The organism is Novosphingobium piscinae, assembly GCF_014230355.1.
GTDB classification, from domain to species: domain Bacteria; phylum Pseudomonadota; class Alphaproteobacteria; order Sphingomonadales; family Sphingomonadaceae; genus Novosphingobium; species Novosphingobium piscinae.
In genome coordinates this window covers 1-41287 of the sequence record NZ_JACLAX010000022.1, presented here as the reverse complement: position 1 = coordinate 41287, position 41287 = coordinate 1, and the positions used below count along the sequence as shown (strand labels likewise).

Genomic DNA, 41287 nt, shown 5'->3' with positions numbered 1-41287 from the left:
TGGGCGGCGCTGGCGGCGAGCGCCGCGATCGTCAGCGGCACGACAATGTCGAGGGCCTTGCCGAGGGGCAGGGCGGATCGCCGGGGGAGGGTGAGAGAGGTCATGGGGATGCTCCAGCTGGAGGGTGAGCACAGCGTCCTAGCGTTCGCTGTGAATTCCACATGCCTCTAGGAAATGGATGTAGGAAATGGCGGGGCGAGATCGAGCGTGCCAGGCGGATCGATGCGGACTCATCTTTCGCCGTGTGTCGCTCTGACTCGGCATTTAGGTCGTAGATACTGAGCCGGATAGCTGGCGTATGCCGTGCTCAGCGACGGCGTTCTCCGCCGACTCGCAGCTAGGATGTGATTCGTAAATTACCGATATGTTCCGTTAATGTTCTTTCTTGTTTCCTACGCGCCGTCGCCTGCGATATTCTCTCGACTCGAACCGGATCAGCCGACGAGGAGCACAGACATGACCGCAGCATCACCCCCTGCAGACCTGGCGAACCAGGCCCTGGCCCGCGTGTTGACCCACGCGATTGCGGCCTCGGGCCGGCCCCGCCACATCATCGCGACCGAGTGTGGCATGCACCGCGAAACCCTGCTGCGTGTTGCGCGCGGCGACCGCGCGATCGGCCTTGACGAAGCGGCCCGCGTGCTTGGCGCCTGCGGCGCCTGGCCGCGCGCCAGCCTGATCCTGCTCCTCGCAGGCGAGGAGGACCTTGCGCGCGAATGGATGCACAGCGCCATGGGTGAGTTCCTCGAGGAGTTTCTAGCTGGCCTCCCGGGACAGATGCAGCGGGTACTTGGCCGCCGCCTCGAGGACATTCGTCCGCGCTGGGCTGGCGGTACCGCCCAGCTCGTCGCCCGGCTGCTCGCCAAGCACATCGACGATGTGGCGAACCGCGACATCACCATGTCGCTGGTGCGTTAGCTCACAGGGTTCGGAGGGGTCTGAACGTCAGGGTCGAGATAAGACATGGAAGAGATCAACCAAACCCGCACTTCGAAGGCCGTTGCCGAGTCTCCCAATACACCGGGGCGACTTCTCCGGCTGCCTGAAGTCATGGCGCGGGTGGGCTTGCGCCGATCGGCCATCTATCAGCGCATGAGCGATGGGCGTTTTCCGAAAGCTCGTTCTCTCGGCCCCAAGTGTGCGGTGTGGGTCGAAGCCGAGATAAACGCCTGGATCGCGGCGGTTGCGGAAGGGCAGTGCCAAATGAGAGGGCCTACCACTTCGGAGTGACTTTCAGCTTTGTAGTCTTGCGCACTTTGCATCCTCTGCGCTTGGGGGCATTCCCGGGGGCGCTGGCGCGAGCGGGTGGGGGCACGGGCCCCAAACTCGATCCAGAAGTCGCATCCAAGCGTTCGCCAGAACGTGTTTTCCGTCCTGTGGGTTCGAATTCGAGCGGTTCTGTCACCCACGTCCGGGGGGGGGGGGACTCGCGCCGGCCGAACTGGCTTGCGCCAGTTGGCCGTGTGGCCTTGCGACTGCCCGGGTTCGTGAGAATAGGCAGGATTGCTGCCGGGTCAGTCCACGTACTGCGCGGTGGTCTTTGCCCGCACCTCGTGGGCGGTCACCCCGGGGGCGCATTCGACCAGGCGGAACGGGCTGGCGTGATCGGGGCGCTGGAAGACGGCGAGGTCGGTGACCACCATGTCGACCACGTTGCGGCCCGTGAGCGGCAGGGTGCAGGCTGGGATGAACTTGGCGCTGCCGTCCTTGGCGCAGTGCTCCATCACGACGATGATCTTCCTGACCCCGGCGACGAGGTCCATCGCCCCGCCCATGCCCTTGATCATCTTGCCCGGGATCATCCAGTTGGCGATGTCGCCGTTTTCGGCCACTTCCATCGCGCCCAGCACGGTCAGGTCGATCTTGCCGCCGCGGATCATCGCGAAGGACTGCGCGCTGTCGAAGTAGGCCGAATGCGGCAGCTCGCTGATCGTCTGCTTGCCGGCATTGATCAGGTCGGCGTCGACCTGGTCCTCGGTGGGGAAGGGACCGATCCCGAGCATGCCGTTCTCGCTCTGCAGCGTCACGGTGATGCCCTGCGGCACGTGGTTGGCGACCAGCGTGGGGATGCCGATGCCCAGGTTCACGTAGTAGCCGTCGCGCAGCTCCTGCGCGGCGCGGGCGGCCATCTGGTCGCGGGTCCAGCCCTTGGTCAGTCCATCATGCTTGGTCATCAGCCGACATCCGTGCTGCGGGTGGTGCGGAACTCGATCTTCTTGTCGTAGGGCGCGCCGACGACGATGCGCTGGACGTAGACGCCCGGCAGGTGGATCGCATCGGGATCGAGGCTGCCGGGCTCGACCAGCTCCTCGACCTCGACCACGCAGACCTTGCCGCAGGTCGCCGCGGGCACGTTGAAGTTGCGCGCGGTCTTGCGGAACACGGTGTTGCCGGTGGTGTCGGCCTTCCATGCCTTGACCACGGCGAGGTCGGCGAAGATGCCCTGCTCGAGGATGTAGTCCTGTCCGTTGAAGGACTTCACCTCCTTGCCCTCGGCCACCAGCGTGCCGACCCCGGTCTTCGTGTAGAACCCCGGGATCCCCGCCCCGCCCGCGCGCATCCGCTCGGCCAGGGTCCCCTGGGGGCAGAACTCGACCTCGAGCTCGCCGGCGAGGTACTGGCGCTCGAACTCCTTGTTCTCGCCGACGTAGCTCGCGATCATCTTGCGCACCTGCCGCGTGCGCAGCAGCTTGCCGATGCCTTCGTTGTCGATCCCGGCGTTGTTGCTGGCGAAGGTCAGGTCCTTGACCCCGCTATCGCGGATCGCATCCAGCAGCCGCTCGGGAATCCCGCAGAGGCCGAAGCCGCCGCTCGCGATCAGCATGCCGTCGCGCAGCAGCCCGGACAGGGCGCTCGGCGCGTCGGGGTAGACTTTCTCGGCCATCGTCTTGTCCTTTCGTCGTTCTGTGAGCCGGCGGCGCGGTTCGTCAGCAGGGGCTGGCGACCGTTTCTGCCCGATCGACCGCGTCGCGCAGTCTGGTCAGGAGCGCTGACCAGACCTGAGTATGTTCCGCCCGCCATGCCGACCCCGCGGCGCGTTGCATGGTATCCATCAGCATCCGCGCTGCTTCGGTGAAGTCCGCTGCGGCGATCGCGCCGTAGCTGTGGTGCCGGGCCGTGCAATCGGCAATCAGGGCGTCACCAACCGGATCATCCGTGGCCAGAGCCGCAAGGATCGCCAGCATCTCGTTGACCATGGCGCCTTGCGTCGTCGCCGGGCGGCTGAAGTCGTCGCGTTGTTCGGGCCACGCCTCGTAGAACCGTGCGAAGAACTCCGGGACCACATCGAGACCGGTCCCGGCCACGGCCTCGATAGAGGCTTCCAGGACCGAGCCGGGCGCGCAGGTCATGAACGCTGTGTCACTCTTCCGGTGCGATGCGCACGGTGAGGCCGGAGTGGCCCTCGGTGAGCGTCACTTGGCATGACAGGCGCGAGGTCGCGGTGCGGTGGCTCGAGGAATCGAGCAGGTCGTTCTCGTCCTCGCTGAGACCGCTCTGGTCGTCGCCGTCGACATAGACGTGGCAGGTGGCGCAGGAGCAGCACCCGCCGCACAGCGCGAGCAGCTGGTCGAAGCCGTGGTCGCGGATCGCTTCCATCAGCGTGGTGCCGGGGGCAGCCGAGATCGGGGTCGACGCGCCCTGGCGGTCGACGACAGTTAGCGTGATCATCAGTGGGATCGCTTTCGATTGCAACGTTGAGACAGCCCGTCCGGACGGAGGGGAGGCATCTGCCGCCCCTCCGTCCGGCATTGGTGGGGCGATCAGGCCGTCGGCCAGCGCAGGATGAACGGCTCGCAGCCGCCGACGATGCCGCCGCGGTGGCGCAGCGTCTGGCCGGGCTCGAGCTCGAAGCGCGGGATCCGGGCGAACCATTCCTCGAGCAGGACCTTCATTTCCATGCGGGCGAGGAACTGGCCGGGGCAGGTGTGGTGACCGCTGCCGAAGGCCATGTGGTTGCGCACCTTGCGATCGAGATCGAAGGCCATCGGGTTCACGTTCATCTCCGGGCTCAGCGCATAGAGCTCGGTCGGGGCGACGACCATGTCGCCCTTGGCCAGCCGGACACCGTCGACCTCGGTATCTGCCACGACCTCGCGTGCCGAGGAGACCAGCGGCAGGCGCCGCAGGCACTCGTTGATCGCGGCATGGTGCAGGTCGGTGCTGGCGGCGAGCCGCGCCTGCACCTCGGGCGCCTCGGCCAGGATGCGCATGGTGAAGCTCATGAAGTTCACCACGGTGTCGAGCCCGCCGACCAGGACCTGGATCGCCAGGCGGGCCGACTCGCTCAGTGTCATCGGCCGGCCTTCGACCTCGCTGGTGGCGATGTGGGTGAGCAGGTCGTCCCCGCCTTTGATCCGCCGCTCCTCGAGGATCGGCTCGACATAGGCCTTGAACGCCTCGGTCGCCTCGGCCGGGGTCATGCTGCCGTCGGGCCGGGTGAACTGGTCCGCCAGCGGCTTGAGCTTGGGCAGGTGCTCCTCGGGCAGGTCCACCAGCTGCATGAACACACGCAGCGGCAGCTGCTCGGCGAATTCGTGGACGAAGTCGCAGCGGCCGTTGGCGACGAAGCCGTCGATCAGCTCGGCTGTGAGCTTGCGCACCTTGGGTTCGAGCGGGTGGATCGCCGAACCGTAGAGCTTGTCGTTGAGCACCTTGCGGAACGGGCGGTGCACCGGCGGATCGAGCGACAGCGGGATGAACTCCGCATAGGCTTCGCCCGCGGTCGACTTCGGGACGAGCACGACCCGGCTGGAGAACCGCGTGGCGTCGGAATAGACCTGGTTGATCAGGTCCGGCGACAGCGCGATCCAGTGGCCTTCGTTGTGCGGGGTCCAGACGATCTGGTGCGGGGTCGACTTCTGCAGTTCGGCCCAGGCGACATGCAGGTCGAACTGGCCCTTGAACGGGTTGTAGATGTCGAAGTCGACGATCCGGTCGGCCGGGATGTCGGCGGCCGGCTTGGCGAGGGTGGCGGTGTCGCTCATTCAGGCCTCCACGGCGGCGAAGGCCGCGGTCGGGAGCTTCGGGGCGATGTCCTGGGCCATGCGACGCATGGACTCGTTCCACGGAGTCGGGTTGTCGATGTAGTCGTAGCTGTAAAGCAGGAGCGTGCCGAAGCCGCCGCCAAGCCCGTCCATCCAGGCCTCGAACTTTTCCTGCACCGTCTCGGGCGAACCCACGATCCAGAAGTTGTCGGCGAGGAACTCCAGCGTCACGTCGGAAACCGACAGGCCGGTGCCCTCGACCATGGCCTCGGCGATGCCGAAGGCATGATAGGTCGGCAGCAGGTATTCCTTCCAGGCGCGGCCCATGCCGCCTTCGAGCGCCAGCTTGCGCGCCTCTGCGTCGGTGTCGGCGATGAACACGTCGCGCACCACGCGGTGCTTGGTGCGGTCACCCGGGCGGCCCGCATCGGCGGCGGCCGTGGCGAAGATGTCGAAGTGATCGATCAGCGCGCGGTTGCTCGAGAACACCGAACAGGGCGAATACCCATGGGCGCCGGCATAGCGGATCGAGGGCGAATTGGGGCTGAGCCCGGTCATCGCCATCGGCATGTGGTCGCCCCAGGGGCGCTGGTCGCGCACCGGGTGGTCGGCGTCGCCTTCCGGGATACCCGCATTCCAGAATTCGCCCTGGTAGTCGAAAGGCTCGCCCTTCCAGATCATCTCCATGATCTTGACCGACTCGGCCTGCATGCGGTGGTTCTTCGACAGATCGGTGAAGCCGCGCATGCGGGCGTCACCGGGATAGGCGCCAGGGGCAATGCCCATCTGGTAGCGACCCTTGAGGATGTGGCTCAGCCAGGCGGCCTGCGCGGCGAGCGTGGCGGGGTGGTAGTAGGGGAGCAGGTGGGCGAGGGGGCCCAACTTGATCCGCTCGGTCTGACGCGCGGCGGCGGCGATCACCAGCTCGGGGCTGGGAATGGCTTCCCACATCAGGGTGGCGTGCTCACCGATCCAGTATTCGCTGAACCCCGCCTGGTCGGCGGTGACGGCCTGAGCGACAGCCCAGTCGAACACCTCGGAGGGGGTCCGCTCCGGCGGCAGGAACGGGGTCTGGAACATACCGACTTCCATGGCTTCTCTCTCCATCGTCGTGATTGCGTGCGACCGGTGCGGCTTATTACACGTGTATGATTCGTAGCTTGATCCGGATCAAAAAACCAGCGATTTTCCGACCTATCGTCGGGTTGGCTAGCACATCCGTAATATAATTGACTTTTTGGGCCCCGTGGCTAGGCCGGAGCCATGGCCACCCGCTCCGCCCCTGCCCGCAAGGTCCGCCCGCTTGCCACAGGCACGCGCGAGCGACTCATCCTCGAGGCGGAAAAGCTGTTCGGCGAGCGCGGGATCGACGGCGTGACGATGCGGATGATCTGCGAGGCGGCCGAACAGAAGTTCGCAGGATCGGTGCAGTACCACTTCGGGGATCAGCTCGGGCTGCTCTACGCCGTGTTCGAATATCGCGAAGAGCAGCTGCAGCCGCAGCGCGAGGCGCTGCTCGAGGAGGGTCGGCGGACCGGCCAGCTCGACAACCTGCGCTTCCTGCTGCGCATCCTGTTCGAGCCCAACTTCTCCATGTACGAGGAGCAGGGCATCATCTCGTACATGCGCTGCCATGCCGCCTATCTGGCGACCCATCGCCCGCGCGGGGTGGAGCACCCGGTCGACCGGGGCAGCCCGACGACGCTGGCCCTGCGCGAGGCCATGACCCTGCTCGAGCGGCGCCTGTCGGCGCTCGGCCCCACGCTCGCGGCGTTCCGCCTCGAATGTGTCGGTGCCATGTTCCTGCAGGGGGCGACGCAGTACGCTTCGGGCCCGGAGCACTCGGGCATGACCCCGCGCCAGTTCTTCGACGACATGCTGGACATGATGACCTACGCGATCGCAGTCCTGCCCCGGCAGGGCTAGTCCGCCGCGAACGTCATCCGGGCGCGAACAGAGGGGGGATCAGCGCCAGTTCGTCGCCCGTCGAGGCTATGTCGAGGTAGTCGCCGAGATTGCGGACCAGCTCGGCATGATCGCGCAGGTCCTCGGGCCCGTGGTGCGGGTCGAACCAGCCCTCGCCGACGACGAAACCGACACGTGCGACCTTGCCGGACGAACTGCTGAAGATCTCGCCATTCAGCGTGGTCGAGCGGTGTGCCAGCCACAGTACGGTCGGGGCCACCGCCGCTGGCGGGCCCATCGGAACCTTGCCCGCGCGGATATCCTCGCGCCAATCCTCTCCCTCGCTGACGGCGCCGCCGAAGAAGACTTCGCGGTTCATCCGGGTGACGGCCATCGGCGCGACGGCGTTGACGGTGATCCCGGTGCCGGCGGCCTCCTGCGCCAGGCACTTGGTCAGGCCTGCGACCGCAAGCTTGGCTGCGCCGTAGTGCGACAGTGTCTCGCATCCACCGAAGCCGGCGTTGGAGGTGGTGTTGACGATCCGGCCATGGCCCTGCGCCACCATGTGCGGCCAGGCGGCGCGGCACATGTGGAACGTCCCGTCGAGCGTGACCGCCTGCATCGCGCGCCAGGCCTCGCCCGTCAGCTCGGTCAGGCGGGCGTAGCTGATGATCCCGGCGTTGTTCACCAGCACGGTCACCTTGCCGAAGGCCGCGATGGCCGCCGCCATGATCGCCTCGGCGCCGCCGGGTTCGGTGATCGAGCTGGTGTTGGCGATGGCCCGCCCTCCGGCGGCGGTGATCTCGCCGACTACCGCCTGGGCCACCGACTGCGGCTGACCGGTCCCCGGACCGGGCTCGGTGCCGATGTCATTGACCACCACGGCCGCGCCGCGCGCAGCGAAGGCGAGGGCATATTCGCGCCCCAGACCGCGGCCGGCGCCGGTGATCACGACGACATCGTCGTCGAAGCGCATGGCGTTCGGCACGGTCGTGGCGCCGGTCATGCCGGGATCTCGAACAGGCCGGCCGAGCCCATGCCGCCCGCAACGCACATCGAGACCACGGCATAGCGGACGCCGCGCCGGCGCGCCTCGATCAGCGCGTGTCCGGTCAGGCGCGCCCCGGTCATGCCGAAGGGGTGGCCGATGGCGATGCCGCCGCCGTTGACGTTGAGCCTGGCCGGATCGATGCCGAGCTTGCGCTGGCAGTAGATCGCCTGGCTGGCGAAGGCCTCGTTGATCTCCCAGAGGCCGATGTCATCGATGCTCAGGCCCGCGCGCTCGAGCAGCTTCGGGATGGCGAAGACCGGGCCGATGCCCATCTCCTCGGGCTTGCAGCCGACCGACTGGAAGCCGCGGAAGATTCCCAGGATGGGCAGGCCTTCGCGCTCGGCCGTCTCCCGGTCCATCAGCACCTGCGCGGCGGCGCCGTCCGAAAGCTGGCTGGCATTGCCCGCGGTGATGAAGCGGCCTTCCTTGACGATCTGGCCGTCCCTCCACACCGGCTTGAGCTTGGCGAGGCCTTCGAGCGTGGTGTCGGCGCGAATGCCTTCGTCGCTGGCGAGGGTCACCTCCTCGGTACCGCTGATCGAGCCGTCCTTCTCGATGACGTTCCGCAGCACCGTGATCGGGGCGATCTCGTCGGCGAGACGGCCCTCGCGGGTGGCGGCCGCGGCGCGCAGGTGGCTTTCCAGCGCGAAGGCGTCCTGGTCCTCGCGCGAGACGTTGTAGCGTTCGGCGACGATCTCGGCGGTCTCGATCATCGCCATGTAGGCGTGGGGATCGCCGGCCAGCACTTCGGCGGGTTGCGCGCGGTAGGTCGGCGCGTGGGCGTTGCGGGTGTGGGTGATCGATTCCGCGCCGCCCGAGAGGCCGACGTCGATGTCGCCGGCGATGATAGCGCGCGCGATGTAGGCGAGGGTGGTGAGGCCCGAGCCGCACTTGCGGTCAAGCGTGGTGCCGGGGACGCATTCGGGCAGGCCCGCGGCGATGATCGAGGTGCGGGCCAGGTTCGAACCCTGGGTCCCCCACTGGGTGCCGACACCGATCGCCACGTCCTCGATCCGCGCCGGATCGATCCCGGCCCGTTCGATCGCGGCGTTCATCACGTGGGCCGTGATCCGGGGGGCATCGGTGTTGTTGAAGGCGCCCTTGAAGGCCCGGGCGACGCCGGTGCGGGCGGTGGAGACAATGGCGGCTTCACGCATGATCGGTTGTCCTGCAGTTTGCATCGAGAAAGGCGAGCACTTCGGCGGTGAAGCGCCCGGTGAACTGGTGGTGGAGCCAGTGTCCTCCACCCGGGTAATGGCTGATCCGGTACTGGCCGAGGCGGGAGAGGCGCGGCGCACCCGGGACCGGAATCCATCCGGCATCGCCGTAGAACAGCAGGACCGGACAGGTCACCGCATCGAGCACCTCGTCCAGGTCGCTGGCGCGCTGGTCTTCGGGGGCACGCAGGCGGACACGCGGATCGAACTTCCAGCGCCAGCCCAGGCCCGCATCGCAAACCGTGGCGTGCTCGACCAGATGTCGGACCGTTGCCGCCGGAATGTCGGGCTGTTCCCGCTGCATCCGCGCGCAGGCATCCTCGAGGGTGGGATAGTGGCGGATCGAATGGATCGCGGCGGCCTGGCGGCGCTCCAGCCACTGCCGCAGGCGCTGGGGATAGGGGGTGGGCTCGCGGGCTTCGTCGCGGTGGATCGGCAGCTCGATGCATTCGACCCCGGCGAACGCCACGACCCGGTCCGGAAACGCGGCCGTGACCCTCAGCCCGATCGCGCCGCCGAGCGAATGCCCCACGATGGCATAGCGGTCGAGCCCCAAGGCCTGGGCCACGTCGGCAATGTCGGCGACATAGCCGGGAAGGGCATAGCCGTCGCTCCCCGCCCAGTCGCTCTCGCCATGCCCGCGCAGGTCGGGCGCGATAACCCGATAGTGCTCGGCGAGGACGGGGGCGATCCAGTCCCAGCTGCGGCAATGGTCCCGCATGCCGTGGATGAGCATGACGACGGGCGCGTTCGGCTGTCCCCAGGTCGCCACATGGATCCGGCGGCCGGCCACGGCCACCGTCAGGCAGGTGGGCGAGGCACTCATCCGGTGAACGGAACCGCAAGCAGCTCACGCAACCCGCGCCGCAGGATCTTGCCGGTCGGCCCCTTGGGCAGTTCCTCGAGGAAGTGGACCGCGCTGGGGCGCTTGTAGCTGGCGAGCTGGTCGGCGCAGCGGGCGATGACCTGTTCGGCTTCCACGGTCATGCCGGGACGCGTGGCGACGAAGGCGACCGGGACTTCGCCCAGCACATCGTCCTCCTGCGCGACGACGGCAACCTCGCTCACCCCCTCGATCCCGTAGATCACCTCCTCGATGTCGGCCGGGTAGATGTTCTGCCCGCCGCGGATGATCACGTCCTTCTTGCGATCGACGATGTAGGCATTTCCGTCCGGCGCGATCAGGCCGACGTCGCCAGTGTGCAGCCACCCGTCGCGCAGCGCCTGGGCGGTGTCGTCGGGCGCGTTGAAATAGCCGGCCATGATATTCGGCCCGCGCACCACGAACTCCCCGACGCTGCCGCGCGGGAGGACCGTGCCGTCATCGGCCATGACCTCCAGGTCCATGCCGTCCAGCACGCGGCCGATCGTCTTGCCATGGTCCAGCTCCCCGTCGGCTCCGCAGCGGACCTGGCACAGGGTGATCAGTGCGGCGCCCTCGGTCAGGCCATAGCCGGTGAGAAGGATCGTGTCCGGGCTGGTCGCCGCCATGACGCGGTGCAGCAGGGCGACCGGAACCGGTGCGCCACCGGTCATGATGCGGCGCAGGCTGTGCAACGCACCTTCGTGCAGGCCGGGATGATCGATCATCTTCTGCAGCATGGTGGGGACGGCCGGCATGAAGGTGCAGCCATGGCGCTGGATCGCCTGGATGCAGCGCTCCGCATCGAAGCGGGGCAGCAGCACCAGGGTCGCTCCGGTCACCAGCATGGCGTTGATGCACTGGTTGAGCCCGAAGGTGTTGTAGAGCGGTAGCGCGCAGAGGATGACGTCCTCTCGGGTGAGCCCAAGCCAGCCCGGGGTGGCATCGTAGTTCGCTGCGAGGTTGCCGGCCGTGAGCATGACGCCCTTGGACTTGCCGGTGGTCGCGCTGGTGTTGAGCAGAAGGGCGATTTCCCGCTCCGACACCTGCGCAGGGGTGGCAAGGGGCTCGGCCGAAGCGAGTGCCGCGTCGAGCGAGGCGAAGCCGGGGCCCGGGTCGTGCGCGCCGGTGACGATGGCCAGACGCAGCGATCCCGCCTCCGCCCGCACCGAGAGCGGCAGGCGGTCGCGCAGGTCGGCATGAAGTACCACAGCGTCGAGCGCGCAGCTGGCAATCGCGTGGGCGAGCTCGCCGGGCCGGTAGTAGATGTTGAGTGGCGAAACCGTCGCGCCGAGCAGGAACAGCGCCTGCTGCACGATGATGAACGCGGGCTCGCTCGGCACGAGCACCCCGACGTGGCGGCCCCGGTCGATCCCGAGCGACTGCAACGCGCCGGCGGTTCGGCGGACCTCGTCGGCAAGCTCGGCGAAGCTGATCCTGGTGGCGCCGTAGACGATCGCGGTCCGCGTGCCGCAGTCTCGGTCGCGCTCAAGGAGATGCAGGGCCCGGTTGCGGTTGATTGGTTCAGGCATGGAGCACCTGCTCATGGAGGGAGGAGCCGTCGGCGCCTGATCGCGGGGCGAGGCGATAGAAGCGGGTGGCGGTGCCGGAAAACAGCGCGGTCCGTTCGTCGGCCGAGGCACCCTCGGTTAGGCGTTTGAAGGCGTTCCACAGCGTCCGGTAGGGGTACATCGCCTTGTCGACCGGGAAATTGCTCTCGAACATGCAGCGCTCGACGCCGAACAGGTCGATGCAGGTCTCGACATAGGGCCGCCAGGCCTCGGCCAGTTGCCGGGACGAGGGGGGCTGCTCGGCTTCGTGCCACCGCGCGCCGCAGACGATCATCCCGAAGCCGCCGATTTTGACCGAGACATTCGGCCGCCTGGCGAGGTCGGCCATGTCGAGGAGCCACCGCGCGAACAGCTCCGCCTCGCGGCCCTCGTAAAGCCCGACGCCGAGGATGCAGCCGATATGATCCAGCACGATAGGCAGCGAGGGCAGGGCATCGGCCATGTCGCACAGCTCGGCGATCTGGCAGTTGTAGAGCATGGCATCATAGCTCAGTCCCGCCCGCGAAATAGCGCGCAGTCCGTCGCGGTAGGCGGGATCGCCGAGCAGCCCTTCGGGCGCGGGCCGCAGGACCACCCCGTCCGGAAAGTTGGGATCGCGTGAGACGCTGTGGCGGATGCCGCGTAGCCGTCCCTCCGCCGCGGCGGCATGGGCCGCGATCACCTCGTCGGCGGCGCTGCCGCGGGTCAGATCGGCGAAGGCGACGATCGCGGCCGCGACCTCGGGCTGGCCGCGCGCCGCCGCCGCGCGGGCGATGGCGGCCACCTTCTCGGTCTCGCCGACCGGCGCGAGGTGGGCCGGTCCACCGGTGCGGTAGCCATAGTGCGCCTGGACGAACACGGTCGCGCTCACCGCATGCCCGGACGCGAGGTCCGCGGCGATCTCGTCGAGCAGATAGGGGTGTCCATCCTGCTCCCACAGATGGTGGTGCGCGTCGACGATGGGGAGCGCGGGGTCGGTCACCGGTTCGTCGGAGAGCGCGAGCCAGGCAGGGTTGGGCGGCGGATACCGGAAACGCCCCGTCACATCGAGTCCCACGAATCCGCTCCCGTTCCCACTCTTGATCCGATAATGTTTCGGCGATCGGCAAATTGCAACCCTTCAAAAATCCATTGTTTCTGGACACAAATGCCAAGACAGAGCGGGTGGCAAACCGAAAATCCGATAAAACGTCGCTTTTTCTTTTGACACGGGAAAAGCGGCGAGCTTAGAAGAATGGCAGAGGCCGGACGGGTCGCGGATGCGGCGAGTCCGGCGAATGGCAGGGTGAGGAATCCGATGGGTCTCAGTCAGGTTGCGGTGCTGGCCTCCGCGCAAACCGAGTTGCGTCCGGCGTGGCGCGACGCACAGCATATCGATCTCATCTCGTCGGTCGTGACCAACGTGTTCAAGGGCACCGGTCTGACGCTCGACGACGTGGATTTCGTGATCGATTCCGGCAGTGACGTGCTTGACGGCCGCTCGATCTCCAACTGCGGTTTCCTCGGTGCGCTGGGTGCGCACCACAAGGAAGAGGCCCGGGTCGAAGAAGATGGTCTCTGGGGCGCGCTCTACGGGGTCAACAAGATCCGCTCGGGCGCCTCGCAGATCGGACTGATCGTCGCCTACTCGAAGCCCTCGGAGTCGGACATCGATCTCTACTGGGCTTCGATGGTCGAGCCCTTCTACCAGCGCCCGGTGGGCTTCGGCCAGAAGGCGGCACTGGGCATCCAGGCGCAGCGCTATCTGGCTGCCCACGGGATCAAGGATGATGCCCTTGCCGCCATCGTCGCCAAGCGCTGGGCCGATGCCGCAGCCAACAGCAAGGCGTCGATCGGCGAGGTTCCCGACTCCGCGGCGGTGCTGGCGGGTGCCGAGGCGGCCTGGCCGCTGACAGAGCTGATGATCTCGCGCCCGCTGGATGGCGCGGTGGCCGTGCTGATCGGCAGTGGTGACGTGGCGCGCCGCACGGGCCGTCCGCCGGTGTTCATCACCGGCATGGGCACCAGCATGGAAACCCATGCCCTGGCCGAGCGGACCGAGAACAAGCTGGATTCGGTCGCGAATGCGGCGAGGATGGCCCTGGGCAAGGCCGGCTGGGACTCGGCCGCTGCTGCCGACGTCATCGAGACCAGCGGCAGCTCGGTGATCGGCGAACTCCTGACCTTCGAGGGTCTCGGGCTCGCCGCCGAAGGCAAGGGCGCCGATGTCGCCTCGAGCGACAAGATCAACCGGTCGGGAGGCGCGCTGCCGGCCGATCCGATCATGGCCACCGGCCTGGTCCGTCTGGCCGAAGCGGCCAAGCAGCTTTCCGCACCGGTCAAGGCCGGAGCCGCGGCTCCGTCCAAGGCTATCGTCCACGGCACCGGCGGTGTCGCGATGCAGACCAACTGCGTCTTCACTCTCGAGGTTTGATCATGGGCCGTGAAGTAGGAATCGTCGGCGTCGGGCAGACGCATCACTCGCGTCGGCGCACCGACGTCAGCCAGGCCGGTCTCGTCCGCGAGGCCGTGGACCGCGCGCTGGCCGACGCCAACCTGTCGATGGAGGACATCGACACCATCGTCATCGCGACCGGTCCCGTGCTGTTCGCCGCGGTCAACCAGCCCGAGAAGTGGGTGGTCGACGCGATCGGTGCCCAGGGCAAGTCGGTCGTCCGCCTGACCAGCGGCGGCGGGGCCGGCTTCGCCGGCGCGCTCGCGGGCTACTACCAGGTGGCCGGCGGCTATTCCGAGCGCACGCTCGTGGTGGCCTACGACAAGCTGTCCGAGGGCCAGCTGCAGTACTCGATCTCGACGCTCTACGATCCGTTCTGGGGTCGTGAGTTCGCGGTCGGGATCATGGGCTTCTCGGCGGCCTACTGGCGCGCCCGCATGGATGTGCTTGGCCACACCGAGGAAGCGGCGGCGATGGTCGCGGCCAAGAATCGCAACAACGCCATCAAGAATCCCTATGCGCACCAGAAGAAAGCCGTCACCGTCGAGGACGTGCTGAACTCCAAGCCGCTGTGCTGGCCGATCAAGCTGCTCGATGTGCCGCCGATCTCGGACGGCGCCGCGGCGATCGTGCTCGCCTCGGACAAGGTGGCGCACCATTCGACCACCCGTCCGGCCTGGATCCGCGGCATGGCCTACTGCTGCGAGGCGGACAATGCGCCCGAACGCTCGCTGATGCTCTCGGAGCCGCTCGCGATCGCCTCGCGCCAGGTCTACCGCGCCGCCGGTATCACCAACCCGCGCCGTCAGTTCGACGTCGTCGAGGTGCAGGAGCCCTATTCCTGCTTCGAGCTCAACTACTACGAGAGCCTGGGACTGTGTCCTCCGGGTCAGGCGGCGGATCTCGTCGCCTCGGGCGCGACCCAGGTTGACGGTGACATCCCGGTCAACCCCTCGGGCGGGTGCATGGGCGCCAACCCGATCGGTGCGGTCGGCGTCATCCGCCTGATCGAAGCCGCGACCCAGGTCATGGGCCGTAACGAAACGCACCAGATCAAGGACGCCAAGCTCGCGCTCGTCCAGTCCGGTGGCGGCTGGGCCAACCTGCGCGGCTGCGCCGTGCTGAGCGCCTGAGGAGGTAAGGACCGATGTTCTACGCACCCGATACCGCACCGATCGATCTGCCCACCTTCAAGAGCACGATTTCGCTGCCCTACACCCTGACCCCGGGCCGTGCCGCGGGTGTCTTCCTGGCCGAAATGCCGAACCGCCGCATTGTCGGAGCCCGGTTCGCTGACGGCACGGTGATCGCGCCGGCGCAGGACTTCTCGCCCAGGGACGGCGAGGAGCCGACCGAGCTGGTCCAGGCTCCCGAAACCGGCGAGCTGACCGGCTTCACCCGGGTCAACGGCGTCGTGCTCGGCCTGGTCCGCCTCGACGGCTGCCGCAACAGCTTCGTGCATCGCATCCTCGCCGATCTCGATCAGGTGAAGGTCGGCCAGCGCGTGGCCGTGCAGTGGGCGGCGGGCGACGAGGGCACCTCGATCCTCGCGATCGAAGGCTTCGTTCCGGCGGCCGACGCGGCGGTGGGCGAAGTGAAGCCGCTGGTCGGCGCCGCAGAGCCGCTCGGCGTGATCAACTATGCGATGGCGCTGCACTACGACCACGCCTACGGCCCCTACTACGGCAGGATGTTCGACGAGCTGAAGGAGAACGGCGTCGTCATGGGCGTGCGCGGCTCGAACGCCGATGAGGCCCTGCTGCCCCCGCGCGAGATCGACGACATCACGCACAAGCGCACCGGCACCTGGAAGGCCTGCGCCGACACGGGGACCATCCGCGCCTGCTCGCTGATCAACGTCGAGGTCTACGGGCAGACCCGCCAGGTCCCCTATGCCTATGCCGAGATCGTCCTCGACGGCGCCTCGACCAAGATGATCCATGTCATCGAGATCGACGACCTCGAGACCGCCAAGCAGCAGATCAAGCCGGGCGCCCGCGTCCGCGCGGTCTGGACCACGGGCGAACGCCGCGGCGCGGTGTCCGACATCGAGCGCTTCGAGGTGATCGAGGGGTGACCAGCTGGACCGTCACGACGCTGCGCATCGGCGAGCTTTACCTGCCGCATGGCGGGGCGATCATGCGCGATCCGGTGCATGTCTGGCTGGTGCGCGGCGTGGTGGCGGACAAGCCGGTCAACCTGCTGGTCGACAGCGGCATGGCCGACATCCCGACGGTCCATGCCCGCCTTCGGGTCAAGGGCGTGGGCGGCGGCCATGCGTCGCTGATCGCGGCCCTCGCCACCGAAGGGCTGACCCCTGCCGACATCGACTATGTGATCTGCACGCACCTGCACTTCGACCACGCCGACAACCTGGACCTGTTCCCCGATTCCTGCGTGGTCGTGCAGCGCGCCGAGCTGCAGGCGGCGGTCGATCCGGTGCCCTCGCAGCGGGTGTTCTACTGGAAGTCGACGCTGGCGAACCTGATGGAGCGCAAGCGGCCGGCGCAGCTGAAGCTGGTCGACGGCGACACGGATTTCCTCCCCGGGATTCGTCTGCTGAGCGTGCCGAGTCACACCGAGGGCATGCAGGTCGTGGTGGTGACCACCGAGAAGGGCCGCGCCGCGCTCGTCTCGGACCTGGGCGATCACTACCGCTACTGGTTCCCGGCCGATCCGCGCGCGACCAGCCACCCCCAGCGCTCGCTGGCGGACGCCTTCATCACCGGCAACATCCGGAGCGAGAGCGAGCGGACGTGGCAGGCCGCCATGCGCCGGGTGCTCGACAACTCCGACATCGTCGTGCCCGCGCACGACTTCCGCATCCCGGTGCGCATCCCCGAGCAGTGGTTCGCCATTCCGGACAGCACCGAAGGTGACCTGGCGCATGTGCCGCCGGGCGCCGCCGAGACCTGAGAGGGACGCCGCATGGCTTACGAAGACATCATCTACGAGGTGAACGAGCGGATCGCCACGATCACGCTGAACCGGCCCGAGGCGATGAATGCCACGACCGATCGGCTGTACAGCGAGCTGCAGGACCTGATCCCCCGGATCGCCGCCGATACCGGCGTGTCGGTGGTGATCCTGACGGGGGCCGGGCGCGGTTTTTGCGCCGGCGCCGACCTCAAGGCGAGCAAGGACGGTATGACCCCGCTGGAGCGCAGGGCCCGCCATCGCTGGATCCTGAAGGACGTCCTCGAGCCGCTCTACAAGCTGGAGAAGCCGGTGATCGCCGCCGTGAACGGTGCAGCCGCCGGGGCGGGCGCCAACATCGCCTTGTGCTGCGACATCATCATCGCCAGCGACAAGTCCAGCTTCATGCAGGCTTTCGCCAAGGTCGGACTGATGCCGGATCTGGGCGGAATGTTCTTCCTGTCGCGGGCGGTCGGGATCAACAAGGCCAAGGAGCTGTGCTTCACCGCGCGCAAGGTCCCGGCCGACGAGGCTCTGGCCCTGGGCATGGTCAACAAGGTCGTCCCGCATGACGAGCTGATGGACGAAGCCCGCGCGATGGCACGGCAGATCGCGGCAGGATCGCCGACCGCCATGGCCATGACCAAGCGCCTGCTCAACATGTCCCAGACCGCGACCTTCGAGCAGATGCTCGAGTTCGAGGGATACTCGCAGACGCTCGCCTATCTCACGCCCGAATATCTCGAGGGTGTCGCGGCATTCCGCGAGAAGCGCGCGCCCGATTTCGCCGGCGCCGCCGAGCGCGCGGCGGCGGCCAAGGCCTGACGGAGTCGATCCGATGGATTTCAACTACAGCCCTTCGGAAAACGAATTCCGCATGGAACTACGGAACTGGCTCGCCGGCGCCCTCCCGCAGGGCTGGGGCGAGACCGTGTTCGAGCCCGAAGACGAGCACGAGCGCGCGATGTTCCGCCTCGACTGGGAGCGCAAGCTCTACGCGGGCGGCTGGAGCGGGATCAACTGGCCCAAGGAATACGGCGGCCGTGGCGCCACGCTGATCGAGCGCGGCATCTTCGCCGAGGAAATGGCCCGGACCCAGGCGCCCGAGGGCATCAACATCATCGGCCACAACCTTGCCGGCACGACGATCCTGGCCTGCGGCACCGAGGCCCAGAAGAAGCGCTTCCTGCCGCCGATCATCTCGTCGGACGAGGTCTGGTGCCAGGGCTTCTCCGAACCCAACGCCGGGTCGGACCTTGCCTCGGTGCGGACCCGTGCCGAGCTGGTCGGCGACAAGTTCATCGTCAATGGCCAGAAGATCTGGACCAGCTATGCGCAGTACGCCCAGTGGTGCTTCGCGCTGGTCCGCACCGATCCCGACGTGCCCAAGCACAAGGGTCTGTCGTTCCTGCTGATCGACATGAGCTCGCCGGGGATCACAATCCGGCCGCTGCGTCAGATCTCCGGCGAATCCGAGTTCAACGAGACCTTCTTCGACAATGTCGAGGTCCCGGCGGAGAACATCGTCGGCGGGATCAACGAAGGCTGGAAGATCGCGATGACCACGCTGGCCTACGAGCGTGGTCCGGAAGACGCCCTCGGCCGTCAGGTCCGCTTCAAGCAGGAGCTCGACAAGCTGGTCACCACGCTGTGCCAGACCATGCAGGGCAGCCGCGCGGCGATCGACAATCCCGCGATCCGGCAGCGCCTGGCGCGCGCGATCACCGAGATCGAGATCGTCCGGCTCAACGCACTGCGCTCGTTCAGCGTCTACCTCGACGGGGGAGACCGCGGCGCCGATGCCTCGATGACCAAGCTCTACTGGAGCCACGTGGCCCAGAACATGTACGAGCTGGCGATGGACGCGCTTGGCCCGGTGGCGCCGTTGTCGGGCAACGATCCGTCGGCGCGGGCGATGGGCCGGTTCCAGCTGAGCTGGCTGCAGTCCAAGGCATTCACCATCTATTCCGGATCGTCGGAAATCCAGCGCAACATCACCGGCGAGCGCGTGCTCGGCCTGCCGCGCTGAGCTGGGCGGCTGCAAGGATATCGAACCATGAACTTTGCCTTCAACGAGGAACAGAAGAGCCTGGGCGAGACCGTCGACCGCCTGCTCGAGGACCACGCGGCGCTGCGTGCCCCGGACCTCTCGGCCGAGGCCAACGGCCCCGCCTGGGACGCGCTGGCCGAGCTCGGCCTGTTCGCGATGATGGTCCCCGAGGACCAGGGTGGCGCCGGGCTGACCGCAGTCGACCTCGCCCTGTCGGTCGAGGCGATGGGCAGCGCCCTTGGTCCGATCGCCGCGCTGGATGCGCTGGCCGTGACCGACCTGCTGGTGCGTCACGGCACCCCGGCGCAGCAGGCCGACCTGCTTCCGCGCATCGCCACCGGCGAACTGCGCGTTGCCGTCGCCGTGACCGAGCAGGGCTGTGACGAGGCCCCCGAAGGCGTCGGCACCACGGTCACGGGCAACCGGTTGAGCGGGACCAAGGTACTGGTCCGCGAGGCTGCGGCGGCCCATCTTTTCGCGGTCGTGGCGCAGTCGGGCACCGGCGCGGCGATCTACCTCGTCCCGGCCGACGCCGCCGGCGTCACGGTCCGCGCGCACGAGGATATCGACCCGACCTGCGCGCTGGGCGAGGTGACCTTCGACAATGTCGAGCTCGGCGCCGAGGCCCTGGTGGGCGCGGCCAACCCGGCCCGCGCGGTGACGCGCCTGTTCGATGGCGGCGCGGCCCTGAGCGCCTGCCTGCAGGTGGGGATCGCTGCCCGCATGCTCGCCACCGCGGTGGAATATGCCCGCACCCGCGTGCAGTTCGGCCAGGCGATCGGCGCGTTCCAGGCGATCAAGCACCGCTGCGCCGACATGGCCGTGGCGGTCGAGGCGGCGCGTTCGGCGACCTACTATGGCGTCTGGGCCTTTGCCGAGGATGCGCCCGACCGCGCCCGCGCCGTGTCGATGGCCAAGGCCTATGCCGGCGAGGTGGCCAAGCACGTCTGCAACGAGACCATCCAGGTCCACGGCGGCATGGGCTTCACCTGGGAGTTGGGGCTCCACCGCTACCTGCGCCGCGCCAAGGTGATCGAGCACGCGTTCGGTTCGACGCTGTGGCACAACGAGCGGATCGTGGTCGAGACGCTGCGCATGGACGAGGCCTGCTCCGGCGACAAGCTGGCGGCGGCCTGAGCCATGAGCGGGTCCAAGCCCTCCGACATCGCCCTGCTGGCCGAGCTGTTCGCCGCCGGCGGCTGGAAGGACCTGCGCGTCGAGACGCCGGGGCTGAGCGTCCATCTTTCGACGGATTCGAGCTCGCCTGCCCTGGGTGCGGCAAAGGCAGCGCATGTTGTTCCGGTTGCCGCGGCACCGGTTGCCGCAGCGCCGGCCGGCCCGTCGGTCATCGCCGCCGCTCCGGCCGCTTCGGCTGCGCCCGAGGCCGCCGGGACGAACTGGGTGGAGGTCCGCGCGCCGAACCTCGGGACTTTCTACCGCTCGCCTAAACCGGGCGCCGCGCCGTTCGTCGAGATCGGCCAGGCGGTCACCGCCGAGACCGAGCTGTGCCTGCTCGAGGTCATGAAGCTGTTCACGTCGGTCAAGGCCGGGGTGAGCGGGACGATCCGCAAGGTTTGCGTCGAGGACGGCGTGCTGGTCGATGGCGGCCAGGTGCTGTTCCTGGTCGAGGCCGACTGACAGGTTCGCCTGCGCGAAGCCGCGGGCCGATAGAAGGGAGTGCGTGGGGATGGCCCACATCGATTTTCTCGACGAGACAATGCGTGACGGTCAGCAGAGCCTGTGGGGCCTGCGCATGCGCGCCGGGATGGCCCTGCCGGTCACGCCGCTGATCGACCGGACCGGCTTCTCGACCATCGACCTGACCGGCGGCGGCATGCTCGACGTGCTGACCCGCTATTGCCAGGAGAACTACTGGGAAGGGCTCGACCTTCTGGTCGCCTCGATGCCCAACACCCCGCTCCGTGCGGGGCTGCGCGCCAATGCCAATGTCACCTTCGGCATCACCCCGCCGGCGCTGATGGACCTGTGGGTCCAGCGGCTCTGTGCGCACGGGATCCGCTCGTTCTGGATCTACGACGTGCTGTTCGGGCTCGACAACATGCTGCGGCTCGCCAAGGTCGCCAAAGAGGCCAACGGCGCCAAGGTCGCGGGCGCCATCATGTTCGCGCTCTCGCCGGTCCACACCGACGAGTTCTTCGTGTCGAACGCCAAGAAGCTTGCTGACAGCCCGCACGTCGACTCGATCCTGCTCTACGACACCGCCGGCGTGCTCGAGAAGGAGCGGATCCAGCAGCTAGTCCCCGCGCTGGTCAAGGCGGCCGGCGGCAAGCCTATCGAGTTCCACTCGAACAACCTGCTCGGGCTCTCGGCCAAGGCCTATCTCGATGCGATCGACTGCGGCGTTTCGGTGATCCACACCGCGAGCCGGCCGATGGCCAATGGCCCCTCGGTGCCCTCGACCGAGATCATGGCCAAGAACATCCAGCTGCGCGGCCACACCCACAGCCTGGATGAATCGCTGTTCCAGCCGGTGGCCGACCACTTCCGCGCGGTCGCCAAGGCGTCGGGCAACCTCTACGACCAGTACGCCGAGTACGACGAGTTCTCGATCCAGCACCAGATCCCGGGCGGGATGATGGGCACGTTCAAGGCCCAGCTCGCCATGCACAAGATGATGGACAAGCTGCCCGAGGTGCTCGACGAGGTCGCCGCGGTGCGCCGCGATCTGGGCTACCCGGGCATGGCGACGCCGTTCAGCCAGCTGGTCGGCATCCAGGCCGTGCTCAACGTGGTCACCGGCAAGCGCTATGGCACGGTGCCCGACGAGGTGATCCAGTACGCCGCCGGGTTCTATGGCCAGACGGTCGCCCCGGTCGATGCCGGCGTGCTCGACAAGATCATGGCCGCGCCGCGCGCCAAGGAAGTCCTCGCCAATCCGCCCGAGCAGCCTGACCTCGACGAGCTCAAGAAGCGCTACGGCACCGTGGACGAGGACGAGCTGATCTACCGTGCCTTCGTGCCCCAGCCCGACATCGACAAGATGCGCGCGGCCGGGCCGGTGCGCCGCGATTTCCCGCTGCTCTCCTCGCCCGAGCTAGAGGACGTGCGCAAGCTGATGCAGGTGGCCACGCTCCCAGTGGTCGAGATGAAGTCCGAAGGGCTGAACGTCAGCCTGCGTCGTTGAACCTGCCCCGCGCGGGGCATGCCGGGCGACCAGCGATCGTCCGGCCCAAGTCAGAGGATGGTGCCGAGCCATGACCCACAAGCCACCCGTCGATCCGAGTGTCGACCATGTGCGGGTTCTGATCGAGGAATTCACCCGTTCGGGCATCGCCACGCTGCATCTGCGGGCGGGCAGCTTCGAACTGCTGCTGTCGAACGATCCGGCCGCGCCCACCCTGGCGGGCGCGCCGGCGGCACCGGCGCCGGTTGCCGTGCCGGTTCCGGTTGCGGCCGCGGCGGTCGCCCCGGCACCGGTCGCCGCGCCTGCGGCATCTCCTGCGCCCGCTGCCGTCTCGAGCTCGGTGCCGGACGGCGCCGTGGTCATCACGGCGCCCAACCTCGGCACTTTCTACCGCGCGCCCAAGCCCGGCGCCGCGGCCTATGTCGAGATCGGCGGCAAGGTGGGGCCCGATGACGAGATCTGCCTGATCGAGGTGATGAAGCTGTTCACCGCGGTGAAGGCCGGGCAGGCCGGGACCATCGTCGCGGTCCTCGCCGAGGATGGCGCCATGGTCGAGGCTGGGCAGCCGCTGTTCGCACTGGTTGCCGACTGATGGCGATCAAGCGTCTCTTCATCGCCAACCGTGGCGAGATCGCGCTGCGGATCGTCCGCGCGGCCCAGACGCTCGACATCGAGACGGTCGTCGCCGTCTCCGACGCGGACCGCGACAGCGCCGCCGCGCGTCAGGCCGATCGCGCGGTGGTGCTCGGGCCGGCCCAGGCCGCCAAGAGCTATCTCGATCCGCGACTGGTGGTCCACGCCGCCAAGGCGAGCGGCTGCGACGGGCTGCACCCGGGCTATGGCTTCCTGTCCGAGCGCGCGATCCTGCCGACGCTCTGCGCGGCCAACGGCATCGCCTTCGTCGGCCCCGAGCCTGACGTGATCGACGGACTGGGCGACAAGATCCAGGCCCGCGCCATGGCCCGTGCGGCGGGTGTTCCGCTGGTCCCGGGCTGCGACGAGGTGAAGACTGCGGCCGATGCCCGGCGCGAGGGCGACCGCATCGGCTATCCGGTCCTGCTCAAGGCCGCGGCCGGCGGCGGCGGGCGCGGCATGGTCATCGCCAACAACGGTGATGAAGCCGAAGCCGGCTTCCACCGCGCCTCGGCCGAGGCCGTCGCGGCCTTCGGTGACGGCACGCTGTTCATGGAGCGCTTCGTCCCCGAGGCGCGCCACGTCGAGGTCCAGCTGATGGGCGACGGCAAGGGCGGCGTGGTCCACTTCGGCGAGCGCGACTGCTCGGTCCAGCGCCGCTACCAGAAGCTGATCGAGGAGGCGCCCTGCGCGGCCATGCCCGATCACCTGCGCCAGCAGCTCCACCAAAGCGCCTGTGCGCTCGCCGCCTCGGTCAATTACCGCAACGCCGGCACCTGCGAGTTCCTGTTCGACGTCAAGCGGCAGGAGTTCTACTTCATCGAGGTCAACGCCCGCATCCAGGTCGAGCACCCGGTGAGCGAGATGATCGCGGGCTTCGACCTGGTGCAGGAGCAGCTGCGCATCGCGGGCGGGGCCGGGCTTTCGGTCACGCAGGATCAGGTCAAGCTCAGCGGCCATGCGATCGAGTGCCGGATCAATGCCGAGGACACCGCGCGCGACTTCATGCCCTCGCCGGGCCGGATCACGCGCTGGTCGCCGCCTGCGGGCGAGGGCATCCGGCTCGACAGCCACATGTCGGAAGGGGCGATGATCCCGCCCTATTACGACAGCATGATCGGCAAGCTGATCGTCCACGCAGAGACGCGCGAGGCGGCGATCGACCGGCTGGACGCGGCGCTGGCCGATTTCACGGTCGAGGGCATCGCCACGACCATTGGCCTGCACCGCGAGATCATCAACCACGCCGATTTCCGTGCCAACCGCATCCACACGCGCTGGCTGGAACAGGTCCTGCTGGCCGAGCGCAAGGGAGCCGCGGCATGATCCGCATCGACGACAAGGCTCTGGCCGCGATCACCAATGCGCGGGCCCTGCTCGACACCATGCTGGCAGGCGGCTGGAACGAGGTCTGCGTCCAGGGCGAGGAGGGCGACTACTTCCTCGCACGGCACCCGGGCACGCCCAACCCCCTTACCGCTCCCCCCGCCGCGGCAGTCTCTCCCGCCGCAGCGGCCTCGCCGCCCGTGCAGGCTCCGGCCGCGCGGGCGGTGACGGCGCCCCATGTCGGCACCGTCGTCTGGTTGGCGCCGGTGGGGACCGCGGTGGGTGAGGGCGCGGCCGTTGCCCGATTGGCAGTGCTCGACGAGACGGTCGAGGTCGCGGCCCCGGCTGGCGGGACGGTCACCGGTCACGGCGTAAAGGTCGGCGATCTGGCCGAGTTCAAGACCGAACTCGTGACGCTGCAGGGCTGACATGGGCCAGGCCGTCCGCACCGACTGGAGCCGCGCCGAGATCGCCGGGCTGTTCGACCTGCCGTTCACCGAGCTGGTCTTCCGCGCGGCCGAGGTCCACCGCACGCACCACCGCGCGGGCGAGGTCCAGCTCTGCACGCTGCTGTCGATCAAGACCGGCGGCTGCGCCGAGGACTGCGGCTACTGCGCGCAGTCGGTCAAGGCCGACAGCGGGGTCAAGGCGACCAAGCTGATGCAGGTGCAGCAGGTGCTGCAGGCCGCGGCCCAGGCCAAGGACAGCGGGTCGAAGCGGTTCTGCATGGGCGCCGCCTGGCGCAACCCCAAGGAGCGCGACATGCCTGCCATCGTCGCGATGGTGGAGGGCGTGCGGGCCATGGGGCTCGAGACCTGCATGACCCTCGGTATGCTCTCCCCCGGACAGGCGGCGCAGCTCGCAGAGGCCGGGCTCGATTACTACAACCACAACATCGATACCTCGCCCGAACGCTATGGCGAGGTCATCACCACCCGCACCTTCGCGGACCGGCTGCAGACGCTGGAGACCGTTCGGCAGGCGGGGATCAATGTCTGTTCGGGCGGGATCGTCGGGATGGGCGAGACGCGCGCGGACCGCGTCGGCTTCGTCCATGCGCTCGCGACAATGGCGCAGCACCCGGAGAGCGTGCCGGTCAACGCGCTCGTCCCCATCAAGGGCACGGTGTTGGGTGACATGCTGGCCGATACGCCGATGGCCAAGATCGATGACATAGAGTTCGTCCGCACCGTCGCGGTCGCGCGGATCACCATGCCGCTGTCGATGGTCCGGCTCTCGGCCGGGCGCGAAGCGATGAGCGAGGCGACCCAGGCGCTGTGCTTCCTTGCCGGCGCCAACTCGATCTTCACCGGCGACAGGCTGCTGACCGCGGCCAATGCCGGGGATGACGCCGACGCCGCGATGATCGCGCGCCTCGGGCTCAAGCCGCTGGAAAGCGAGGAGCCCCTGCGCGCGATGAAGGCTGTGGCGGGCTGCACCCAATCCTGCGCGGCCTGATCCGCGCGCAACCGACCAGACGCGGAGTTTGCTGTGAGCGAGGCAATAACGATCGGGGTCTGCGGAGCAGGCGCCATGGGCAGCGGCATCGCGCAGGTGGCGGCCCAGGCCGGCCACCGCGTGGTGGTCTACGACGTCTACGCCCCATCGCGCGAGCGCAGCCAGGCGCAGATCGCCAAGGGGCTCGACCAGCTCGTCTCGCGTGGCAAGCTCGCGGCGGATGCGGCTGCGGTGGTGCTCGCCAACCTGAAATGGACAGATCAGGTTTCGGCGCTTGACGGCTGCGGGCTGGTGATCGAGGCGATCATCGAGGACCTCGCCGCCAAGCAGGGCCTGTTCGCGCAGCTGGAGGAGCAGCTGGATGATGCGGCGATCCTTGCCAGCAACACCTCGTCGCTGTCGATCGCCAAGCTGGCAGGCAGCCTGCGCCGGCCCGAGCGCTTCATCGGCATGCACTTCTTCAACCCGGCCACCGTGATGAAGCTGGTGGAGGTCGTGTCCGGTCCCGCGACCAGTCCCGCCGTGGCCGAGGCCATTACCGGGCTCGCCCAGGCCTGGGGCAAGGTGGCCGTGCCCGTGGCCGACGTGCCTGGTTTCATCGTCAACCGCGTCGCTCGCCCGTTCTACGGCGAGGGCTTCCGCTGCCTGCAGCAGGGCGGGGCGGCGCCCGAGATGATCGACCTGCTGTTCCGCAAGGCCGCAGGGTTCAAGATGGGCCCGCTCGAACTGACCGACCTGATCGGCCAGGACGTGAACTTCGCCGTGGCGCGGTCGGTCTTCGATTCCTACTTCGGCCAGACCCGCTTCATCCCGCAGCTGGCGCAGTCGGCGCTGGTCGATGCCGGCTGGCTGGGCCGCAAGACCGGGCGCGGCGTCTACGACTATGCCGATGGCAAGGGCCCGGATGTGCCGGCACCGCTCGCCGTCCCGGCCCGCTCCGATGCCCCGGCCCGGCCCGAGGCGGCGAGGCCAGACCTGGCGCCGCTGGAGCTGGGCGGCGTGGTGCTGCGCTTCTCGCGCGGCCGCACGGCGCGCGCCGAGGCGGCGGAGGCGGGCCGCGAGGTCGCGGTGATCGACTGGTTCGACGCCAGCCATGCCTCGGCCGCCGGCTTTGCCGCCAGCAGCGATGCGGCGGCCGAGGTGGCCGCCGGCCTGCTCGCCGCCTGGGGGCTCGACGCTTACCGGCTGGCGGACCGTCCCGGCCTGATCGTGCTCAGGACCCTCGCGCAGATCGCCAATGCCGCTGGCGACGCCGTGCTTGAGCGCGTCAGCGACGAGGGCGGGATCGACAGCGCGCTGCGGTTCGGCGCCAACTATCCGTTCGGTCCCTGTGCCTGGGCGGACCGGATCGGCCCCGCCGCGCTGGTCGGGGTGCTCGGCGCGATCGCCGCCGGCACCGGACAGCCCCTCTACAACCCCTCGGAACACTGGATGAGCAAGGCATGACCGACCAGACCAACCTCCTTCTCGTCGATCGCGGCACCGACGGTGTCCTGACCCTCACGCTCAACAATCCGGAAAAGCGCAATGCGCTGGCCACCCCGGTGCTCGGGCTGATCGCCGACGCGCTCGACGCGGTGCGCGACGACGACGCGGTGCGCAGCGTGGTGATCACCGGATCGACCAAGGTCTTCGCGGCCGGTGCCGACATCAACGAACTCGCGCAAAAGGACACGGCTGGGGCCCTGGCCGATGTGCGGCCGAGGATCTGGGCCCGCATCCGCGCCTTTCCCAAGCCGATCGTCGCGGCGGTCGAGGGCTGGTGCCTGGGGGCGGGGAACGAGCTGCTGATGTGCTGCGACCTCGCCGTGGCCGGAGTCAGTGCGCGCTTCGGGCAGCCCGAAAGCAATCTCGGGATCATCCCCGGCGCCGGAGGAACGGCGACCCTGCCGCGGATCGTCGGCCGGATGCAGGCCATGTCGATGGTCCTGCTCGGCAAGCCGATCGATGCCGCGACGGCCTTGCGGCTCGGTCTGGTGCTGGAAGTCGTCGTGGACGGCTCGGCGCTGGCCCGGGCGAGCGAGCTGGCCCGCGAGATCGCGGCCCGGGCTCCGGTTGCGGTGCGCCAGGCCAAGGCGATGGTCAACGCCGCCTTCGACCTGCCGCACACCGCCCACCTCGCTGCCGAGCGCCAGGCGTTCTCCGCGCTGTTCGGCACCGAGGACAAGCGCGAAGGTCTCGCCGCGTTCTTCGGCAAGCGCGATCCTCAGTGGAAGGGCGCCTGATCGCGGTCCCGACCGTCGCGGCGTCTCAGGCGGCGACGGTTTCCGCCGCCGGATCCGAGAGGTCGGGATAGCGTCTGAGCAGGAGCAGCATCGCCCCACCGGCAAGGAGCAGCGCTGCCGCAGCGTAAATCGGCATGGCATAGCTGTGGGTGCGATCGTAGATCGCTCCGAAGGTCATCGGGGCGATGCCAGCCGATACCGCCAGGAACATGTAGAGCCGCCCGTAGATCCGGGCATAGTCGCGCAGTCCGAAATAGCGGCCGATCAGGAAGGCCAGCATGTCGAACTCCATGCCCGTGACCAGCCCGATCGAGGCGGCGCACAGGCTGTAGACCAGCAGGGGCTGCGCAGTATTCAGCAGCAGGCAGCCGATCGCCGCCGGCACCAGCACGATCAGCGCCACCAGCGGGGCCCAGAGCCGGTCGACCAGGATCCCCACGGCCAAGCGCCCGGCAATGATCGCCGCACCCATCGAGCCCATCACGCCCACGGCTTGGGCCGCGCTCATCCCGCGGTCGGTCAGTGCCGGGACGAGGTTGGGGATCAGCCCCCCGACCGCCATGTAGATGCAGGCCGAGGAGAGTCCGATCAGCCAGAACCGCCCGGTACGGACAACGTGGCTGACGTCCATGCCCCGGGCCTGTGCCGAACTGCCGTCCCCGCCGGGTGTCTCGGGCATGCCGCGCGGGACGAACACGGCGCAGAGCGGGAGGACCGCAAGGGCCACGAAGGCCGCCAAAGCGAGGTAGGCCGACCGCCATCCGCCCTGCTCCAGCCCGGCCTCGGCGATCCGCGGCATGAGCATGGCGGACAGGCCCGTGCCGGACAGAGCCAGGCCCAGCGCCAGCCCGCGGCTCCGTTCGAAGCTCGCCGCGACATAGGTGCTCCAGCTCACCGCGTTGGCCCCGGCACCGAGCAGCGACATCAGCCCATAGGCGAGGTACAGCTGCCACAACCATCCGCTCATGGCGGCACCGAGCAGCAGGGACAGGGCCATGCCGGCAAGACCCGACACGACCGTCAGCCGCAGCCCGTAACGGCGCACCAGCCACCCGGCGAGCGGTCCGCCGACCAGCCCGAGCCCGGTGCTGAACAGGATCGCCGCCTGGATCGCGGCGCGGCTCCAGAGGAATTCGGCGCTGAGCGGGGCGACGAACAGGCCCAGAGTATAGACCGGCAGTGTGGCTGGCGCGCAGGTCAGGCCCAGTGCGGTCAGCGCCACGCTGGGCCAACCGCGACGCCATTCGGCCCCGGCCGTTGCGGTCATCTGGCCTCGGGCTTGCTGCCGGCCTTCAGGGCCGCCTCGACCGCCGCCTGGCTCAGCGGATCCTCGACCAGCGCCGCGGAAATCTCCTGCGCCTCCAGATAGGCGTCCATCCATTCCGAGCCTTCCCATTCGAGCGAGGCGCGCTTGCGGGCGCGCAGCACGGGCAGGTTCTTGCGCGCGATCTGCGCGGCGAGATCCAGCGCCATCGGCACCACCGCCGGGGCGGGCAGGACGTAGTTGAAGAAGCCGGTCGGTTCGAGCTCGCGCGCGGTGAAGGCGCGGCCCGTGTAGACCATTTCGCGGATCTTCGCCTCGGGCATCCGCAGCGCAGCAAACAGCCCGGCGCTACCGCCGACCAGACCGTAATCGACCTCGGGGCAGGCGAAGCGGGCGTTCTCGGCCGCAACGCGCAGATCGCACATCCCGGCGAGCATGACGCCCACCCCGACGGCGGCGCCCTCGATCGCCGCAATCATCGGACGATCGATACCATGGAACTTCGGCAGCTGCTCGTTGATGAAGTGGTAGCGCTCCTTGCGGCGCTCCGCGGTCATGTCCTTGAACTCGTTGAGGTCGGCCCCGCCGCACCAGGCCCGAGCGCCGGGCGGAGCGGTGATCACCAGCACCCGCACGGCTTCGTTGCTCGTGACATAGTCGGCCAGCGTCCCGAGATCCTCATAGACCGAGAGCGAAACCGCGTTCACCGGTGGCCGGGAGAAGGTGACCTGGAGCACCCCGTGTTCGTGGCGGGAGACCGTAAAGGCTCCGAAGTCGGTCCGGTTGGGCATGGTCAGGCCATCTCCAGCGGGAGGCCGGTCATGCCCCTCAGCTCCTCGAGCGTCATGTCCGGGACCATCTCGATGACCCTGGCTCCCTCGGGTCCGACGCTGAACACGGCGACGTCGCTGTAGACGCGGGACACGCAGGCGAGGCCGGTAAGCGGGTAGGTGCACTTTTCGACCAGCTTGCTCTCGCCTGCCTTGGTGAGGAGATCCATCATCACGAAGACCTGCCGGGCCCCAATCGCGAGGTCCATGGCTCCACCGACGGCGGGAACCGCATCGGGCGCGCCAGTGTGCCAGTTGGCAAGGTCGCCGTGAACCGAGACCTGGAAGGCCCCGAGCACGCAGATGTCGATGTGCCCGCCGCGCATCATCGCGAAGCTGTCGCCATGGTGGAAGAACGATCCGCCCGCGAGCAGGGTGACCGGCTGCTTCCCGGCGTTGATCAGCTCCCAGTCGATGTCCGCCTCGGCCGGGGCGGGGCCCATGCCGAGCAGGCCATTTTCGCTCTGGAGGAACACCTCCTTGTCCTGCGGCAGGTAGTTGGCGACCATGGTCGGGGCGCCGATGCCGAGGTTGACGTAGGCGCCTTCCGGAATGTCGCGGGCGACCCGGGCGGCGAGGGCGGTACGGTCCATGCGCTGCATGTCAGTTTCCTTCGGTCAGGCGGTCGCGGGGGCGCTGCTCAGCACCACGCGGTTGACGAAGATGCCGGGGGTCACGATCGTTTCCGGATCGAGTGCGCCCAGTTCGACGATCTCGGCGACCTGGACCACGGTGGTCCTGGCGGCGCGCGCCATGATCGGTCCGAAATTGCGGGCGACCTTGCGATAGACGAGATTGCCCCAACGGTCCGCGGCCCGCGCCTTGACCAGCGCGAAATCGGCATGGATCGGGTATTCGAGCACGTAATGCCGTCCGTCGATCTCGCGGGTTTCCTTGCCCTCGGCGAGCAAGGTGCCATAGCCGGTCGGCGTGTAGACCGCGCCCAGCCCGGCGCCCGCGGCTTCGATGCGGCAGGCCAGGTTGCCTTGCGGGACCAGCTCCAGCTCGACCTCTCCCGCGCGGTAGCGCGCCTCGAAGTGGTGCGAGCCGTTCTGCCGCGGGAACGAGCAGATCACCTTGCGCACGCGCTTGGCCTTCATCAGCGCGGCAATGCCGACTTCGCCGGCTCCAGCGTTGTTGCTGATGATGGTGAGGTCGGTCGCCCCCTGGGCGATCACCGCCTCGATCAGTTCCGCCGGCGCCCCGGCGTCGCCGAAACCGCTGATCATGATCGCGGCACCATCCTGCAGGCCGGCCACGGCCTCGGCCATCGAATCGACGATCTTGTTTATCATTGCTCGCGTCCTCTCTGCGGATCCGCGCGGCTTTGCTGGCGGATCCGCTCCATCACGTCATGGCGGGTCAGACCGGCCCGGCCATCGCATATTTTCCGTCCAGATAGAGCAGGGCACTGGCACCGGCCTTGCGGCGCATTTCGCCGACGCGTCCGATCAGGATCGTGTGCGTGCCGTGCGAATGGGTGGTCTCGATGGTGCATTCGAACGAAACGGTGGCGCTGTCGAGCAGCGGCTGTCCTTCGGGGCCGGCGCTCCACAGCGCTTCGACGAACCTGTCCTTGCCGGTCAGCGCGTTCTTGCCCGAGAAATGGCCTACGACGTGCTGATCGTCCGCGGACAGGAGGCTGAGGCCGAACGCCCCGGCGCGCAGGATCAGGTCATGCGCGCTAGTGGTCCGGTTGACGCAGGCGAGCAGCATCGGCGGATCGGCGCAGAGCGAGGACCAGGCCGTCGCAACCAGGCCGCCGGCCTCCTCGCCGGTCGCGGCGGAGATCACCGCGACGGCGCCGGGGACCTGTCGCATCTGTTCGAGAAAGGCGGCGCGCTGTGCGGCATCCGCCGCCTGCGCCGACCCGGTCGTGTCATCCCCCGCCATAGATTCACCAAATCCGACAAACCGTCGGATATACCTAGCGGCTGGAGCGGATGGCGCAAGTCCAAATGTGCAGGGGCGGGAGCGGCCATGCCGCTCCCGCCCCTGCCACAACTGCCCGGATCTGGGGGTCAGAGCGCGGTCAGGCCGCCGTCGATGATGTATTCCGAGCCGGTGATGAAGCCCGACTCGTCCGAGGCGAGGAAGACCACCAGGTTCGAGACGTCCTCCGCTTCACCGACCCGTCCGATCGGCACCGAGCCCGAGGCGATCCTGATGCCCTCCTCGTCGAGCGCATCGGTCATCATCTTGGTCTTGATGTAGCCGGGGTGGACCGAATTCGCGCGGATGCCGTCCTTCCCGTATTCGATCGCGACCTGCTTGGTGATCCCGCGGACCGCGAACTTGCTGGCGGCGTAGGCCACGTTCGGTGTGCCGTAGATCGCGACGATGCCCGAGATCGACGAGATGTTCACGATCGACCCGCCGCTGGCCCGCAGCATCGACGGGATCACGTGCTTGGTGCCCAGGAACACTGACGTCTGGTTGATGGCGCAGACCCGGTTGAACTCGGCTTCGCTCAGATCGGCGCACTTGGTCGGCGCGCCGATGATCCCCGCGTTGTTGATCAGCGCCGTGACCGGACCGAACCGGCTTTCGGCCGCGCTCACGGCAGAGGCCCAGCTGGCCTCGTCGGCGACGTTGAGCTGGAAGAAGGCGGCCTTGTCGCCGAGTTCGTCCGCCAGGGCTTGGCCGCCGGCCGCGTCGATGTCCGTGATGAGTACCGCAGCGCCCTCGGCGACGAAACGGCGGGCATGGGCCGCCCCCATGCCTTGCGCCGCGCCCGTTATGATCGCGACCTTCCCGTCCAGCCTTCCCATACCCGCACTCCTCGTATACGTTTTCGACGAAATTTCGGGTATAGTGCAGGATCGGAGCGCAAAAGGGAAGCCATTCGTTGCGAGCCTTCGTGGCGTGGCGTGCTGCGCCGGCAGATCAGGGCGCCTCGGTGGCTGCGCATCGCGGGGCTGCGAGGCAGGCGTCGGCCCCGAACAGGGAGAGGACATCAATGATGGAGCAATGGGGGCATTTCACCTTGACCGTCGACAGCGACGGGGTCGCCGTGGCGCTGTTCAGTCGCCCGCCTGTCAATGCCGTGTCCATCGCGGTCTATGAGGACCTCGTTCGGCTCGCCGACCGGATCGATGGTGATCCTGCGATCAAGGCGGTCGTGCTGACCGCTCCCGACGAGTCGCGGGCGTGGTGCGGCGGGGCCGACCTCAACGATTTCGTCGGCATGGACCCGGTGAAGCGCAAGGCGCGCTACGAGTTCATCAACGCCTCGCTCCCGCGCTTTGCCGCGATCGAGCGCCCGGTGATTGCCGCCATCAACGGTCCGGTGGTCGGGATCGGCATGTTGCTGGTCGGTCTGTGCGACATGAGGGTCGCGGCGGAGAACGCCCGGTTCTCCTGTCCCGAGATCGACTACGGCCTGGTCGCGGGCGGGGCAGGTATCCTCGCCCTGGCCAGAATGCCGGAAGCCAAGGTGCGCGAGATGCTGTTCACCGGCTCGCGTTTCACCGCGCGCGAACTCGAGCCGACGGGCTATTTCAACTATGTCGTGCCGCGAGAAGACGTCCTGGCGAAGGCGATGGATCTTGCGAAAACCATCGCCGGCAAGAGCCTCCCCGCGATCGTGGCGCGCAAGCAGGCTTGCCTTGCCACCGAGGGGCGCACCTGGACCGATGCCTATCTGCAGGCGCAGGCCCTGTCCGGAGGCCTGGCGGCGGGCCGCGACGGTGCCGAAGGCGTTGCCGCCTTTCTCGAGAAACGTCCCGCCCGTTTCGGCGACGCCTAGGGCAGGGCGCCTCAGTCCTTCTCGTTGGCGATCATGTTGAGCACGCGCTCGGTGATTTCCGCGCTGGCCTTGGTCAGATTGCGGGGGCGGCGGTACAGCAGCCAGGTGATGATCACCTGGTTGACCGCGCCGAGCAGCAGCGAGGCTGTCTCGTAAGTGTTTCGGCCAGCGGGGAATTCGCCCTGCCGCACACCCTCGTCGATCAGGTAGAGCACGATCCGCGCGAAGTCATCGACGGAATGGCGCAGTTCGGTTTCGCTGACGAGCACGCTGGGCCAGATCTCGAGGTAGAACAGGCGGCCCCATTCGGCATGCTCGCGGGCAAAGTCGGCCGACATCGAAAGATAAAGCTGCAACTTGTCGCGGGCCGAGGTTCGCCCGGCCACGGCGGTCCGATACTCCTCGAAGAAGGTGACCAGGTGCGAGGTCGGGAGGTCGTAGGCCAGATCCTCCTTGCTCTTGTAGTACTCGTAGAGCGTGGAGGTGGAGATCCCAGCCTCGGCGGCGATGTCGGCGATCCGTGAACGCGAGATCCCGTCGCGCGCGAACACCCGCAGAGCGGCGTTGAGGATCTGCTGTTCGGTGCGCTTGCTGCGGTCCTGCTTGCGATCGGGCGCGCGTTTGGGTCGGGTGGTGGCCCGGTGGAGCAGGTCTTCCCACTCGTCCGCATCGGTCGCGGGAAGGGCAGACTGCAGGGACACGGCGGCCCGGGATTGCGTTGGCATGGATTGGCAGCCTTGTCTGGTGGCGTTTTCCGCTATTAACAGCATACGTTCCGCCGACCAAGGGTCGGATTGATGGCCGTTGGGGCATGCTTAACGCCACCAAAACAGGCATTTGCTCCAATATTTCCGATAAAACGTCGAAAAAAATTGACTGCGGTTTTTTGGGAATCTACATCCGCCGTCAGAAACTGAGGAATTTCGATTCCCATGGGTGAGAGGCTGCAGCGCCACCATTGTCCGATCCCGGCCCGCCTTCGGGTGCGTCGGAAGGACCACGGCGCGTGGAGGGTGTGATGGGCGAACTGGCAGACAAGTCCGAACGGTTGATCCAAGCCTACAACGCCAAGGATTTCGGTGCGATGGCCGAATTGATCGCGCCGGACATCGACTTTGCGCACTTCAACCGCAACTTCGTGCTGAATTCGCGCGATGGCCTGATCGAAGTGCTGCAGGGCTTCGCGGCAAGCTACGTCCCGGATCGCCGGTTCGAGGATGCCGAGATGGTGCTCGAGGTGGGCGATACCGTCATCCGTCAGGCCTGGTATGTCGGGACCGCCGCGGTCGATCTGCCCGGGTTCGGCGCCGCCGGGGAGAGCTTCCGGCTCAAGTTCTGCAGCTTCATGCGCTTCGGCCCCGACGGCTTGCTCGTCGAGTGGAAGGATTTCGGCTGAGGCGGACGGCCGGTCCCGCCCGGCTGTCGTCGCTTCGTCCAGCTCAGGAAAGGTGATCCCATGAAAATCGGAATGTTCCAGACGCCGTTCCTTCGGCCCGAGCGGACCGCCAAGCAGGTCTTCCAGTGGGCTGTGCAGCAGGCGATCCATGCCGATCGCATCGGCTTCAGCGAATACTGGGTGGGTGAGCACGGCACGCTGGACTGGGAAAGCATCCCCAGCCCCGAGTTGGTGATCGCCGCCGCCGCCTTCCAGACGCAGCAGATCAAGTTCGGGCCGCTGGCCCACCTGCTGCCCTATCACCACCCGGCGACCCTGGCGGTGCAGACGGCCTGGCTCAGCCAGGTGCTGGAAGGCCGCTACATGCTCGGCGTCGCCACGGGCGCCTATCCGACCGACGCGGCGCTGCGCGGCATCACCGACATGAGCAAGAACCACGCGATGATGCTCGAGGCGATCGACATCATGCAGCGCGTCTGGAAGAACGAGCCGTTCCAGATGGAGGGCCAGTTCTGGAACGCCGGCTGCCCGGCGAGCGATCCCAAGCACCCGCTGCGCGATATCCGTCCCTGGGGCGGGGAAATGCAGATGGCCATGACCGGCCTGTCGGCTCCCTCGCCGTCGATCACCTTTGCCGGCAAGCGCGGCTACATTCCGGCCTCGGTCTATGCCGGCAATGACTTCCTGCGCAGCCATTTCGACACCTACCGCGAGGAGATGGAGAAGGCGGGCCGGTCGAGCGACCGTTCGGCGCATCGCGTGGTCCGCGACGTGGTCGTCGCCGAGACCGACGCCGAGGCGCGCAAGCTGGCGATCGAGGGCGGCCTCGGCCATGCCTGGGACAGCTACATCAAGCCGACCTACCAGCGCTTCGGCGTGCTCAAGGGCCTGCTGCACGACCCTTCGGTCGATCCCGAGGCGGTCGATGCCGAGTACCTCGCCGAGCATGTCTGGATCGTTGGTTCGCCCGAGACCGTGCGGCAGAAGATCCAGGCCTGGTGCGATGATCTGGGCGGGCCCTTCGGCACGCTGCTGATCTACAGCCACGACTACATCGACAACCCGGAGCCCTGGGAGCACTCGATGAAGCTCCTGGCCCAGGAGGTCGCCCCCAAGATCGGCGCAGCCGAGCCGGTGGCCGCCTGACCATGGCGCGGCTCGCGGGCAAGGTGGCCGTGATCACGGGCGCGGCCCAGGGCATGGGCGAGGCCCATGCCCGGGCCTTCGTCCGCGAGGGCGCCAAGGTGGTGATGACGGATATCAATGCGAGCCGCGGCGCGGCCATCGCCGCGGAACTGGGCGAGGCGGCCGTGTTCGTCGAACACGACGTGGCCAACGCAGCCCAGTGGCAGGAGGTGGTCGCCGCCGCCGAGGAGCGGTTCGGCCGGGTGTCGGTGCTGGTCAACAACGCGGGCATCATCGGGCCGATCAAGGGCCTGCTGGACTTCAGCGAGGCAGAGTTCCTGCAGGTCTGCGCGGTCAACCAGCTCGGTGTCTATCTGGGCATGCAGGCGGTGGTGCCCTCGATGATCGCGGGCGGCGGCGGGTCGATCGTCAACATTTCGTCGATCGCCGGGATGCTGGGCACCGCGGCGTCGTCCAACGCGGCCTACTGCGCAAGCAAGTGGGCCGTGCGTGGGATGAGCAAGCTCATGGCGGTGTGGCACGGCAAGGATGGGATCCGGGTCAACTCGGTCCACCCCGGCTACATCCTCACCCCGATGATGGTGGCCGCCACCGACGAGACCGGCGGCGGGGCCGCCGATGGCATTCCGCTGGGCCGCATGGCCCAGCCCGAAGAAGTTTCCAATGTCGTCGTGTTCCTAGCTTCGGACGAGGCATCGTTCGTGTCCGGCCATGAACATGTTGTCGACGGCGGGATGATCGCCGGGTGATCCGGTGCCGCGGGACATTTGGCCGCGGGAGTGAAGCTGCGTGCGGCGAGAGCCGGCGAGACCATGTGAGGGAGGTAGCGATGCGCCTGAATAAACAGTACCTTGCGAGCGGAGCCTTTGTGGCGCTCGCCACCATGCTGGCCACTCCGGCCTTCGCCCAGGCTCAACCCCAGGGTCAAACGGCTGCGGACGACACCCCCGCCGCCGGCGAGATCATCGTCACGGCCAACAAGCGCGAGCAGTCGGCCAACAGCGTCGGCCTGACCATCACCGCGGCCTCGGGCGAAAGCCTGATCACCCGCGGCGTGAGCGGCCCTGCCGATCTGGCCAAGCTCGTCCCGGGCTTCACCTTCACCCAGTCGCTCTACTCGACCCCGGTCTTCACCCTGCGCGGCATCGGCCTCTATGACGCCACCTTCGGCGCGCCCCCGTCGGTCTCGGTCTACACCGACCAGATCCCGCGCAACGCCCCCGTGATGTCGGACGCGCTCGATCTCGACATCGAACGGGTTGAAGTGCTCAAGGGCCCGCAGGGCACCCTGTTCGGCCAGAGCTCGACCGGCGGCGCGATCAACTACATCGTCGGCAAGCCCACCCAGGACTTCCATGCCGGTGTCGACGCCTCCTACGAGCGTTTCAACCGTGCCGAGATCGGTGGCTTCGTCAGCGGCCCGCTGGGCGACAAGGTCTCGGCCCGTCTGGCGGTCAAGACCGTCACCGGCGGCGCCTGGCAGCGCAGCCTGTCGCGGCCCGATGACCACAACGGCGATGCCCGCAAGCTGATGGGCCGCCTCACGCTCGACATCCGTCCGAGCGAGAAGGTCAAGATCGAGCTGATGGCCACCGGATCGCGTGACCAATCGGATCCGCTTGCTCCGCAGTACGCCGGCACGATCTATAACATCTACGGCAGCCAGGCGCAGCTCACGGCCTCGAAGAACCCCTTCGGTTACGTCGATGCCGCTCGCTATGCCCAGTTCACCACCCCCGGCCAGGCCGGCTACAGCGCCAGCTTCCTCGGCGCCCAGTCGACGCTGGTGACCCGGCTCAACGGCACCGACGCCGCGGTTGCCGCCGGTGCCCGCGCCGTGCTCGGCACCCGGATCAGCAACGATCCGCGCGACGCGGAGTGGACCCCGGGCCTGCTCGGCAAGTCGGACAACAGCTACTACCAGTTCGCCGGCCGGGCCGACATCGAGCTGACCGACACGATCACACTGACTTCGGTCACCGCCCTTGCCAAGCAGAAGCTGGCCTACAACCAGGATCTGGACGGCACCGTGGCCCGCGTGGTGGACGTGCCGCTCAACGGCAACGTGCGCACCTTCAACCAGGAACTGCGTCTTGCCGGGAACACCGACAAGCTGCACTGGATCGTCGGCGGCAGCTATGACAACGTCCGGACCGAGCAGAACAACTTCTTCCGTCTGAACGATTATTCCGGCAACCTGGGGCTGATCGCGCTGACCCTCAACAACTACACCTCGCGGCTGCGCTCCTACGGCGTGTTCGCGAACGTGGAAGCCGAGGTCGTGCCCAACCTGACGGTGCAGGGCGGCGTGCGCTACACCAACACCAAGCAGAGCGCGACCTACTGCTACAACGACCCCGCGATCGACACCGCCCAGGGCACAGCCATCATCTATGGTTCGGCGCTCAACAGCGTGCCGATCACGATCAAGCCGGGCGAGTGCTTCCCGACCACGGGTGACCTGCTGCTGGGCACGGCGAAGTCGACGATCAAGCCGGTCAACAGCGACCTGGGCGAGGACAACGTCTCGTTCCGCTTCGGCCTGAACTACAAGTTCGACCAGGGCACGCTGCTCTACGCGACGGTCAGCCAGGGCTACAAGGCCGGCACCTTCTCGGCCATTGGCGCCTCGCGCGTCCTGCAGTACACGCCCGCGACCCAGGAGAAGGTCCTGGCCTTCGAAGCGGGCTTCAAGGCGCCGCTGGCCGATCGCAAGGTCCAGCTGAACGCCGCGGCGTTCTACTATGACTACAAGGACAAGCAAGTCCGCGGCCGTATCGCCGATCCGGTCTTCGGCCTGCTCGAGAAGATGCTGAACGTGCCCAAGTCCTACATCTTCGGCATCGAGGGCGAACTGGTCGTGCGGCCGGTCGATGGCCTGACGCTGAGCGGCAGCGCCACTTACCTCAAGGCCAAGGTCACCTCGGATTACGCGAAGACCCCGGACGGGCAGGCAGTTTACAACGCCGCCGGCTACACAGGCAACTTCCGTGACTCCGAGCTGCCCTACACGCCGAAGTTCAGCGCCAATGCCGATGCCCAGTACGAGTTCCCCGTCTCGGGCAACCTGAACGGCTTCGTCGGTGGCACGCTGACCTACCAGGGTCGCCAGAACACCACGTTCAACAACGCGGCCCTGCCGGCGGTGGACTTCAACATCCCGGGCTATGCCACCCTCGACGCGCGCATGGGCGTGGCGACGGCGGACGGGCGCTGGCGGGCGACGCTCTACGGCCGGAACATCACCAACAAGGCGTTCACGACCGCGATCTCGACCTACCTCGACACCCTGATCCGGTATCGCGGCAAGCCGTCCGTCTACGGCGCCTCGGTCGCCTACCGCTTCTGACCCTGAGGCAGGGTGCCCATCCGGGCGCCCTGCCACTCAGTCCAACTCGTGCGGTCGTCCCAGCTCTGCCGGGGCGGCCGCGCCTTGTTTGAGGGCACCCTGCCATGATCCGGACCCGCATCACCGATCTGCTGGGGATCGCCCATCCGATCATCCAGGGCGGCATGATGTGGGTCGGGCGGGCCGAACTGGCCGCAGCGGTCTCCAATGCGGGGGCGCTCGGCATGCTGACCGCCCTCACGCAGCCCACGCCTGACGATCTGCGGCACGAGATCGCGCGATGCCGGGCATTGACGGACAAGCCGTTCGGGGTGAACCTGACCTTCCTGCCCTCGCTTAATCCGCCGCCCTATGCCGCCTACCGTGAGGCAATCATCGATAGCGGGGTGAGGGTGGTCGAAACGGCGGGATCATCGCCGCGCGTGCATATCGAGCATTTCAAGGCGCATGGCATCACGGTGCTGCACAAGTGCACTTCGGTCCGCCACGCACTCTCTGCGGAGCGGATGGGCGCTGACGTCGTCTCGATCGACGGTTTCGAATGCGCAGGCCATCCCGGCGAGGACGACACGCCTGGGCTCGTCCTGATCCCGGCGACCGTGGATAAGGTCCGCGTTCCGGTGGTCGCCAGCGGCGGGATTGGAGATGGGCGGGGACTGATCGCCGCCCTGGCGCTCGGCGCCGAGGGTGTCACCATGGGCACCCGCTTCATGGCCACGCGCGAGGCACCGGTCCACGAGGCGGTCAAGCAACTCCTTGTCGACAACGACGAACGGAGCACCCGCCTGATCCTGCGCGAGTACCGGAACTCCGGGCGGGTGGTCCACAACACGGTGGCCGACGAGGTCAACCGGATCAGCGGCATGGGCGAGCCCTTCGCGGCCGTAGCCCCGCTGGTTGCCGGAACGCGGGTCCGCCAAGTCCTGGAGACCGGCAATCTCGAGGCCGGCCTGATCTATGCGGGACAGGTGCAGGGACTGATCCGTGACATCCCCTCGTGTGCCGAGCTGATCGCCCGGATCATGGACCAGGCCGAGGCCGGTATCGACCGGCTAGGGTGCGTCAAGAAGCGTGAGCCATCACGTTTGGATTGAGCCACCGGTCACTGCTGGGCAGGGCGGGGGAGGCCCGTCAAGGCATGGTCGATGGCCACGTGGATCAATCCGGATGTAGCCATTTGCATCCACATTTTCCGGGGGCAGGGTTGGGGGCACCGGTGACCTTTGGCCTGTCAGAAATGGTCCGAAAACAGTGCCCAGGATGGTCGCGTGTGACTCCCGCCCTCTCCGCTTGTGCCGACGACGAAGGCGGTGGTGCTCGCGCCGGGCGACAGCAGCGGCGTCTGGATCGCGACGGCAAGGGTACCGCGCGGGGCAAGATCGCTTTCCTTGAGCGTCACGGATTTCGCGCCGCGGTTGCTGAGGCGCACGACCTTTCCGGCAAGGCTCGCGCCCCGGTACTCGGCGAGGAGCTGGACCTCGAGCTCGCCGGCACGGGCCGGGGTACTGCTCGCCTGGCGCACGGCGAAGCCGTCGATCGTCCGGTCGTTCGCCATGGCTTCGATCAGGCGCACCGCGCTCGTCTCGGGCGGTGTCTCGCCCTCCCAGTCGGCGGCCTTGTTTCGCGCGATCGCCGGATTGGTGACGAAGACCTGAGCCGCCGGAATCGGCTCGATCCGGCAGGCGACCTTGTAGACGAAGCCCTTCTTCGTAGTGGCAAAGAAGCTGATCGTGCGCGCGGCATAGGTCTCGGGGACCGAGACATAGATGTCGCCGCGCACCGGCTCGTTGGTCACGG

Annotated in this window: 43 protein-coding genes; 24 read left to right on the top strand and 19 right to left on the bottom strand. The window is 67.8% G+C overall.

Features of this window, described 5'->3' with window-relative positions:
- Window positions 1-456: 456 nt before the first annotated feature.
- Entirely contained in the window at window positions 457-918 is a 462-nt protein-coding gene (locus H7F53_RS15755; RefSeq protein WP_185680469.1) for a transcriptional regulator, read from the top strand.
- 45 nt (window positions 919-963) lie between these two features.
- Window positions 964-1230, top strand: a complete 267-nt coding sequence (locus tag H7F53_RS15750; protein WP_185680468.1) for a helix-turn-helix transcriptional regulator — start codon at window positions 964-966, stop codon at window positions 1228-1230.
- 284 nt (window positions 1231-1514) lie between these two features.
- On the opposite strand, the gene H7F53_RS15745 is transcribed toward H7F53_RS15750, so the two are convergent.
- The 6 genes from H7F53_RS15745 to H7F53_RS15720 all read right to left on the bottom strand — a co-directional run bounded on the left by H7F53_RS15745 (window position 1515) and on the right by H7F53_RS15720 (window position 6077).
- Window positions 1515-2174 (bottom strand): CoA transferase subunit B, encoded by a 660-nt coding sequence (locus tag H7F53_RS15745; RefSeq protein WP_185680467.1) that lies wholly within the window; start codon window positions 2172-2174, stop codon window positions 1515-1517.
- The gene (locus tag H7F53_RS15740) at window positions 2174-2884 is read right to left on the bottom strand and encodes a CoA transferase subunit A (RefSeq protein WP_185680466.1); all 711 of its coding nucleotides are present in this window, start codon (window positions 2882-2884) and stop codon (window positions 2174-2176) included. Before H7F53_RS15740 ends, H7F53_RS15745 begins: the two co-directional genes overlap by 1 nt.
- 43 nt (window positions 2885-2927) lie before the next feature.
- The gene (locus H7F53_RS15735; RefSeq protein ID WP_185680465.1) at window positions 2928-3350 is read right to left on the bottom strand and encodes a globin; all 423 of its coding nucleotides are present in this window, start codon (window positions 3348-3350) and stop codon (window positions 2928-2930) included.
- 10 nt (window positions 3351-3360) lie between these two features.
- Window positions 3361-3669: a 2Fe-2S iron-sulfur cluster-binding protein gene (locus tag H7F53_RS15730; protein WP_185680464.1), complete on the bottom strand. Its 309-nt coding sequence runs from the start codon at window positions 3667-3669 to the stop codon at window positions 3361-3363.
- 92 nt (window positions 3670-3761) lie between these two features.
- Window positions 3762-4985: a cytochrome P450 gene (locus H7F53_RS15725; protein ID WP_185680463.1), complete on the bottom strand. Its 1224-nt coding sequence runs from the start codon at window positions 4983-4985 to the stop codon at window positions 3762-3764.
- The gene (locus tag H7F53_RS15720; RefSeq protein WP_185680462.1) at window positions 4986-6077 is read right to left on the bottom strand and encodes an LLM class flavin-dependent oxidoreductase; all 1092 of its coding nucleotides are present in this window, start codon (window positions 6075-6077) and stop codon (window positions 4986-4988) included.
- Window positions 6078-6248: 171 nt separating this feature from the next.
- Between H7F53_RS15720 and H7F53_RS15715 the strand changes: the two genes are divergently transcribed.
- Window positions 6249-6911 (top strand): TetR/AcrR family transcriptional regulator, encoded by a 663-nt coding sequence (locus H7F53_RS15715; protein ID WP_185680461.1) that lies wholly within the window; start codon window positions 6249-6251, stop codon window positions 6909-6911.
- A gap of 13 nt (window positions 6912-6924) precedes the next feature.
- Here the strand turns inward: H7F53_RS15715 and H7F53_RS15710 are convergent, their stop codons facing one another.
- The 5 genes from H7F53_RS15710 to H7F53_RS15690 are packed head-to-tail and all read right to left on the bottom strand — an operon-like array spanning window position 6925 to window position 12615.
- Window positions 6925-7896 carry an SDR family NAD(P)-dependent oxidoreductase gene (locus H7F53_RS15710; RefSeq protein ID WP_185680460.1) on the bottom strand — a complete coding sequence of 324 codons (972 nt, stop codon included), beginning with the start codon at window positions 7894-7896 and terminating at the stop codon, window positions 6925-6927.
- Window positions 7893-9098, bottom strand: coding sequence for a thiolase family protein (locus H7F53_RS15705; protein ID WP_185680459.1), 1206 nt, complete (start codon window positions 9096-9098; stop codon window positions 7893-7895). The genes H7F53_RS15710 and H7F53_RS15705 overlap by 4 nt, the downstream gene beginning before the upstream one ends.
- Window positions 9091-9984 carry an alpha/beta fold hydrolase gene (locus H7F53_RS15700; protein ID WP_185680458.1) on the bottom strand — a complete coding sequence of 298 codons (894 nt, stop codon included), beginning with the start codon at window positions 9982-9984 and terminating at the stop codon, window positions 9091-9093. The genes H7F53_RS15705 and H7F53_RS15700 overlap by 8 nt, the downstream gene beginning before the upstream one ends.
- Window positions 9981-11552, bottom strand: coding sequence for a class I adenylate-forming enzyme family protein (locus H7F53_RS15695; RefSeq protein ID WP_185680457.1), 1572 nt, complete (start codon window positions 11550-11552; stop codon window positions 9981-9983). Before H7F53_RS15695 ends, H7F53_RS15700 begins: the two co-directional genes overlap by 4 nt.
- Window positions 11545-12615, bottom strand: coding sequence for an amidohydrolase family protein (locus H7F53_RS15690; RefSeq protein WP_343062104.1), 1071 nt, complete (start codon window positions 12613-12615; stop codon window positions 11545-11547). Before H7F53_RS15690 ends, H7F53_RS15695 begins: the two co-directional genes overlap by 8 nt.
- A gap of 252 nt (window positions 12616-12867) precedes the next feature.
- Between H7F53_RS15690 and H7F53_RS15685 the strand changes: the two genes are divergently transcribed.
- The 15 genes from H7F53_RS15685 to H7F53_RS15615 all read left to right on the top strand — a co-directional run bounded on the left by H7F53_RS15685 (window position 12868) and on the right by H7F53_RS15615 (window position 27757).
- Entirely contained in the window at window positions 12868-13983 is a 1116-nt protein-coding gene (locus H7F53_RS15685) for a thiolase C-terminal domain-containing protein (protein WP_185680455.1), read from the top strand.
- A 2-nt stretch (window positions 13984-13985) separates the two neighbouring features.
- Window positions 13986-15137, top strand: a complete 1152-nt coding sequence (locus H7F53_RS15680) for a thiolase C-terminal domain-containing protein (RefSeq protein WP_185680454.1) — start codon at window positions 13986-13988, stop codon at window positions 15135-15137.
- Window positions 15138-15151: 14 nt separating this feature from the next.
- On the top strand, window positions 15152-16081 hold the full coding sequence (locus H7F53_RS15675) for an OB-fold domain-containing protein (protein WP_185680453.1): 930 nt from the start codon (window positions 15152-15154) through the stop codon (window positions 16079-16081).
- Window positions 16078-16920 (top strand): MBL fold metallo-hydrolase, encoded by an 843-nt coding sequence (locus tag H7F53_RS15670; protein ID WP_185680452.1) that lies wholly within the window; start codon window positions 16078-16080, stop codon window positions 16918-16920. Before H7F53_RS15675 ends, H7F53_RS15670 begins: the two co-directional genes overlap by 4 nt.
- A gap of 12 nt (window positions 16921-16932) precedes the next feature.
- The gene (locus H7F53_RS15665) at window positions 16933-17745 is read left to right on the top strand and encodes an enoyl-CoA hydratase/isomerase family protein (RefSeq protein ID WP_185680451.1); all 813 of its coding nucleotides are present in this window, start codon (window positions 16933-16935) and stop codon (window positions 17743-17745) included.
- Between the two features lie 13 nt (window positions 17746-17758).
- The gene (locus tag H7F53_RS15660; RefSeq protein ID WP_185680450.1) at window positions 17759-18949 is read left to right on the top strand and encodes an acyl-CoA dehydrogenase; all 1191 of its coding nucleotides are present in this window, start codon (window positions 17759-17761) and stop codon (window positions 18947-18949) included.
- A gap of 27 nt (window positions 18950-18976) precedes the next feature.
- Window positions 18977-20107, top strand: a complete 1131-nt coding sequence (locus H7F53_RS15655; protein ID WP_185680449.1) for an acyl-CoA dehydrogenase family protein — start codon at window positions 18977-18979, stop codon at window positions 20105-20107.
- A gap of 3 nt (window positions 20108-20110) precedes the next feature.
- Window positions 20111-20608, top strand: a complete 498-nt coding sequence (locus tag H7F53_RS15650; RefSeq protein ID WP_185680448.1) for an acetyl-CoA carboxylase biotin carboxyl carrier protein — start codon at window positions 20111-20113, stop codon at window positions 20606-20608.
- 49 nt (window positions 20609-20657) lie between these two features.
- On the top strand, window positions 20658-22115 hold the full coding sequence (locus H7F53_RS15645; RefSeq protein WP_185680447.1) for a pyruvate carboxylase: 1458 nt from the start codon (window positions 20658-20660) through the stop codon (window positions 22113-22115).
- Between the two features lie 70 nt (window positions 22116-22185).
- On the top strand, window positions 22186-22707 hold the full coding sequence (locus H7F53_RS15640) for a biotin/lipoyl-containing protein (RefSeq protein WP_185680446.1): 522 nt from the start codon (window positions 22186-22188) through the stop codon (window positions 22705-22707).
- Window positions 22707-24074, top strand: coding sequence for an acetyl-CoA carboxylase biotin carboxylase subunit (locus H7F53_RS15635; protein WP_185680445.1), 1368 nt, complete (start codon window positions 22707-22709; stop codon window positions 24072-24074). The genes H7F53_RS15640 and H7F53_RS15635 overlap by 1 nt, the downstream gene beginning before the upstream one ends.
- Entirely contained in the window at window positions 24071-24502 is a 432-nt protein-coding gene (locus H7F53_RS15630; RefSeq protein ID WP_185680444.1) for a biotin/lipoyl attachment domain-containing protein, read from the top strand. The genes H7F53_RS15635 and H7F53_RS15630 overlap by 4 nt, the downstream gene beginning before the upstream one ends.
- Window position 24503: 1 nt before the next feature.
- Window positions 24504-25532, top strand: a complete 1029-nt coding sequence (gene bioB / locus H7F53_RS15625; RefSeq protein WP_185680443.1) for a biotin synthase BioB — start codon at window positions 24504-24506, stop codon at window positions 25530-25532.
- A gap of 33 nt (window positions 25533-25565) precedes the next feature.
- Window positions 25566-26978: a 3-hydroxyacyl-CoA dehydrogenase NAD-binding domain-containing protein gene (locus tag H7F53_RS17940; RefSeq protein ID WP_185680442.1), complete on the top strand. Its 1413-nt coding sequence runs from the start codon at window positions 25566-25568 to the stop codon at window positions 26976-26978.
- Window positions 26975-27757: an enoyl-CoA hydratase-related protein gene (locus tag H7F53_RS15615; protein WP_185680441.1), complete on the top strand. Its 783-nt coding sequence runs from the start codon at window positions 26975-26977 to the stop codon at window positions 27755-27757. Before H7F53_RS17940 ends, H7F53_RS15615 begins: the two co-directional genes overlap by 4 nt.
- 25 nt (window positions 27758-27782) lie before the next feature.
- On the opposite strand, the gene H7F53_RS15610 is transcribed toward H7F53_RS15615, so the two are convergent.
- From H7F53_RS15610 to H7F53_RS15585, 6 genes are all read right to left on the bottom strand, one after another.
- On the bottom strand, window positions 27783-29024 hold the full coding sequence (locus H7F53_RS15610; protein ID WP_185680440.1) for an MFS transporter: 1242 nt from the start codon (window positions 29022-29024) through the stop codon (window positions 27783-27785).
- Window positions 29021-29812, bottom strand: a complete 792-nt coding sequence (locus tag H7F53_RS15605; RefSeq protein WP_185680439.1) for an enoyl-CoA hydratase/isomerase family protein — start codon at window positions 29810-29812, stop codon at window positions 29021-29023. Before H7F53_RS15605 ends, H7F53_RS15610 begins: the two co-directional genes overlap by 4 nt.
- A gap of 2 nt (window positions 29813-29814) precedes the next feature.
- Entirely contained in the window at window positions 29815-30453 is a 639-nt protein-coding gene (locus H7F53_RS15600; protein WP_185680438.1) for a 3-oxoacid CoA-transferase subunit B, read from the bottom strand.
- A gap of 15 nt (window positions 30454-30468) precedes the next feature.
- Window positions 30469-31146: a 3-oxoacid CoA-transferase subunit A gene (locus H7F53_RS15595; RefSeq protein WP_185680437.1), complete on the bottom strand. Its 678-nt coding sequence runs from the start codon at window positions 31144-31146 to the stop codon at window positions 30469-30471.
- A 67-nt stretch (window positions 31147-31213) separates the two neighbouring features.
- The gene (locus H7F53_RS15590) at window positions 31214-31744 is read right to left on the bottom strand and encodes a flavin reductase family protein (RefSeq protein ID WP_185680436.1); all 531 of its coding nucleotides are present in this window, start codon (window positions 31742-31744) and stop codon (window positions 31214-31216) included.
- 128 nt (window positions 31745-31872) lie between these two features.
- Window positions 31873-32622, bottom strand: a complete 750-nt coding sequence (locus H7F53_RS15585; RefSeq protein ID WP_185680435.1) for a glucose 1-dehydrogenase — start codon at window positions 32620-32622, stop codon at window positions 31873-31875.
- A 188-nt stretch (window positions 32623-32810) separates the two neighbouring features.
- Here H7F53_RS15585 and H7F53_RS15580 point away from each other — a divergent pair, with 188 nt between their 5' ends.
- Window positions 32811-33599: an enoyl-CoA hydratase/isomerase family protein gene (locus tag H7F53_RS15580; RefSeq protein WP_185680434.1), complete on the top strand. Its 789-nt coding sequence runs from the start codon at window positions 32811-32813 to the stop codon at window positions 33597-33599.
- An 11-nt stretch (window positions 33600-33610) separates the two neighbouring features.
- On the opposite strand, the gene H7F53_RS15575 is transcribed toward H7F53_RS15580, so the two are convergent.
- Window positions 33611-34324: a TetR/AcrR family transcriptional regulator gene (locus H7F53_RS15575; RefSeq protein ID WP_185680433.1), complete on the bottom strand. Its 714-nt coding sequence runs from the start codon at window positions 34322-34324 to the stop codon at window positions 33611-33613.
- Between the two features lie 293 nt (window positions 34325-34617).
- Between H7F53_RS15575 and H7F53_RS15570 the strand changes: the two genes are divergently transcribed.
- From H7F53_RS15570 to H7F53_RS15550, 5 genes are all read left to right on the top strand, one after another.
- Window positions 34618-34995, top strand: coding sequence for a nuclear transport factor 2 family protein (locus tag H7F53_RS15570; protein ID WP_185680432.1), 378 nt, complete (start codon window positions 34618-34620; stop codon window positions 34993-34995).
- A gap of 60 nt (window positions 34996-35055) precedes the next feature.
- Entirely contained in the window at window positions 35056-36141 is a 1086-nt protein-coding gene (locus tag H7F53_RS15565) for an LLM class flavin-dependent oxidoreductase (RefSeq protein WP_185680431.1), read from the top strand.
- A gap of 2 nt (window positions 36142-36143) precedes the next feature.
- Window positions 36144-36890: a glucose 1-dehydrogenase gene (locus H7F53_RS15560; protein WP_185680430.1), complete on the top strand. Its 747-nt coding sequence runs from the start codon at window positions 36144-36146 to the stop codon at window positions 36888-36890.
- A gap of 80 nt (window positions 36891-36970) precedes the next feature.
- Window positions 36971-39490 carry a TonB-dependent receptor gene (locus H7F53_RS15555; protein WP_185680429.1) on the top strand — a complete coding sequence of 840 codons (2520 nt, stop codon included), beginning with the start codon at window positions 36971-36973 and terminating at the stop codon, window positions 39488-39490.
- 104 nt (window positions 39491-39594) lie between these two features.
- The gene (locus H7F53_RS15550) at window positions 39595-40584 is read left to right on the top strand and encodes an NAD(P)H-dependent flavin oxidoreductase (protein ID WP_185680428.1); all 990 of its coding nucleotides are present in this window, start codon (window positions 39595-39597) and stop codon (window positions 40582-40584) included.
- A 137-nt stretch (window positions 40585-40721) separates the two neighbouring features.
- Here the strand turns inward: H7F53_RS15550 and H7F53_RS15545 are convergent.
- The coding region (locus H7F53_RS15545) for a type-F conjugative transfer system secretin TraK (RefSeq protein WP_185680427.1) at window positions 40722-41287 on the bottom strand (566 nt) is incomplete at its 5' end.

Bases quoted from the DNA above. Each gene is read 5' to 3' on its own strand.
- H7F53_RS15575 (WP_185680433.1), bottom strand. From the start codon at position 34,324: ATGCCAACGCAATCCCGGGCCGCCGTGTCCCTGCAGTCTGCCCTTCCC.
- H7F53_RS15595 (WP_185680437.1), bottom strand. From the start codon at position 31,146: ATGATAAACAAGATCGTCGATTCGATGGCCGAGGCCGTGGCCGGCCTG.
- H7F53_RS15755 (WP_185680469.1), top strand. From the start codon at position 457: ATGACCGCAGCATCACCCCCTGCAGACCTGGCGAACCAGGCCCTGGCC.
- H7F53_RS15590 (WP_185680436.1), bottom strand. From the start codon at position 31,744: ATGGCGGGGGATGACACGACCGGGTCGGCGCAGGCGGCGGATGCCGCA.
- H7F53_RS15645 (WP_185680447.1), top strand. From the start codon at position 20,658: ATGGCCCACATCGATTTTCTCGACGAGACAATGCGTGACGGTCAGCAG.
- bioB (WP_185680443.1), top strand. From the start codon at position 24,504: ATGGGCCAGGCCGTCCGCACCGACTGGAGCCGCGCCGAGATCGCCGGG.
- H7F53_RS15740 (WP_185680466.1), bottom strand. From the start codon at position 2,884: ATGGCCGAGAAAGTCTACCCCGACGCGCCGAGCGCCCTGTCCGGGCTG.
- H7F53_RS15640 (WP_185680446.1), top strand. From the start codon at position 22,186: ATGACCCACAAGCCACCCGTCGATCCGAGTGTCGACCATGTGCGGGTT.
- H7F53_RS15745 (WP_185680467.1), bottom strand. From the start codon at position 2,174: ATGACCAAGCATGATGGACTGACCAAGGGCTGGACCCGCGACCAGATG.
- H7F53_RS15605 (WP_185680439.1), bottom strand. From the start codon at position 29,812: ATGCCCAACCGGACCGACTTCGGAGCCTTTACGGTCTCCCGCCACGAA.
- H7F53_RS15680 (WP_185680454.1), top strand. From the start codon at position 13,986: ATGGGCCGTGAAGTAGGAATCGTCGGCGTCGGGCAGACGCATCACTCG.
- H7F53_RS15665 (WP_185680451.1), top strand. From the start codon at position 16,933: ATGGCTTACGAAGACATCATCTACGAGGTGAACGAGCGGATCGCCACG.
- H7F53_RS15725 (WP_185680463.1), bottom strand. From the start codon at position 4,985: ATGAGCGACACCGCCACCCTCGCCAAGCCGGCCGCCGACATCCCGGCC.
- H7F53_RS15705 (WP_185680459.1), bottom strand. From the start codon at position 9,098: ATGCGTGAAGCCGCCATTGTCTCCACCGCCCGCACCGGCGTCGCCCGG.
- H7F53_RS15685 (WP_185680455.1), top strand. From the start codon at position 12,868: ATGGGTCTCAGTCAGGTTGCGGTGCTGGCCTCCGCGCAAACCGAGTTG.
- H7F53_RS15560 (WP_185680430.1), top strand. From the start codon at position 36,144: ATGGCGCGGCTCGCGGGCAAGGTGGCCGTGATCACGGGCGCGGCCCAG.
- H7F53_RS15570 (WP_185680432.1), top strand. From the start codon at position 34,618: ATGGGCGAACTGGCAGACAAGTCCGAACGGTTGATCCAAGCCTACAAC.
- H7F53_RS15675 (WP_185680453.1), top strand. From the start codon at position 15,152: ATGTTCTACGCACCCGATACCGCACCGATCGATCTGCCCACCTTCAAG.
- H7F53_RS15710 (WP_185680460.1), bottom strand. From the start codon at position 7,896: ATGACCGGCGCCACGACCGTGCCGAACGCCATGCGCTTCGACGACGAT.
- H7F53_RS15655 (WP_185680449.1), top strand. From the start codon at position 18,977: ATGAACTTTGCCTTCAACGAGGAACAGAAGAGCCTGGGCGAGACCGTC.
- H7F53_RS15720 (WP_185680462.1), bottom strand. From the start codon at position 6,077: ATGGAAGTCGGTATGTTCCAGACCCCGTTCCTGCCGCCGGAGCGGACC.
- H7F53_RS15635 (WP_185680445.1), top strand. From the start codon at position 22,707: ATGGCGATCAAGCGTCTCTTCATCGCCAACCGTGGCGAGATCGCGCTG.
- H7F53_RS15565 (WP_185680431.1), top strand. From the start codon at position 35,056: ATGAAAATCGGAATGTTCCAGACGCCGTTCCTTCGGCCCGAGCGGACC.
- H7F53_RS15600 (WP_185680438.1), bottom strand. From the start codon at position 30,453: ATGCAGCGCATGGACCGTACCGCCCTCGCCGCCCGGGTCGCCCGCGAC.
- H7F53_RS15630 (WP_185680444.1), top strand. From the start codon at position 24,071: ATGATCCGCATCGACGACAAGGCTCTGGCCGCGATCACCAATGCGCGG.
- H7F53_RS15615 (WP_185680441.1), top strand. From the start codon at position 26,975: ATGACCGACCAGACCAACCTCCTTCTCGTCGATCGCGGCACCGACGGT.
- H7F53_RS15695 (WP_185680457.1), bottom strand. From the start codon at position 11,552: ATGCCTGAACCAATCAACCGCAACCGGGCCCTGCATCTCCTTGAGCGC.
- H7F53_RS15735 (WP_185680465.1), bottom strand. From the start codon at position 3,350: ATGACCTGCGCGCCCGGCTCGGTCCTGGAAGCCTCTATCGAGGCCGTG.
- H7F53_RS15715 (WP_185680461.1), top strand. From the start codon at position 6,249: ATGGCCACCCGCTCCGCCCCTGCCCGCAAGGTCCGCCCGCTTGCCACA.
- H7F53_RS15610 (WP_185680440.1), bottom strand. From the start codon at position 29,024: ATGACCGCAACGGCCGGGGCCGAATGGCGTCGCGGTTGGCCCAGCGTG.
- H7F53_RS15580 (WP_185680434.1), top strand. From the start codon at position 32,811: ATGATGGAGCAATGGGGGCATTTCACCTTGACCGTCGACAGCGACGGG.
- H7F53_RS15700 (WP_185680458.1), bottom strand. From the start codon at position 9,984: ATGAGTGCCTCGCCCACCTGCCTGACGGTGGCCGTGGCCGGCCGCCGG.
- H7F53_RS15750 (WP_185680468.1), top strand. From the start codon at position 964: ATGGAAGAGATCAACCAAACCCGCACTTCGAAGGCCGTTGCCGAGTCT.
- H7F53_RS15550 (WP_185680428.1), top strand. From the start codon at position 39,595: ATGATCCGGACCCGCATCACCGATCTGCTGGGGATCGCCCATCCGATC.
- H7F53_RS15555 (WP_185680429.1), top strand. From the start codon at position 36,971: ATGCGCCTGAATAAACAGTACCTTGCGAGCGGAGCCTTTGTGGCGCTC.
- H7F53_RS15585 (WP_185680435.1), bottom strand. From the start codon at position 32,622: ATGGGAAGGCTGGACGGGAAGGTCGCGATCATAACGGGCGCGGCGCAA.
- H7F53_RS15730 (WP_185680464.1), bottom strand. From the start codon at position 3,669: ATGATCACGCTAACTGTCGTCGACCGCCAGGGCGCGTCGACCCCGATC.
- H7F53_RS15650 (WP_185680448.1), top strand. From the start codon at position 20,111: ATGAGCGGGTCCAAGCCCTCCGACATCGCCCTGCTGGCCGAGCTGTTC.
- H7F53_RS15660 (WP_185680450.1), top strand. From the start codon at position 17,759: ATGGATTTCAACTACAGCCCTTCGGAAAACGAATTCCGCATGGAACTA.